Below are 55380 nucleotides of genomic sequence, written 5' to 3'. Positions count from 1 at the left end.
CGTCGCGAAGATCCCGATGATGACCGAATTCTTCGCCGCCCGCATCCAGGCCGCGTTGTTCCAGAAATCCGCCCAAAAGGCGCCGTCGCGCGGGGCATCGGGGCTTTGCATGCCGAAGGTGATCAGCCGGTCATACCAGCGCAGGCTGTAGGCATCGGGATCGCCGCGCATCATGCCGGAGGAGAAGGTGAAATAGGGCTCGGCGTTGAAGCTGAGCGGGATGACGATGATGATCGGCGCGATCAGGAACAGGAAGATCAGCGTGCAGATCACCAGATAGGTCACGCGCCAGGCGCGTTCGAGGGGGGATGCGTAGACGGGAAGCGCCATGGGTTTCTCCTCAGCCCAGCTTCATCTTGTCGATGCCGACGAGGCGGTCGTAGATCCAGAAGAAGACCAGCACGATCACCAGCAGGATCGCCGACAGCGCCGCCGCGAGCGACCAGTTGAGCGACTTCTGCATGTGGAAGGCGATCATGTTCGAAATCATCTGCCCGTCGGCGCCGCCGACCAGCGCGGGGGTGATGTAGTAGCCCATCGCCAGGATGAAGACCAACAGCCCCCCCGCCCCGATGCCCGGCATCGTCTGCGGCAGATAGACCCGGCGGAACGCCGTCCATGACGTTGCGCCGAGCGAGCGCGCCGCGCGGACATAGCTCGGCGGGATCGTCTTCATCACCGAATAGAGCGGCAGGATGGTGAAGGGCAGCAGGATATGCGTCATCGCGATGATCGTGCCGGTCTTGTTGTACATCATCTGCAACCGCTGGCCGTTGTCGATCAGGCCGAGCCAGACCAGCAGGTCGTTGACCACGCCCTGTTGCTGCAACAGCACCATCCAGGCCGTCGTGCGCACCAGGAGCGAGGTCCAGAACGGCAGCAGAACCAGGATCATCAGCAGCATCGCATGCTTCAGCCTCACCGTCGCCAGCAGATAGGCGATCGGAAAGCCGATCAGCAGGCACAGCACGGTGATCTGCACCGACATCACGATCGTGCGCCAGAACAGCGTCTTGTAGACCGCCTGATCGCCGGAAACCTGAATGATCTTGCCGTTTTCGTCGCGCGTCATGTCGAGCGCGGCAAGGTAGAAGTCGATCGTATAGGCATGGGAGGCCGAGCGCATCGCGCGCCACAGGTTCCTGTCGCCCCACTTTTTATCCAGCGCGAGGATCGCCTCCCGATAGGGCGGTTGCAGCTTGTCCGCGTTGCGCGCCGAGGAGGTGAACAGCGACCGCGTGCCGGGCGCGTCGTAGTTGATCCGCGTGCCGGCGGAGCCCGCGGTCTTCTCCGCCTTCATCCGGGCGAGGTCGGAGGCCAGCGCGGCATAGGCGCTCTCGTCGATCTCGCTGCCCTGCGGATGCGCGTCGAACCATTCGCCAAGCGCGGGCGCCGCGCTGGAAAAGCCGTCGTTGTGGAACGATTGCATCAGCATCTGCCCGATCGGCACGATGAAGGTCACCGCGATGAACAGGAACAGCGGCAGCACCAGCAACAGCGCCCGGCGCCGGCGCACGGCCATCGAAGCCGCCAGCGCGGCCTTGAGCGGCTTGCCGTCGTCTGTGGTGAGGTCGGTCATTCGGTCTTCCCCGTGTCGGAAACCCCGCGGCCCGGCGGTGCGCGCCGGACCGCGGGATGGGCTCAGTTGGCGAGCCAGGAGTTGAAACGCTCGTTCAGCTCGGTGTCGTGATCGACCCAGAACTCGACCGAGGACGGCAGCGCCCTGACCAAATTCTCCGGCGCGGTGGGCATATGCGGCCCCATCTCGGTCACGCCATCCTCGAACAGGCCGACCAGCGGCGCCGAGGATTTCCGCGCCGGACCATAGGCGATGTATTTCGCCTGATCGGCGAGCTGCTGCGTCTGGGTCGCGAAGGCCAGGTATTGCTTCGCCAGTTCGAGGTTCGGCGCCCCCTTCGGGATCACATAGCCATCGAATTCATAGACCTGCCCGTCGAAGACGACCTTGAACGGCTTCTTCTCCGTCACCGCGGCGGCGAAGAAGCGCCCGTTGTAGGCGGTGGCCATCACCACCTCGCCATCGGCCAGCATCTGCGGCGGCTGGGCGCCCGCCTCCCACCAGATCATGTCCTTCTTGATCGTGTCGAGCTTTTTGAAGGCCTGATCGACGCCTTCGGGCGTGCCCAGCGTCTCATAGACCTTCTCGGGCGGAACGCCGTCCGCCATCAGCGCCATTTCCAGATTGACCTTCGCGCCCTTGCGCATGCCGCGCTTGCCGGGGAATTTCGCCGTGTCGAAGAAATCCTGAATGGTCGTGGGCTTGGCATCGGGGAATTTCGTCTCGTCATAGGCATAGGCGGTCGAGAACACGATGGTCGCGACGAAACAATCGGTCAGCGCGCCGGGCAGGAAATCCTCCGCCGCCGGGGTGCCATCGGGCGCGGGCTTCAGGATCGCCGGGTCGATCTCTTCCAGCAGCCCTTCGTCGCACAGCCGGATGCCATCGGCATATTCCACGTCCACCACGTCATAGGTGACGTTTCCGGCCTCGACCTGCGCCTTGATCGGCGCGGCGGGGTTGTCGGCGGAATCGGTCTTCACCGGGACGCCGGTCGCCGCGGTGAAGGGCTTCGCATAGGCCTCGACCTGGCTCTTCTCATAGGATCCGCCCCAGGACAGCACGGTGATCCCCTCGGCCAGCGACGCCCCCGCAAACCCCGCGGCGATCAGCGCCGTCGTGGCCAGCAGTTTCAGCTTGTTCATGATTGACTCCCCTGTTGGTGCATGAGACGACATTGCGTCATTGGTGGCCGCCTGCGCGGCAGGTGGCCCCGGGCCGCGGCCCGGAGCCTTTCGGATGGTCACGCCAGATCGAGCGCGCGGGCATCCTCGGGATGCCAGCCGATCATGACCTTCTGGCCGGGCGCAAGCCGGGTCTGGCCCAGCGTATTGCGGCATTTCATCACGAAATCCTCGATCCCCGCGACCTTCATCCGGACGCGGAAGATGTCGCCCATATAGACGACCTCGATCACCTCGGCCTCGATCTGATGGGCGTCCGGGGGCATCATCTCGGGCTTGAACTCGACCCGCTCGGGCCGGATCGAGACCAGCGTCTCCTGCCCGGTATGGCGGATGTTGACGGGCGTGGCGTCGATCAGCTCACCGGTCCGCAGCCGCACGGTGCATTTCCCGCCCTCCAGGCTCTCGACGGTGCCGGGCAGCTTGTTGTTCTCGCCGATGAACTGCGCGACGAAACTGTTCTTCGGGCGCTCATAAAGCTCATCGGGCGGCGCAAGCTGCTGGATCCGGCCGTCGTTGAACACCGCAACCCGGTCCGACATCGTGAGCGCCTCGCCCTGATCGTGGGTGACATAGACCACCGTGATCCCAAGACGGTCGTGCAGGGCCTTGATTTCAAACTGCATATGCTCGCGCAGCTGCTTGTCGAGCGCGCCGAGCGGTTCATCCATCAGCACCAGTTCCGGATCGAACACCAGCGCACGCGCCAGCGCGATCCGCTGACACTGCCCGCCCGACATCTGCGCCGGGCGGCGGCTGGCGAACTTGCCCATCTGCACCATGTCGAGCGCCCGGGTGACCTTCGCCTCCCGCTCCGACTTGCCCATCCCCCGCACCTCCAGCGGAAAGGACAGGTTCTCCGCCACCGTCATATGCGGAAACAGCGCGTAGTTCTGAAACACCATGCCGATGCCGCGCTTGTGCGGAGGCACATGGTTGATGTCGACACCGTTCAGCCGGATCTCCCCACGCGTCGCGGTCTCGAACCCCGCAAGCATCATCAGACAGGTCGTCTTCCCAGACCCCGAAGGCCCCAGCATCGTCAGAAACTCACCCTTGCCAATCGACAGGTTCAGATCCTTAACGACCAGAGAAACCCCATCATAGCTCTTCTGAACATGCTCGAACACGACAAAACTATCCGAAGGAGAACCGGGATACATTTTCATTCCTTGAACTGATCGGTGTGGAGGACATGGGACAGGCCCTCGGAAAGCATATCACTGGGCCTGAACGCGCGTGTTGACGCTCACCCCATTCTTTCTGACGCGTATGATCCTGGGGATGCTGGGAAGACAACGGTTTTGTTTCCGTTGAGGAAGACGCGTCTGTGGATGTGGGCGTGGATGGCGCGGGCGAGGACCTGGGCTTCGACGTCTCGTCCGAGGGAGACGTAGTCTTCGGGGGATTGGGCGTGGGTGACGCGGATGGTGTCCTGTTCGATGATCGGGCCTTCGTCGAGGTCGGCGGTGACGTAATGCGAGGTTGCGCCGATCAGTTTCACGCCGCGCTCATAGGCCTGTTTGTAGGGGTTCGCGCCTTTGAACGAGGGCAGGAAGGAGTGGTGGATGTTGATGATCCGGCCCGACATTTCGCGGCACATCTCGTCCGACAGAACCTGCATGTAGCGCGCGAGCACGATCAGTTCGGCGCCGGTTTCGTGGACGATGCGCATCTGTTCGGCCTCGGCGGCGGCCTTGTTTTCCTTCGTCACCCGGATGCAGTGGAAGGGGATGTCGTGGTTTACCACCACTTTCTGGTAGTCCATGTGGTTCGAGATCACCGCCACGATGTCGATCGGCAGGGCGCCGATGCGCCAGCGGTAGAGCAGGTCGTTGAGGCAGTGGCCGAAGCGGGAGACCATGATGACGACCTTCATCTTTTCCGCTTCGCCGTGGAATTGCGCTGTCATGTCAAAGGTTTCCGCGGTGGCGGCGAAGTCCTGCCGCAACTGTGCGAGGCCGAGGCCCTGTTCCGAGGCGAAGCTGACGCGCATGAAGAAGCGGCCGGTGAGGGTGTCGTCGAACTGCGAGCTGTCGGTGATGTTGCAGCCCTTGTCGGCGAGGTAGGTGGAGATCGCCGCGACGATGCCGCGCTTTGTCGGGCAGGTCACGGTCAGGCAATAGTCGGTCATCAGGGGCTCCTGTCGATGGGGGGTGGGCGCCGCGATGCCCCGTCGAGGGGCATGCGCGGCGCGAGGGGCCGGGGCCCCTCAGGCCGTCAGGCCCTCGGGTTCGGGCAGGTGGTGGGCGCGGCAGCAGGCGGTGAGGGTATTGGCCAGCAGGCAGGCGATGGTCATCGGGCCGACGCCGCCGGGGACGGGGGTGATGGCGCCGGCGATTTGGGCGGCGCCGGCGAAGTCCACATCGCCGACGAGGCGGGATTTGCCGTCCCGGATGATGCGGTTGATGCCGACGTCGATCACCGTGGCGCCCGGTTTGATCCAGTCCGCCTTGACCATTTCCGGCCGGCCGACGGCGGCGACGAGGATATCGGCGCGGCGGCAGACGTCGGGCAGGTTGCGGGTGCGGCTGTGGGCGATGGTCACCGTGCAGCTCTCGGCCAGCAGCAGCTGCGCCATCGGTTTGCCGACGATGTTGGAGCGCCCGATCACCACCGCGTCGAGGCCCGCGAGCGAGCCGAGCCGGTCGCGCAGCAGCATCAGGCAGCCGAGGGGCGTGCAGGGCACCATCGCCTTTTGCCCGGTGCCGAGCCGCCCGACGTTGAGGATATGGAAGCCGTCGACGTCCTTGGAGGGGTCGATGGCGTTGATCACCAGGTCGGCGTTGAGATGCGCGGGCAGCGGCAGTTGCACCAGGATGCCGTGCACCGCCGGGTCGGCGTTCAGCCGGTGGATCAGCCCGAGCAGGGCGGATTCGGACGTGTCCGCGGGCAGCCGGTGCTCAAAGCTGTTCATCCCGGCTTCGCGCGTCTGGATCCCCTTGTTGCGGACGTAAACCGCCGAAGCCGGGTCGTCCCCAACCAGCACCACCGCAAGCCCGGGGACCACGCCCAGACCCGAAACATGCCCCGCAACCCGGGCCCGAAGTGTCGCCGCGAAGCCCTTCCCGTCAATCATAACGCTCATGTCACAGCTTTTCCGTCAATTCCGGGACGGCGGTGAAGAGATCCGCGACCAGGCCGTAGTCTGCGACCTGGAAGATGGGGGCTTCTTCGTCCTTGTTGATGGCGACGATGACCTTGGAGTCCTTCATGCCGGCGAGGTGCTGGATCGCGCCGGAGATGCCGACGGCGACATAGAGCTCGGGGGCGACGACCTTGCCGGTCTGGCCGACCTGGCGGTCGTTCGGCGCATAGCCGCTGTCCACCGCGGCGCGCGACGCGCCGACGGCGGCGCCCAATTTATCCGCAAGCCCTTCGATCAGCGCGAAATTCTCCTCCGACCCGACGCCGCGGCCACCCGAAACCACGACCTTGGCCGAGGTCAGCTCGGGCCGGTCGGACTTCGCCACCCGGTCCTCGACCCAGGCGGAAACGCCCGTGTCCGCCGCGGGCGCCACCGCCTCGACCGGCGCCGGGCCGCCCGCGCCCGCCGCCTCGAACGCCGTCGTGCGCACCGTCAGAACCTTCACCGGATCCGACGACCGCACCGTCTGGATCGCGTTGCCGGCATAGATCGGGCGCTCGAACGTCTCGCCGTCGACCACCCCGGTCACGTCCGAAATCACCATCACGTCGAGCAGTGCCGCCACCCGCGGCAGCACGTTCTTCGCCACCGCCGTCGCCGGCGCGACGATGTGGCTGTAGCCCGAAAGCGACACGATCAGCGCGGCCAGAGGCTCCGCCAGGCCATGCGCGCAGGCCGCGTCCTCCACCGCCAGCACCTTCGTCACGCCCGCCAGCGCCGCCACCGGCGCCGGGTCCACCCCCGCCGCAAGCACCGTCACCGGGCCGAGCTTCGCCGCCGCCGTCAGCGCCTTTGCCGTCGCGTCCAGACCCACATCCGCAATCAGAAGAACCGACATCAGAGCGCCCCCACTTCCTTCAGTTTCGCGACCAGCTCATCGACCGAGCCGACCTTGACCCCGGCCGAACGCCCCGCGGGCTCGGCCGTCTTCACCACCGTCAGCCGCGGCGTCACATCCACGCCGTAATCGGCCGCGGTCTTTTCGTCGAGCGGTTTCTTCTTTGCTTTCATGATGTTGGGCAAAGACGCATAGCGCGGTTCATTGAGCCGCAGATCCGCCGTGACGATCGCCGGCAGAGCGACCTCGATCACCTGCAAGCCGCCGTCGACCTCGCGCGTGACCTTCGCCCGGTCGCCCGCGACCACCACCTCCGACGCGAAGGTCGCCTGCGGCCAGCCCAGCAGCGCCGCCAGCATCTGCCCCGTCGCGTTCATGTCGTTGTCGATCGCCTGCTTGCCCGCGATGATCAGCCCCGGCTGTTCGTCCCGCGCCACCGCCGCCAGGATCTTCGCCACCGCCAGCGGCTCGATATCCGTCGCGACATCCTCGGACGCCACCACCAGAATCGCCCGGTCCGCCCCCATCGCCAGCGCCGTCCGCAACGTCTCTTGCGCCTGCTTCACGCCGATCGAGACAACGACAACCTCGCTCGCAACGCCCGCCTCCTTCAGCCGGATCGCCTCCTCAACCGCGATCTCGTCAAAAGGATTCATCGACATCTTCACATTCGCAAGATCAACCCCACTCCCATCCCCCTTCACGCGAACCTTCACGTTGTAGTCAATAACTCGCTTGACTGGCACCAGGACTTTCATTGCTTTCACCCTTTCAGGAACAGGCCGCGCTCAGGCACGCACGCGGAGGGATTTGGGGTCATACATCGGGCTCAGGCTGGCCTCGGCCGCTACAACCCGGCCCGCCACGTCGATGGTGTAGCCGGAGGCCAGCATCTCGGCCGGGGTCTCGTCCGTCCGGCAGGGCACATAGCCCAGCCCGACCGCGCCGCCGAGCGCATGGCCGTAATTGCCCGAGGTCAGGAAGCCGACGATCCTGCCGTCGCGCAGGATCGGTTCGTTGTGGAACAGCAGCGGCTCCGGATCCTTCAGCCGGAACTGCATCAGGCGCCGCTCCAGCCCCGCCTCGCGCTTGCGCAGCACCGCATCGCGGCCGATGAAATCGCCCTTGGCGGTCCGGACGGCGAAGCCCAGCCCGGCCTCCAGCACATGATCCTCGTCGGTGATGTCATGGCCGAAGTGGCGATAGGCCTTCTCGATCCGGCACGAATCCATCGCATGCAGACCGCAGAGCCTCAGCCCGTGATCCGCCCCCGCTTCGACAATGGATTCAAAGACATGCGCCGCCTGATCGGCGGAGACATAAAGCTCCCAGCCCAGTTCGCCGACATAGGTCACCCGATGCGCCCGGGCGAGGCCCATGCCGATCTCCACCTCCCGCGCCGTGCCGAAGGGATGCGCCTCGTTCGAGAAATCGTCGGGCGAGAGCGCCGCCAGAAAATCGCGCGACTGCGGCCCCATCAGCGGCAGCACCACCTCCGACGCGGTGACATCGGTGATGACCACGAAGTCATCCGCCGTATGCCGCCGCAGCCAGGCCAGATCGCGTTGAAGCGTCGCCCCGGGCACGACGAGGAAGAAGGCGGTTTCCGACAGCCGGGTGATGGTCAGGTCGCATTCGATGCCACCGCGCGCGTTCAGCATCTGGGTGTAGACGATCCGGCCCGCGGGCACGTCCATGTCATTCGCGCAAAGCCGTTGCAGGAAGGCGAGCGCGTCGCGCCCCTCGACCCGGATCTTGCCGAAAGAGGTCATGTCGAAGAGGCCGACCCCCTCGCGCAGGGCCATATGTTCAGCGCGCTGGTTGTCGAACCAGTTCTGGCGCTTCCAGCTATAGCGGTATTCGCGCTCCTGCCCCTCGTTCGCGAACCAGTTCGCGCGTTCCCAGCCCGCCACCTCGCCAAAAACCGCGCCGCGCGCCTTGAGGTGGTCGTGCAGCGGCGAGCGGCGGATGCCCCGCGCGGTCGCCATCTGCCGGAAGGGGAAGTGGTCGGCGTAAAGCAGCCCCAGCGTTTCCGACACCCGCTCCTTCAGGTAGCGGCGGTTCTTCTGGAACGGCTGGGCGCGGCGGATGTCGACCTCCCACAGGTCGAAGGGCGGCTCGCCGTCGTTCATCCATTGCGCCAGCGACATCCCCGCCCCGCCCGAGGAAATGATGCCGATCGAATTATACCCCGCCGCGATCCAGTAGCCCTTCAGGCCCGGCGCCTCGCCCAGATAATAGCGATCATCGGGGGTAAAGCTCTCCGGACCGTTGAAGAAGGTGTGGATCCCCGCCTCCGCCAGCATCGGCATCCGGTGGATCGCCTTTTCGAGGATCGGCTCGAAATGGTCGAAATCCTCGGGCAGCTGGTCGAAACAGAAGGTCTCCGGGATGCCCGCCATGCCCCAGGGTTTCGCCTTCGGCTCGAACGCGCCGAGCAGGATCTTCCCCGCGTCCTCCTTGTAATAGGCGCATTCGTCGGGCACGCGCAGAACGGGCATCTGGCTCAGGCCGGGGATGCCCTCGGTGACGATGTAGAAATGTTCGCAGGCATGCAGCGGCAGCGTCACCCCGTTCTGCGCCGCCAGATCGCGCCCCCACATGCCGCCGCAATTGACGACATGCTCCGCCGCGATGGTGCCCTGCGCGCCGTCATGCTCCCATTCGACCCCGGTGACCCGGCCATCCTGTTGCGTGACGCGCGTGACCTTGACCTGTTCGATGATCTTCGCGCCGCGCTGCCGCGCACCCTTGGCCAGCGCCAGCGCGATATTGCCCGGATCGGCCTGCCCGTCCTTCGGCAGATGCACCCCCGCCACCACGCCGTCGATGTTCAGATGCGGGTAAAGGTCCAGCACCTCCTTCGGCGAGAGTTCGTTGACCTCGACCCCGAAGGCCCGCGCCAGCGCCGCGAGGCGGAAGATCTCCTCCTTGCGCTCGTCGCTCAGCGCCACGGTCATCGAGCCGCATTGCCGGAAGCCGGTCGCAAGGCCGGTCTCCGCCTCAAGGCTGGTATAAAGGTCGGCGGAATATTTCGCGAGCCGGGTGCGGTTCTGGCTCGCCTGCAACTGCCCGATCAGCCCGGCCGCATGCCAGGTGGTGCCCGAGGTCAGCTGCTTGCGCTCCAGCAGGACAATATCCGTCCAGCCGAGTTTCGCCAGATGATAGGCCGTGGAACAGCCCGAAATGCCACCGCCAATGATGACGACGCGGGCGCGGGAGGGGATTTCTGTCATGGGGGTATCCGTTGTTGAATGTCAGGCCCGGATCCGGACGTTGCCGGGATCCCAAAGGCCGTCCACGACCTTCGCGGGAGAGCGTCGGTCAAAGATCTCGACCTCGGTGCCGGGGATGTTCAGGGCGGTCTCGATCATGCCGAGCCCGATGCAGGCGCCAAGCCGGTGCCCCCAGCCGCAGGAGGTCACCTCGCCCACGATGCGCCCCCCGTGCCAGATCGAGGCCATATAGGGCGCGTCGCGGTCGCCGTCGATCGTCAGCATGACGAAGCCGGTCGGGCGCGGGTTTTCGCGTTCGGCTTCCAGCGCGGCCTTGCCCCGGAACGTGGGTTTCGCCCAATCGACGAACCGCCCCAGCCCGGATTGCAGCACCGTGTAATCGGTGGACAGGTCGCCCTTCCACGCCCGATAGCCCTTTTCAAGCCGCAGCGCGTCCAGCGCGAACATGCCGAAGGCGCGCAGCCCGAGCGGCTGGCCCGCCGCCCAGACGGCCTCCCAGACCGCCGCCGTATCCGCGATGCGCGTGTGCAGCTCCCACCCCAGTTCGCCGGCAAAGCTGACCCGCGCGAACCAGACGTCGCGCCCCGCGATCCTGCCCCATTGATGCGTGAGCCAGCCCCTGCCCAGATCCGCCTCGGCAATCCGCAGCACCTCGCGCGCCTTTGGCCCGGTCAGGATCTGCGTCGCCCAGTCGTCGGTCTCGTCGGTCAGGGACAGGCCCGGCTCCAGCGCCCCGCGCAGCCATTCCCGGTCATGCGATTGCGCCGTGGCGGCGGTGATCAGCAGGATCTCGTCCTCCGCCAGCCGCGCGAGCGACATTTCCGTCACCACCCGGCCCGCGTCATCGGCGAAATAGCCCAGACCCAGCCGCCCGACCGCAGGCACCTTGCCGGTGATCTGCCGCGACAGCCAGTCGGCCGCCCCCGGCCCGCGCAGCCGGAACCGCGAAAACCCCGGCAGGTCGAGGATCCCCGCCGCATCCCGCACCGCCGCGCATTCCCCGGCCACCGCGCCGGACCACGGACCATCCCGGCGCCATGTCCGCTGCGCCGCTTCGCTGGTGTCGTCGCCCGGGCGGGCATACCACAGCGCGCGTTCCCAGCCGTTATAGGGCCCGAATCGCGCGCCGAGCGCCGCCACCCGGTCATGGACGGGCGACAGCTTCTTCATCCGCCCCTCGGGCCAGACGTGATGCGGGAAGTGCATCGCGTATTCGTTGGCGTAGATCTCCTTGCCCTTGGCGATGGCATAGTCCCGGTCCTCGAACCCGGTGAAGCGGCGCGGATCACAGGACCACATGTCCCATTCCGTCGTCCCCTCGGTGATCCATTCCGCCAGCACCTTGCCCGCGCCGCCGCCCTGACAGATGCCGAAGGTGAAGACACAGGCCTCGAACGCATTCGGCACCCCGGGCATCGGCCCGATCAGCGGGTTGCCATCGGGCGTGTAGGGGATCGGGCCGTTGATCACCCGGCTCAGCGCGGCCTTTTCCAACAGCGGCACCCGCGCCATCGCATCGGCCATATGCCATTCCAGCCGTTCCAGATCGTCGGGATATAGCTGGAAGCTGAAATCTTCGGGGAAAGGATCGTCGGGGGTGATCCAATGCGCCCGGCAATCGCGCTCATAGGGGCCGAGGTTGAAGCCGTATTTCTCCTGCCGCAGGTAATAGCTGCTGTCCACGTCGCGCAGAAGCGGCAGCTTGTGGCCCACTTCCTTCGACCAGTCCGCCAGTTCGGGGACGGTATCGAACAACAGATACTGATGGCTCATCACCACCATCGGCAGGTCACGCCCGAACCAGCGCGCGACCTGCCCGGCATAGTACCCCGCCGCATTCACCACATATTCGCAGCGGATTTCGCCCCTGGGGGTGGAGATGACCCATGCGTCGCCCTCCCTCCGCGCACCGGTGGCCGGGCAGAACCGTTCGATCCGCGCGCCCATCTGCCGCGCGCCCTTGGCCAGCGCCTGCGTCAGCTGCGCCGGGTCGATGTCGCCGTCATGAGGATCATAGAGCGCGCCGCTCAGGCCATCGGTCGAAACGAAGGGATAGATCGCGCGCAATTCCTCCGGGCTGAGGATTTCCAGCCCCATGTCCCGCCGCCGCCCCATGCCGACGACGCGGCGGAATTCATCCAGACGGTCCGCGCTGTGGCCAAGGCGGACCGAGCCGGTGACATGATAGTTCATCGGATAATCGACTTCATCCGCCAGCCGTCGGTAAAGGTCCGCGGAATAGCGCTGCATGTTCATGATCGACCAGCTTGCCGAAAAGGTCGGCACATTGCCCGCCGCATGCCAGGTCGAGCCCGCGGTCAGTTCGTTCTTCTCCAGCAGAACGCAGTCGCTCCATCCCGCCCTGGCAAGGTGATACAGCGCCGAGACGCCGACCACGCCGCCGCCGATGATGACAACCCTTGCGGAACTGGGCAGTGACGACATGCGAAGGCCCCTCAGCTTGTGAACAAGATGACGTTCAGACACATGAAAATGAAAATCAACAGATAATTTTCACCACACTGAAGATCTGCGGAACGACAGCAGATCCTGATGAAATTCCGGGCACATCGTCTTGCGCTCTGCGTGGCGACGGGCGATGTTTCCACGGTATTCAGCATGGGACCATCGCCGTTGATTCTGAACACTCTCGTCGGGAATGACATCCGGGCCTTGCGGAAGTCGCGCGGCCTGACCATCCGCGAGGTGTCCTCCGTGCTCGGGCGCTCGGTCGGCTGGCTGAGCCAGGTCGAGCGGGGGCAGACCGTCCCCTCGATTCAGGATCTTTCCGCCATCGCCACGCATTTCGGGGTGAGCATCAGCTTCTTCTTCCGCTCCTCCAATCAGCGGCCCGAAGAACAGGGGCTGATCCTGCGCGCCACGGACCGGACCTCGATCGGGTCGAGCGAATCCGGACTGGTGGAGGAACTGCTCTCCCCCACCCTCGGCGGCAGCTTCGAGATGATCAAGTCCACCTTCGCCCCGCATTCCAGCAGCGGCGGCCTGAAACCCGCGCGCAAAACCGAAGACGGCGGCCTGCTGATCTCCGGCGAACTCACCCTGAGGATCGGCGCGCTGGAAGTTCGGCTGAAACCCGGAGACAGCTTCCAGTTCGCCGAACAGGATTACGGCTGGAGCAATGACGGCGACGAACCGGCGGTGGTGATCTGGATCGTCTCCCCCCCGGTATATTAAGCCCCGCGGCGTCGGGCGCCGTTACGCTGCCCGATCCCGGCGCGGGCGATGCGCTTCGGGGCGACCCCATCCGGAGATGCCGGGCTCCGGCGCCATCACCGGGGCGGGGCATCGGGCCTTTCGTCCCCACTCCCCGCCACAGCCGCGCGCGCGACCGTTCCGTTCAGGACATGCAGCCCCTCTGCGGCGATGCTTCGGGCGAAGGCGGTGTCGTGGGTCACGGCCAGAACGGCGGTGCCGCGCGACACCTCTTCGGCGATCAGGGCCTGTAGCCGGGCACGGTTGAGCCGGTCGAGCCCGCGCTGCGCTTCGTCCAGCAGCAGGACGCGGGGCCGGTGGGCGATGGCGGCGGCAAGCGCCGTCAGCCGCCGCTGCCCGGTATCCAGATCAAGCGGATGCAGCCCCGCGAGCCCGCCGATCCCCAGCCGCTCCAGCGCCGCACGCGCGAGCCACCCGGCATCGCCGAGCCCAAGGGTCCGCGCGCAAAGCGCCACCTCGTCGATCACCCGCGTGCGCAGGAAATGCCGGTCCGACGACTGTGCGACCATGCCGATCAGCCGCGCACAGGGCCCCTGCCCGCAGATCCGGATCTGCCCCGCCGCCGGACGTTCCAGCCCCGCCAGCAGCCGCAGCAGGGTGCTCTTGCCCTGCCCGTTCGGGCCCAGAACCGGCAGCGCCCCACCGGACAGGCGCAGGCTCAGGCCCTGAAACAGCGGCGGCTGGCCGGGATAGGCGAAGCCCAGACCCTCGATCTCGATCATGGCTCCGGCCTCAGGATCCGTTCCGGCAAAGGCCCGGCCAGCAGCGCCCCGGTGTCCATGGGGCCGATGAACCGCCCGCCGTCGAGCAGCAGATGCCGCGCCACCAGCCCCTCCATCCAGCCGTGCCAACCGATGTCGAGGAAGATCACCGTCATCGGCAGGTCGCGCAGATGCGCGGCCAGGGCATCGCGGCTTTCGCGGTCCAGATCGGTCATCGGTTCATCAAGGATCAACAGCCGCGGCCGCATCGCCAGCGCCCCGGCCAGCGCGGCGCGCTGCGTCTCGCCGCCCGAAAGGTGGTGGCAGTCGCGCTCGGCCAGATGCGACAGGCCCAGAAGGTCCATCGCCTCTCCCACGCGGGCGCGGATCTCCGCCACCGGCAGGCCGAGGTTCTCCGGCCCGAAGGCGATCTCCTCGCGCAGGGTAAAGCCCCGCCCGCTGAGCTGTAGATGCGGGCGCTGGCCCAGATATTGCACCGCCTGCGCGCGCTCCGCCGGGGGCAGCGCCGCCCACGGGTGCCCCGCCCACATCAGCCGCCCCGTGACCGGCAGGAACCCGGCCAGACAGCGCCCCAGCGTCGATTTCCCTGACCCGTTGCCGCCCAGAACCGCGAGCCGTGCGCCATCGTCGAGCCGCAGGCTGAGCCCCGCGAACAGCGGCGGCTGGCCGGGCCAGGCAAACCCCAGATCCTCGGCACAAAGGCTCATAGCGCCAGCGCCCCCACCTGCGCCACCGCCAGCGCAAGGAGCCCGCGCCGCAGCCAGATTTCGCCGCGCGGATCATCCACCGGGTCGATCAGGCTGCGGTGGCGCAGGGCGCGAAAGCCGCGCATCTCCAGCGCCTCGGCCCGCAGCGGCGCATCGGTGATCAGGCCGCGCACCAGCGGGTTCATCATCGCCGCCAGAACCCGGATCCGCGCCCGCCAGCCCTTGGCCGACAACCCCCGCAGGTGCAGGCTGTCGCGGATCTGCCCCGCCTCCAGCGCCACGGTTTCGATCAGCGTCAGCGGCGCGGTGAGCAGATAGGACAGCGCGGGCGACACCCCCGCCCCGTCCAGCGCCCGCGCGAGGTCAGAGGGCCGCGTGGTCATCACGAACACAAGGCAGACCGCCAGCAGCAGCCCCAGCCGCACCAGAACCAGCGCCGCATGGGCCAACCCTTCGGGGTAACACGACAGCGGGCCGCAGGCGGCAACCGGCCCGCGCGGGATCAGCACGCCATGGACGACCGCCAGCGCCAGCGCGAGCGGCGCCAGCAGCAGCACCATCCGCCGGCACAGCACCCCGCCCAGCCCCAGCAGGCCGCCGCCCGCCAGCACCACCGCCAAAGCCGCCGCCAGCACCCCAGCGGGCCAGAGCGGCAGCATCGCCGCCACCGCCGCGACCAGCGCCAGCCGGGTCAGCGGATTGGCGCGGCGAAAGGCATCGGGCGACATCCCTCAGCGGCTGTGCGACAGGAAGGGCCAGTCCGACACGGCGCGCGCCGGAAGCCCGCGCAGGATGCCCCAGACCAGCAGCGCCGTCACGATCTTGTCGAGCAGGTTGGTGCCGATCACCGTGACCAGAACCGAACCGAACAGGCTCTCGCCGACCTTGAGCAGATAGGCGACGGCGAAATCCGCGCCGCTGCCGGTCACGCCGCCGAAGAGATAGATCCGGATCGGCACCGCAATGACCGAAAGCGCGATCGCGATCACCGCGCCCGAAATCGCCGCGCGCCACCAGCTGCGGAACATCCCGGCATAGGCCAGCAGCCCCGCCGCGATGCCGATCATCATCGACACCGGCGCGAAGAAGGCCGCCGTCGGCCCCTCCAACAGGCCCCACAGCAGGTTCGTCAGCAACCCGGTCAGCGCGCCGATCACCGGGCCGCACAGCACCGCGGCCAGCATCGTGCCGATGGAATCGAGAAACACCGGCAGCTTGAGGAAGGACACCGCCTGCCCCAATGCGACGTTCAGCGCGATGCCGATGGCGACCAGCACCAGATTGCGGGTGGAAAAAAGCGAGACGCTCATGCGGACTCCTGCGGATGAATGGAAAGCTCGTCGTAGCCCGAAAGCGGACAGGGCGCGCGGCCGAAGGCCAGGTCGTCCAGCAGCACGGTGACGATCTCGGCGGTGGTATAGACCGAAGAGCCGGGCAGCAGATGGCCGCCAAAGGCCCGCCCCTCGCCATCGGTGATCGTCAGGTGCAGATGCTCGCCCACCGGGTCGATGGTGCCGGTAAGCGAGGTGATCTCGAAATGGCCCTGATACAGGGTGCCCTCGGGGCGGTTCGCGTGGCGGATCTCCACCCGGGTCAGGCTGCCGACACAGGTGACAACGGCCATGGCGCGCGCGCCGGTCTCGTGCAGCACCCGGCGCAGCCCGGCGGTCAGGTCATCGCCCGGGCACAGCCGGACGGCCGCGAAGCGGCCATGGGACAGGGGCACGGGCCCCGAAGAAGGATCGGTCACGTCATCCTCGAATGCGGCATCTCGATAGGCTAGCCCCGCCGGGGCATGAGTTCGAACAAGGCGCATCCGCGACCTTCCATGCCCGATGATGTGCCGCAACCCCGCGCGGCTGTCAATTCCACGCGCTATTGCGGCACCCGTTCGGTCGCAGACCCAAGCGCGATCACCGGCCCGCCTCCAGCCCGCGCAGCAGGGGGCGGTCGAAATGCGCCAGCCAGTCGCGCGGCACATCGCCGCTCAGGTGCAGATGCTGGCGCAGCGCGACGCGGATCACCGCCGCGCCGTGGCGGTCCACCACGGGCGGGTCGAACCGGCCATCGGCAAGCTGCGCCAGAACCGCGGATTTCAGCGCCCACAGATCCGCCCGGCCATGGCGCGACAGGATCGCCTGAAACGCCCGATGCCGCGCCGGATCAAAGGCCGCCACGCCCCGGGCGGGATGCGGCGGGAAGACATGCGCCACCGGGATCAGGCCGGGGGGAACCGGCGTGGTTTCGGCATGGGTGCGCCCGGTGGCCTGCGCCTGCGCGACCTGATGCAGGCCCTCCCGCCGTTCGGCGCGCAGGACGGGCGTGTCGATGATCCAGGTGCCCGGCATGCGCGCGGCATCCTCGCGCGTCAGCCCCTCCCCCCGCCCGACGTCGGGGCGGAACATCGCCCGCACCGGCCCCTGTCCAAGACCGAGGTCCGGGGCATCCGCCGGGGGCGGCGGCGCCGTGGCGGGCAGGCAGATCGCGATGCCGTGGTTCCAGCCGCGCGGATCGCTGCTGAGCGTTTCAAAGGCCAGCAGCCGCCCGCCGGGACGCAGCCGGGCGGTGCAGCCCTCCGCCCGCAGGACCAGATCCGCCCCCTCCGCCACCGGCACACCGCAGGGCAGCGCCATGAAGGCCGCGAGGGTGCCGACGCTCCACAGATGCCCCTCCGCCCCGAACATGCGCCGCAGCAGCGGATCAATCGCGCCCGCCACCTCAGAACCGCATGGTCAGTTGCGGTTCAACCTGCCGGGGCGTGCCCGGAGCCGCCTGCGTATCGCTGCGCAGCCAACCGGCATAGGTCTTGTCGAACAGGCTGGCCACCCGCGCCGAACCGCCGCCGTAATCCGGGTGGAACGGATCCACCATCGCCGCGCCATGGGAAATCGCGCTGGCATGATCGGATGTCGCCCGGTTCAGGTCAAACCCGACGACCGACCCGCCGAAAAGCCCGGTCTGTTTCTGCTTCTGCGCAATCGCCACGAATTCATCGCCCTGCCACGGATAATTGCGGCAATCGCGCCGCGCGCCGATGGCATAAAGCACGGTCGAGCCCCCCGGCGTCCAGTCGGCGCGCAGTTGCAGCCCGCGTTCCGCGACGGTTTCAGCACGGACGGCATCGACCGCGGCGGGCAGATCCTTCAGCGGTGTCGCGGTGCGGGCGCCGCCCGCAATGGCGCCAAAGCCAGGCGCCCCCGGTTCGGGCGAAATCAGGATGGTTCCCCGCGTGGCCGGGCTTTCCTCGGCCCATGCGGGCGTCAGGGCGGTCAGGCAGACCAAAAGCCGCAGGCTGCGGCGCAGGAAAAAGGACGGCATTCTTCCCCCCAAAGGGTATTCGCGCGTCACTGCGGGCAGCGGCCTTCCGGCTGCCATCGAGGATCCCCGCCCGATGCGCCCACACGTGAATATGGCCGACGGCAGGTCTCCTGGCTCGCGGGTCGTCAGCTTCCGCGCCTTCCCGGTTGCCCAGTGGCGATTGCGAAAGGCTCGCCGTTCACAGTTGCGGGGGCAGCCGCAGATCGGGCCCTCCCTACTGCGTTCCCTTTTGCGTCCCCGAAGGGAACCGTCCCCCCCGGCGCTACCGGGTTTTTCCCGGCTCTGTCAACGGCCCCGGGCTTCGGGGGCGCCATGGCCCCGGCTTGACAAGCATGCCACAGCGGCATTCTGTCTGGCGAAATGGCGCAGCTATGGAGGATCGCGTGGAAAAGATGCGGGGCCGCGCGCTCGGCCTGCCGTTTGCGGGCGAAACCGGGGCCTGGAACGCGATCACCGATGTGCCGGGCGTGGCCGTGGGCTATGCCACGCTCATCGAGGGGGACGGCCCGCTCGTCGTGGGCGCGGGGCCGGTCCGCACCGGCGTCACCGCCATCCTGCCGCGCGGGCCGGAGGCCGGGATCCGCCCGGTCTGGGCCGGCATCCACGCGCTCAACGGCAATGGCGAGATGACGGGCAGCCACTGGATCCGCCACGCCGGGCATTTCGCGGGACCGGTCTGCCTGACCAATACCCACAGCGTCGGCACCGTCCATGCGGCGGTGACGAAATGGATGATCCGCCAGTATCCGGAGTTCCTGAGCGATCATGTCTGGGCGATGCCGGTGGTGGCCGAAACCTATGACGGCGTGCTGAACGACATCAACGGCCAGCATGTGCGCGAGGATCATGTGTTCCACGCCCTGACCACCGCCACCTCCGGACCGCTGGCCGAGGGCAATGTCGGCGGCGGCACCGGGATGATCGCCTATGAGTTCAAGGGCGGCACCGGCACGGCATCGCAGATCGTCCGGCTGGGCGGGCGGGCCTATACGGTGGGCGTGCTGGTGCAGGCGAATTACGGAATGCGCGACTGGCTCACCGTGCTGGGCGTGCCGGTCGGGCGGCAGATGCGCGAAAACCTGATGCACGACCGCGAACAGGGCTCGGTCATCGTCGTGATCGCGACCGATATTCCGTTGATGCCGAACCAGTTGGAACGCCTCGCACAGCGCGGCGGGCTGGGCATCAGCCGCAGCGGAAGCCCGGGCGGGAACAGTTCGGGGGACATCTTCCTTGCCTTCTCGACCGCCAATGCGATGACCCGGCGCGAGATGGCCGAAGCCCCGCGCCAGATCACCGCGATCCCGGACGACTGGCTCGATCCGGTCTATCTGGCCGCCGTGAACGCGGTGGACGAGGCCGTGATCAACGCGCTGCTCGCGGCCGAGGACATGACCTGCCTGAAGGCCCGCAAAAGCCCCTTGTGCAAGGCCATCGACCCCGGCCGCCTGCGCGATCTGGTCAGCGCTGCCAGCGGCCCTCGGGCGCGGGGGGCAGGCGATGCTTCTGGATCCGCTGGCTCGGGGTCTTCGGGAACTCCGTCACCAGCGCGATGAAACGCGGGCGCTGATAGGGGGCGAGCTTGTCGTCCAGCCAATCGGCAATCGCCTGCGGATCCGCCGTGGCCCCGGCGCGCAGGCGCACGAACAGCTGAATGTCATATTCGCCGATCTCGGCGGGAACGCCCACCATGGCGGATTCCTCGACATCCGGATGCCGGTTCACCACCGCCTCGACCTCATAGGCCGACACGTTTTCGCCCCGGCAGCGGATGCTGTCCCCGGCGCGGCCATGGAAGAACAGCATGCCGTTTTCGTCCCACGACCCCACATCGCCGGTGTGGAACCCGTCGGGGCGCAGCGCCTTGGCCGTGGCTTCGGGCGCGGCGTAATAGCCCGCGAAGATCGCGCCCGGCAGCGGCGAGGTGATGACGATTTCCCCCCTGCCCTCTCCGGGGCCGAGGGTGCGGCCGGTTTCATCCTCGATCCGCACCGCGAACCATGGCAGCGGCTTGCCGACCGATCCCACCACGCCATCCAGGTTGCAGGTGGTCAGGCTCGATGCCTCGGTCATGCCGTAGCATTCGCGCAACTCGACGCCGAAACGCTCCTCGAACGGGCGCCAGGCCTGCGGCACGCAGCCGCCGCCCCAGGCGATGCGGACGTTATGCGCGCGGTCGGCAGGTGACGGCGGCTGCTTCAGCAGGATCTGGATGATGCCACCCAGATGGTGGATATGGGTGCAGCCCGCCTCGGCCACTTCGGCCCAGAAGCGGCGCGCGCTGAACCGGTCCGTCACCGTCAGCCGCACGTCCTCCAAGAGCGGCAGAACCAGAACCTGCGCCCCGCCAACGTGATAGAGCGGCTCCCACACGAAGAGGTTGTCGCCCGGCCGAATGTCCGCGCAGACCATCACCCCCCGCGCGGCGAGTTCGAGCATCATATGCGTGACCTGCACCCCCTTCGCCGGGCCGGTCGTGCCCGAGGTGAACATGATCGCCGCAAGGTCCGAAGGCGCGGGCAGATCCGCGCGCGGCGCCAGCGCGGGGCCGGTGGGCAGCGCGGGATCCGCGATCACGATCACCCCTTCGCGCGGACGCACGCCGCAGGCATCCACCGCCGCGCGGATCTCGGGGTCGCACAGCACGATCGCCGCCTCGACCTGCCGGATGACATGGGCAAGCCCCTCCCCCACCAGCGCGGGATTGGCCGGAACCCAGACGAAGCCGCCCCGGATCAGCCCGAAGATCAGCGCCATCGCCGCCGGGCTGTTGCGCATCATCACCACGACGCGATCGCCGCGCCGCACGCCCGCGCCCTCCAGCCGGGCGATCATCGCATCCGCGCCCTGCGACAGCGCGGCGAAGGTGATGTCGCCATGGCTGCCGCCCGCGTAAACCTGTTGCGGCACCTCGGCGACCCGTTCGGCAAACGCCTGCGCCAGACCAATAATCTTCATGTCATTCCTCAAGGATCAGGGGGCGGGGCCGGCGCGGCCCCAGCCGTCATTTTCGCGTCAGCCGCTGCGCCGCGAACAGGATCAGGGTCACGATGCTCAGCACCACCACCGAAACCGCGGCCAGCGTCGGGTTCAGTTGCAGATACATGTCATCCCACATCTGTTTCGGCAGCGTCGATTTCAGCCCGCCGCTGACGAACAGCGCGATGGTCAGGTCATCGAAGGAGGTCACGAAGGCAAACAGCGCCGCCGAGATGATCCCGCCCCGCAGCAGCGGCAGGGTGATGCGGTAAAGGATCGCCCCCTGCCCCGCGCCCAGCGTCGCCGCCGCCTGGTTCAGCCGCCAGTCATAGCCCTTCAGCACCGCGCCGATGGCGATGAAGCTGTAGGGAATGGCCAGAAGCGTGTGCCCGATGACCAGCCCGGTATTCGTCGCGACCAGCCCGATCTGCGCCATCAGGTAGAACAGCCCGACCGCGATCACGATGCGCGGCACGATCATCGGCGCCAGCATCAGCCCGAAGATCAGCCCGTTCCAGCGCGAGCTGGACCGCGCGAGCGCGAGCGCCGCCAGCCCGCCCAGAACGGTGGCGCAGAACGCCGCCGCAAAGGCCACGCCGAACGAACGCACCGTGGCCGAAACCCAAATGGGCGAGCCGAGATATTCCCCGAACCAGCGCAGCGAAAACCCCGGCGGCGGGAAGGTCAGCGACGAGGCCGAGGTGAACGCCAGCGGCAAGACCACGATCATCGGCGCGATCAGGAACAGCAGGAACGCCCAGACATAGCCCCGCGTCGCCGCCGCCCCGACCGGGGGCAAGATCCGCGCGATACCTTCAAGCAGCCAGGCCCCCGCCCGGCGCAGATGCGGGTTGCGCTGCCGCCCGCCGCTGGTCCCCGCCGTGAGGGTCGAAAGGCCGAAGAACTGGTCATAGATCCACACCGCGATCAGCGCCGTGACCACCATCATCACCGCCAGCACCCCGGCAAAGGCCCAGTTCACCAGTTCCTGCACCTGCAAGATGATGACCTGCGCCAGCATCGTCTGCGTCCGCCCGCCAAGGTAAGCGGGCACGATGAAGAAGCCGAGCGAGGTGATGAAGGTCAACAGCCCCGCCGCCGCAACCCCCGGCATCGACAGCGGAAAATAGACCATCCAGAAGCTTTGTGCCCGGCCCGCGCCGAGCGACTCCGCCGCGCTGGTCAGCCGCTGGTCGATGCCCGACATCACCGGCAGCATGGTCAGGATGGCGAGCGGCGCCATCGCATGGACCATCCCCACCAGCACCCCGAATTCGTTATACATCAGCGGCAGCGGCGTATCCGACACCCCCAGTACCAGCGAATTCAGCAGCCCCCGGTTGCCCAGCATGATCATCCAGGCAAAGGTCTTGACGAGGTAGGAGGTCCAGAACGGCAGCAGCACCAGAAACAGCACCCCGCCGCGCTTGTCCTCGGGGAAGGCCGAAATCCACCGCGCGACCGGGTAGCCGAGCAGCACCGACAGCACCGCCGTCAGGATCGAAATCCGGAAGGTGATCGCCAGAATCCGCCAATACACCGGGTTGCTGCCCAGATGGGCATAATGTTCCGTGGTCAGCCCGCCATCGTTCAGCACGCTGAGCGCCAGCAGCCGCGCCATCGGGAACAGGAAGAACACCGCCAGAAAGGCCAGCACCGGCGCGATGAGCCAGATCGGCCCGGGTCGCCAGGTCATGACACGATCCTCCCGCGGTCCTTGCGCCAGTGCAGCGCGACGGAGGCGCCCGGTTCCGGCAGATCGCCCTTGGCCGAGGCCATCAGTTCCGTGCCATCGGGCAGCACGAACAACAGCCGGTTTTCCGCGCCGACGAAGATCACATCGCGCAGCGTCGCCGTGACCTGATTGAACCCCGCATCGGGCGCCGGGCCAAGGCGCAGATCCTCCGGCCGGATCACCAGCGTCAGCGCCTCCGCACTTTGCCCCGTCATCCGCGCGGCGAACCGCCCGGCAGGCGTATCGAGCAGATGCAGATCCCCCGCCGCCCCCGCCAGCCGCCCGCCGATCAGGTTGGAATGGCCGATGAAGCTCGCGGCGAAAACCGTGCGCGGGTCGGCGTAGATCTCATGCGGCGTGCCAAGCTGTTCGATCCGGGCGTGGTTCATCACGCAGATCCGGTCGGACATCACCAGCGCCTCTTCCTGATCATGGGTGACATAGATCAGCGTGGTGCCGAACTCCTTGTGCAGGCGGCGGATTTCCAACTGCATCGTTTCGCGCAGCGCCTTGTCCAGCGCGCCGAGCGGCTCGTCCATCAGGATCACTTCGGGGCGGAAGACGAAGCACCGCGCCAGCGCCACCCGCTGCTGCTGCCCGCCCGAAAGCTCGCGCGGGAACCGGTGGGCGAAGCGGTCAAGCTCCACCTTCTTCAGCGTCTCCTCCACCCGCTGGCGGATCTGATCGGCCGGGATCCGGCGCATCTTCAGCGGAAAGGCGACGTTCTCCGCCACCGTCATATGCGGGAACAGGGCGTAATGCTGAAACACCAGCCCGACGCCGCGCTGATTCACCGGGCGGCGGGTCCAGTCCACACCATCTACAAGCAACTGCCCGCTGGTGGGCTCCAGAAGCCCCGCCACCATTTGCAGCAGGGTCGTCTTGCCGGAACCCGACGGCCCCAGCAGGGTCAGGAATTCGCCCTGCGCAATGTCCAGATCGGTGGGTTGCAGGGCGGTGAAGGTGCCGAATGTCTTCGACAGGCCCTTGACCTGTATCTTCGGCGGGGTCGGCTGTGTCATGAGCGTTCCAATCTGTGAGGGGGCGCGGCCCGAAAGCCGCGCGGGGCCGGTCAGAACAGCAGCCAGCTGTTGAAACGTTCCGTCACCTTGGCGCGGTTCGCCTCCCACCAGGCCTCATCCGCCAGCGCCATCACCGACAGGTTCTGCGGCGCGGTGGGCAGCTGCGCGGCGCGCTCCGGCGCGATGAAGTCATAGGCGCGCAGGTTGGTCGGGCCATAGCTCAGATCATCGGTGAATTTCGCCTGCTGCTCGGCCTTGGTGCAGAAGGCCACGAATTGCCGCGCGGCATCCGCCTTCGGCCCGCCCTTCGGCAGGCCCCAGCCCTCGATCGAATAGAGCCCCTGATTCCACACGATCCGCGCCTGTGCCCCGCTGTCGATCGCCGCCTGCAACCGCGCGTTCCACGCCGCGATCATGTCCACCTCGCCGCTCTGGATCATCTGCGAGGTCTGCGCGCCGCCCGTCCACCACACATCCACGCGGTCCTTGAGTTCGTCGAGCTTGGCGAAGGCCCGGTCGAGGTCGAGCGGATACAGATCCTTGAGCGCCACGCCATCGGCCAGCAGCGCCTGTTCCAGCGTGTCGATCGGATTCTTGCGCAGCGAGCGGCGGCCCGGGAAGGCGTCGGTATCCCAGAAATCCGCCCAGGACGCGGGCGGTTTTTCCACCGTCGCGGTGTTGTAGCCGAACACCGTCGAATACACGTCCACGCCGAGGAAATTCGGATGCACCGACCCCGGCATCAGATCCGTCACCGCCGCCGGATCAAGGTTGATCTCATCCAACAGCCCGTCGCGCTCCAGAATCAGCCGCGCCGACAGCGTGATCGTGCAGACGTCCCAGATATAGGATTTCGTCTCGACCATCGACTTGAACTGCGCCGTGGGCTCCGCATCGCGCGCGACGGAGACGACCTCGATCCCGGTTTCCGCGGTGAACGGGTCGTAAAACGCCTTGCGGTAGCCCGCGGAATAGGGGCCGCCCGGATCCGCCACGGTCAGCGACACCGCCGCCCAGCTACGGCGCGACAGCATCGGCGTGGCCAGCGCCGCCGCACCAAGGGTCAGCGCCGCACGGCGGGAAAAATCTTTCATCGTCATCAGGTTACCTCGCTGTTGTCGGGGGCGCCCGGTTTTCCGGGCGGCATTTTCCGCCCGCCCCCGGGGGCAGGCGGGTCTGTCCTCAGGCCTTTTTCGCGGCGCGCGCGGCGAGGAATTTCTCCATCATCGCCTGCGGCTCGCCCGTCGCATAGGCCGCGCACTGGATCCGCACGCCCGCCTCCATCGCGTCGTCAAAGCCCGCCTGCGTCACCTCGGCGATCCGCTGGCGGTTCAGCTTCATCACCACCGGCGGCTTCGCGGCCAGATCGCGCGCGATCTCCAGCGCCACCTCCTGCACCTTGTCGGCGGGCACCAGCCGGCTGATCAGGCCAAAGCTGAACGCCTCCTGCGCATCCAGCATCCGCCCGGTCAGGATCAGGTCGATGGTCCGGCCAAGGCCCAGCATCTCGCGGATGATCCAGTTGCCGGTGACGGAGGGGATGCCGGAGTTGATCTCGGGCTGGCCCATCCGCACGCCGTCATGCGCGACGCGCAGATCGCACAGCAGCGCGACCTGGAACGCCGACCCCGCCGCCACCCCGTTCAGCGCGGCGACGATCGGCTTCGAACTGTCGCGGAACCGCGCATAGAGCGCCTTCCACTCCGCCATCCACACTTCGGTGCGCGCGGTGTCGAAGGTCTTGCTTTCGCTCAGATCCTGCCCCGCGCCAAAGGCCCGGTCGCCCGCGCCGGTGAGGATGATCGCGCGCACGCCCGCATCCGCCTCCGCCGCGTCCAGCGCCGCGATCAGCAGGTCGCGCATCTGCGTGTTCCAGGCGTTCATCTTCTCGGGCCGGTTCAGCGTGATCTTGAACACGTCGCCGATCTTCTCGGTCAGGATGGTATCTGTCATGTTTTATCTCATTGTGATAACTCTTATTGGATTACGACAATGATGCGGAAATCTGTCAATACATTTTCAATGGAACTCGGCGAATCCGCCGGTTATCCCTGCGCCCACAGCCGCGTTTGGCAGCGTTGCGGCAGCGGGGAGCGGAAAAATGGCGCAAAGACCAAAGCCTGAGAAAGCCACCGATTCGATGATGGTGCTTCTCGGTCGCCAAGGCGTTCCGCGTCCTGGAGGCCTTTGGCCGCGATCACCCGTCGATGACGCTCTCGCAGATTTCGCAGGTCTGCGAGATGGACCTGAGCGCGGTGCAGCGCTTCACCCATACGCTGACCACCCTCGGCTATCTGACGCGCGACCCGAAGACGCGGCAGTTCGAGCTGGGGATCAAGTCGCTGGAACTGTCGTTCCAGTATATCCGCGCCTCGCGGCTGGTGGATCGCGCGATGCCGGTGCTACAGCATCTGAGCACGCAGTCGAACGAAACCGTCAACCTCACCGTGCTGGACGGCACCGAAATCGTCTTCATCACCCGCTTCATGAGCCGCCATGTGCTGAACACCGATGTCATCATCGGCACCCGCCTGCCCGCCTATTGCACCGCGCCGGGCCGCGCGATCCTGTCGCGGATGGCGCCCGGACGGGTGGAGGAAATCCTCGCCGCCTCCGACCTGCGCGCCCATACCCCCGCGACGCCCACCGATCCGGCCGTCCTGCGCGACCGCATCGCGCAGGCCACACATGATGGCTATGCCATTGCTTTCGAAGAATATTTTCACGGAGATGCTTCGATCGCCGCGCCGATCCTCGGCCGCGATGCGCAGGTGGTCGGCGCGGTCAACATCGGCAGTTCGACCGCGCGCCACCAACCCGAGGATTTCGTGGCACAATACAGCGCCATGATCATCGCGGCGGCGCGGTCGATCTCCTGGCAATAACCCCCCCCCCGCGCCGCGCAGGATTCCCCCACCGCGTGCAAACGACCGGCCGCGGGCATGGTGGCGCCTCCCCGCTCATCTCAAAATGGCAACGGCATGTATCATCCTCGGTGACGGGGCTGCCAATCTGCTGATTTCCACTGACGGTCAGCCGCTTGTCGAAGAACTGAACACCCGTCTCCTCGTCGGGTCATGCGGAGGCCCTGGACCGGTTTTGGCAGGTTGCTGAAAAGGGTTCTGCAAGGATGCCGTCGCGGAAATTATCCCGGATCCGCTGAAGATCGGGCTGAAAATTCGGCATTTCCGGCCCATCTGAGGCGGTTTTCCCGGTTCCCGACCTGAACCCTCTCATCGCGCGGGTTTTTCAGCGGCCTGTCAAGACGCAGCGCGGCTATCGCCCCATGGAGCATGGTTTCACAGAAAGCGGGTTGAAGTCCTTTCTCGGTAGCCTGCCAAAACGGTTTCAACACACCGCCGGGCCTGCTCAGGAACGCATAACGGCCCAACCGGACGATCGTCGTCCCCATCCGGGCCATAGCCGGACCCAAGAGTCCCCGTCAGTATCCGGACCATGGCCGGGCCGAGGGATCCCGTTCACATGCCGGCAACGGGCCCGACAAAGGTTCCCGTTCACATACGGGCGCGGCGAAGGATCCCGCCTCAACGGCGCGGAACAGGAACGACCCGGGCGCAGGCACGGCCGTCCGGCGAAGGCCCCTGCCCCGCCATTCGGCTTGCGGCACCACCACCGAATATCGCCCGGAGCTCAGCCGCGACCCTGCCGGTCCCTTCGCCGAAGCGCCGCCCGGGCCTGCCTCTTTGTAGCGACCAGAAGCAGGGCGCTACCGCCCCGCCCCGCATCAATAGGCGTTCCGGCCCTCCAGAACGTGGAACGGCGTCATCAGCAGGATGCGCAGATCGAACCAGATCGACCAGTTCTCGATATAGTAAAGGTCATGCTCGATACGGCGCCGCAGTTTCTCCGGCTCGTCGATCTCGCCGCGCCAGCCGTTCACCTGCGCCCAGCCGGTGATCCCGGGCCGCATGCGGTGCCGCGCCGCGTAGCTGTCCACCATCTCGGCAAAGGCAACCTGCTGGCTCGACAGCGCGACGAGCGCATGGGGCCGCGGCCCGACCAGCGACAGTTGCCCGCCCAGCACGTTGAAAAGCTGCGGCAGTTCATCGAGAGACGTGCGGCGCAGGAACCGCCCGACCGGCGTCACGCGCGGATCGTCCTTCGTGACCACGCGCTTGGCCGCGGCATCGCAGTCGCGCGCATACATGCTGCGGAACTTCCAGACCATGACCGGCTTGTGGTTGTAGCCATGCCGCGCCTGACGGAACAGCACCGGGCCGGGACTGTCGAGCCGGATGGCGATGGCGATCGCCAGCATCGGCAGCCCGAGCAGCAGCAGCGCGACCGAGGTCAGCACGATATCCAGCGCCCGCTTCGCGATCCGGTCCCATTCGGACAATGGCGTGACCGCCAGCGACAGCAGCGCCGGCACCTTCCGCACCCGGTCGTTGCGCCGCAGGAAGGTCATATCCGCGCTATAGGCGGACAGGCGAATATCGACCGGCAGCACCTCAAGCTGACGCATGATCTGCCGGGTCCGCTCCTCGGCGGTGAGTGGCAGGGCGATGATCACCATGTCGATCTCCGCCGTGCGCGCGAAGGGCAGCAGATCCCGGATGGCGCCGATCTTGGGCACCGCCATGACCACGGGCGGAGACCTTTCGTTGCTGCGGTCGTCGAAGATGGCGCAGATCCTGATGTCGTTCTCCGGATTGGCGGCCAGCCCGTCGAGCAGTTTCGCCGCCAGAGGTCCGCCGCCGACAACGACCGCGCGCCGCTCCGTCAGGCCGAAGTCCAGCGCCCATCCGGCCAGGGTTCGCGCGAACAGCCGACCGAACAGCAGGAAGCTGGCCAGAAACGCCGCCGACACGGCGGGCCAGACCACCGCCCCGGTCAGCCATCCCGCGCCCCAGCCCGCCGCGACCGCCAGCAGCAGCCCCGGCCAGAACCGCCGCAAAAGCCGCAACCGATAGCCGCGCAGCGCCTGAAGACAGAGCGCCACCGCGACCCCGGCACAAACCGCGCGCGCCGCCATGCCCCATCCCGCGCCCCCGGACACCGCCGCCGCACACCAGAGCGCGAGCGCCACCAGCGCCACATCCACCGCGGCGACGATCAGCCCCAGTTCCGCCGGGGCTAGAGAGCGCCGCCGCAGGCCGCGCGCGACCTGTCGCTCGGCCGCATTGAGTTCCCCCTGACCGAGAGGCACGATTCCCCGTGGCTGCGTATCATACATTGTCACCCCCATCACCGCCCTCCCCCTCTCTGCCACCGGAAGATTAAGGATCGGTATGCGGGAAACCCCATTTCCGACGCCGCGCCCACCCGCAACATCAACCCGTTGACAACAAACAGAAGATTATCCCGGGCGGAGAAATTGCCAATTGGCAATTCACAGCGGGTTCTCCTCCGCGAAGCGGCGGAAGAAGGCGAGATAGGCCCGGTCCGGGTCGCGCGCGGGCGCCCTGCCCTCGGTCCAGGCGCGCCATTCGGATTCGACGAAATAGATGTCATAGCCGGGATGGCGCAGCCGCGCGGTCTCATAGGTTTCGGTCATCAGCGCCGCGCCCTTGCGCGCGAGCCAGTCGGGCCGCGCCGGGATCGGCGTTTCCAGAACCGTTTCCGCCCGCGCCTTCCGCCCCATCTTGGAAAACTGCAACGCCCGGTCGGCGGCGGTTTCGCCCGATTTGCGCCACCAGCGCATCTCGACATGGCTCACCGAACGGCCGGTCTTGATCGGCTCGATCTCGACCATGAAATCGGACAGCGCGGAAACCTCCTGCACCGCCGGGTCGATCGCGCGCAGCTTCAGGTTCGACCAGGAGGTCAGCTTGCCCTTCGGCACGCCCAGAATGCCCCGGATCGCATCGAGGGTGAACCGCTCCGACGCCTTCCACCGCAGGTTGCCGCGCTTCTGCACCATCTCATAGAGCGTCAGCGCGTATTTCGAGGACAGCGCGAACATCACCTCGCGCTGAAGCCGGGCGAAGACCTGGCTGTTGGCGATGATCTTGCGCAGCCGCGGCGGGATTTCATATTCCATCAGCCCGTCGCGGCGCAGCCCCTCGATATTGCCGCCCAGAAGCTGCACCCGCTCCACCGCCGGTTCGCCGTCCCAGACCACCTGCACCTTGACGATGGCGGACATCAGCCGTTCGATACTGTCGCCGATCCGGTCGTTGGAATTGTGGCTGCCGCGCAGCTGCGCCTTCGAGATGACATGCGTCACCGGCTTGTCGATCGCCTCCCAGGCGTTTTCCAGAAGCTGGTTGTAGATCCGCCGGTCGGTGAGGGTGAGCGGCGTGACCTCGATCAGATCGACCAGTTCGCCGGGCTTGATCAGGCTCTCGGCATTGGGCTTCACGTCCAGCGTCTTGTAGGATTTCTCGGCCATCTGCCCGCTTACCTGCTTCTTCTTACTTTTGTATCATGATCGCCGTAAGAGATCGCCCGGTCAAGCCATCCATCGGGGCGCGGCACCCGGAATGTAAGAATTAGCCCCCGAACGGCCCGGAAACCACCTCGCAACCCATTGCTTTCATGGCAGTTTTTTCGCCCCGCGGCAACCACCCGATTTGTAGGCGCAGGGCACCCGAAAGGTAAGGCCAAAGCATCCGAAAGGTAAGGCGAAGCCACCCGAAACGTAAGCGCCAGAGCAAATAATGCCGTAAAATCAGTGCGCTTTCCGGCATGAATCCTGAATCTCTAGAATCAAGAACACAGGTTTTGCGCCGGATCAGGCCCGGAAAACGCCCTATCTGGCAAAGCGAAGCGAATCGGATACAAGGAAAAGCAGGCATCCGGAGGTTAAGCCCTTACAAATTGGGTGCGCGCTGCCGAAACCGCACTTCCCGTTTTTTATGGTTACCCGGCAAAAATCCGAACTTTACCTGTGCGCTCCGTTGCGGCATGCTGTGGAAAACAAAGAGCGGAACCTCATGAGCAGCCCTGCCCTTCCCCCGATCGCGCTCGACGATCTCAGCCAGTTGAGCCGAAGCGCCTCCCATGTCATCGAACGCCTGCGCGAGCGGGTGTTTGCCCCCGAAAGCCGCAAGCAACTGGAGCTGCGCTTCAACGTGCGCTCGGCCGCCGAAATGGTCGGCCGCACCGAAAAGGCGATCCGCGTGGCGGAGGGCGACGGCCGCCTGCCCGATCCGGCGAAGGATCCGGAAACCGGGCGGCGCAACGGCTATACGCTGGCCGAAATCAACCGGATGCGCGAGGTTTTCGGCACCCTGCCGCATCGCGCGCCCGAAGACCCGCCGCTGATCCTCGCGGTGCAGAACTTCAAGGGCGGGGTCGGCAAAAGCACCGTCGTCACCCATCTGGCGCAGTATTTCGCGCTGAAGGGCTACCGCGTCTGTGTGATCGACTGCGACAGTCAGGCCTCGACCACCGCGATCTTCGGGCTGAACCCGGATGTGGACATCGACGAGGAAGAGGACACGCTCTATCCGTTCTTCCGCCACGGCGGGCCGAAAACGCTGCACTATGCTCTGCGGGCGACCTATTGGCCGGGCATCGCGATTATCCCCGCGAATCTGGGGCTTTACGACGCGGAATATGAATTCGCGGCGCGGATGGCGCGGGAGCCGGGCTTTGTCCTCGACCGGCTGCGCGAGGGGGTGGAGAGCATCGCCGATCAGTTCGACATCGTGCTGCTGGACCCGCCGCCGGCGCTCGGGATGATTTCGCTGTCGGTGCTGCGGGCGGCCAATGCGCTGATCGTGCCGACGCCACCGAACAACATCGACTTCGCCTCGACCTCGCATTTCCTCAAGATGATGGAGGCGACGCTTTACGAACTCGCACAGCACGGGGGCGCGCGGGACTATAGTTTCGTCAAGATCCTTGCCTCAAAGATGAACGATCAGAAATCGGCTCACCAGGCGATCAAACGGATGATGGACGCGGTTTTCCCCCAGGACATGTTGCAGGCGGTGCTGAAGGACAGCGCCGAGATCGACAATGCCACGGCGAACCTGTCCACCGTCTATGAAATGACCGGGGCGGCGACGCGCACGGAAACGCATCGCCGCTGCCGGGCCTATCTCGACCTCATCGGGCGCGAGGTCGAGACGCTGGCCCGCAAGACCTGGCCGAGCCACCATGACAGCCTGCGCCGGGAGGGTCTGCTATGAGCAAGCGCCATGATGCGTTGTTCGACGATGTGCTGAAGGGTCTGGGCGGCGAGGGGGCGGCGGACCGCTCCGCCGCGCGGTTCCTCAAACGCGCGCATGCGCTAGGCGATATGTCGGAACGCGAGGAGAAGGTGCTGCGGTGGGTCGATCCCGCGCAATGCGTGATGTGGGAACGTCACAACCGCGCCTATGACCTTTTGACCGCCGAAAACTGCCGCGATCTGATTGATTCGATCCGGGCGCAGGGGCAGCAGGAATTCCCCGCTGTGGTGCGAAAGCGCGACGATGGCCTGTTCGAGGTGATCTGTGGCGCGCGGCGGCATTTCGCGATTTCCTGGCTGCGGGCGAACAACTATCCGAATTTCAAATACCTGATCGAGGTGCGGGAGCTTTCGGACGAGGAAGCCTTCCGGCTCGCCGATATAGAGAACCGCGACCGCGAGGATCTGTCGGATTACGAGCGCGCGCGGGACTATGCGCAGGCGCTCGATCTCTATTACGGCGGCCGGCAGAAGGCGATGGCGGAGCGGCTGGAAGTGTCGGAGGCGTGGCTGTCGCGTTATCTGCAACTGGCGCGGCTGCCGGAAGCGGTGGTGGCGGCCTTTGCCACGCTGCGCGATGTGAAGGAGCTGCACGCGCGGGCGCTGAAACCGCTCCTGGCGGATCCGGAGGCGGCGGAGCGGGTGCTGGCGGAGGCGGGCGCAATCGCGCGGGAACAGGGGCAGGGCGCGGCGATCCCGGCGCCCGATGTGATCAACCGGCTGAAGGCCGCGGGCCAGCCGCCACGGCTGAAAACCCCGGCGCCGGAGGTGATTTTCCGCCGCAATCCGCATGAAAGCGGCGTGCGGATGACCGAAACCGCGCGCAAGGTGACGCTGGAATTCGCCCCCGGTCTGAGCGAGGCGGCGCTGCGCGCGGCCTTTGATCAACTGCTGGCGCATCGCTTCCCGAAGGGATAATTGCCAATTGGCAATTCCACGGATTGCCGGGGGAAATGATGGATTACGACCGCCTGCTGGACCCGGAAATCCGGGCCTTCATCGCCGAAACGGAGGGGTTCACGCCGCCCGGTCTGGACCCCGATGACTGGGTGGGGCAGCGCGCGGCCTATGACCGGATGGCCGCGCATTTCCACGCCGGGCGCCCGCCGGTCGAGGTCCGCGATGAGCGGATCGGCACCGTTCCGGTGCGGCGCTATGGGGCCGGGGCGACGGTGCTTTATCTGCATGGCGGGGGGTTCGTGCTGGGCGGGCTCGACAGCCACGACGACATCTGTGCCGAGATCGCGGCCCGGGTCGGCTGTGCGGTGGTGTCCGTCGATTACCGGCTGGGGCCGGAACATCCGCATCCGGCGGCCTATGACGATGCGGCGCAGGTGGCACGGGCGCTTGGCCCCGTGGTGCTGTGCGGCGACAGCGCGGGGGCGACGCTTTGCGCCGCGCTGGCGGGGACGTTCCCGAAGGGCAGTTTCCTTGCGCAGGTGCTGATCTATCCGCTGCTGGGCTATCCGCCGGAGGGTGGCAGTTTCGACATTCACGCCCATGCGCCGCTGCTGAGCCGCGATGAGGTGCTGCTTTATGACCGCCTGCGCGGCGCGGCGCCGGACGATCCGCGCCATTGCCCGGCGAAGGGCAATCTGGCCGACCTGCCGCCGACATGGCTGTTCCCGGCCGAGGCCGACCCGCTGCATGACGACGCGCTGCGCTATGCGGAGGCGAGCGGGGCGCGGGTGGTCGAGGGCGCCGGGCTGGTGCATGGCTGGCTGCGGGCACGGCATCGCAGCGCGCGGGCCGGGGCGGCGTTCGACCGGATCATCGCGGTGCTGTCAGATCTGGCGGGGCCGCGCGCCGCGTGATTTGCGGATCGAATGGCCGTAGGCGTGGCGGAATGCCTTGGCCAGCGCCGCCGCATCGGAATAGCCGCAGCGGAGCGCGATTTCGCGCAGGTCGAAGCTGCTGCCGGTTGCCAGGTCGCGGGCGCGGGACAGCCGCAACAGTTGGTAATAGCGCCCCGGCGACTGGCCGAGTTCGCTGCGGAACAGCCGGTCGAGCTTGCTGCATGACACGCCCGCCTGCGCGGCGATCTGCGGCAGGGGCAGGGGGTGTTCGATCGTCTCGACCATCAGGTTGACGATCTGGCGCAGCTTCTCGGTGCCCTTGCCCTCCAGACGGCGGGGCGCGCCGCTGTCATGGACAAACATCATCGAGGCGAGGAAGGCATTCGCCGGGCCGAACCTGTCGGAAATCACCGCGAGGATCAGGTCGAGCGCGCTCGACGCGCCGCCACAGGACCAGATCCGGCCCTCCATCACATAGCGGTCGGTGCTGAGCGTGGTGTCCGGGAATGCCTCGGCGAATTCGGCCAGCATCGCCCAATGCGCCGTCGCGCGCCGTTCGTGCAGCAGCCCCGCGGCGGCGGCGAGCCAGGCCCCGGCATCGGCGCAGATCACCACCGGCGCGAGCCGCGCAAGGCCGGAGATCAGCCGCAGGTTCGCGGGCACCGCATGGTCGCGAAAGCCGTAGCCCGAAACGATCACCAGTATATCCACCGGCCCCGGCGCCTCGGCCCGGCCATCGGGCGCAATGGTCAGGCCGCTTGACGAGCGCGCGGGGCGGTTGCCCGGCGTCAGCACCTGCCAGCGGATGTCCGCCTGCGCCTGATCGCGCACCGCGCGCAGCGGTTCGAGCAGGCACGACAGCACCATGTTTGAAAAGCCGTCGAACAGCAGGAAGGCGATGGAGGTGGCCATAATGACGAAATCCGACAATCCAGCGACAGGATAGGACAATCAGTCGGGGAAAACAAAGCCTAACATCCGGTCAAACGACAGGAGTTCGCCATGCCCCTCGCCATGAACAAAGAGGTCTTCATCACCTGCGCCGTCACCGGATCGGGCGGCACGCAGGACCGCTCGCCGCATGTGCCGCGCAGCCCCAAGCAGATCGCCGAAAGCGCGATCGCGGCGGCGAAGGCGGGGGCGGCGGTGGTGCATTGCCATGTGCGCGACCCGGAAAGCGGCAAGCCCTCGCGCCGGCTGGATCTGTATCGCGAGGTTACCGACCGGATCCGCGATGCGGAGGTGGATGTGGTGCTGAACCTGACGGCCGGGATGGGCGGGGATATGGTCTTCGGTCCGGTCGAAAGCCCGCTGCCGATCGGGCCGGGCACGGATATGGCGGGCGCGACGGAGCGGATGGCGCATGTGGCCGAATGCCTGCCCGAAATCTGCACGCTGGACTGCGGCACGATGAATTTCGCCGAAGCCGATTACGTCATGACCAACACGCCGGGGATGCTGCGCGCGATGGGGCGGATGATGACCGACCTTGGCGTGAAGCCGGAGATCGAGGCCTTCGACACCGGGCATCTGTGGTTCGCGAAGCAGTTGGTGGCCGAAGGGGTTCTGGCGCCCGGCGCGCTGGTGCAGCTGTGCATGGGGGTGCCGTGGGGGGCGCCGAACGACCTGAACACCTTCCTCGCCATGGTGAATGCGGTGCCGCCGGATTGGTTCTGGTCGGCGTTCAGCCTGGGGCGCGATCAGATGCCCTATGTCTCGGCCGCGGTGCTGGCGGGGGGGAATGTGCGCGTCGGGCTGGAGGATAACCTGTGGCTGGGCAAGGGGCAGTTGGCGACCAATGCGCAACTGGTCGAACGCGCGGTGACGCTGATCGAGGGGATGGGCGCGCGGGTGATCGGCCCGGCGGAGGTGCGCGCGAAGCTCGGCCTGGTGAAACGCGCGGCGGTGCTGGCATGAAGGCGGCGATTGTCGGCGGGGGTGTCATCGGTGGCGGCTGGGCGGCGCGGTTCCTGCTCAACGGTTGGGATGTGGCGGTGTTCGACCCGGATCCGGAGGCCGCGCGCAAGATCGGCGAGGTGCTGGCCAATGCGCGGCGCGCGCTTCCGGCGCTTTATGACCGCGCCTTGCCGCCGGAAGGGGCGCTGAGCTTTCACAGCGATCTGGCGGAGGCTGTGGCGGGGGCCGATTGGGTGCAGGAGAGCGTGCCCGAAACGCTGGCGCTCAAACACCGGGTGTTGCCCGCGATCACGGCGGCGATGAAGCCGGGGGCGATCCTTGGGTCGTCCACGTCGGGGTTCAAGCCGTCGGAACTCAACACGCCGGAGACGCGGGCGATTGTGGCGCATCCGTTCAACCCGGTCTACCTGCTGCCGCTGGTCGAACTGGTGGGCGATGCGGCGGTCACCGCCCGCGCGGCGGAGGTGCTGCGCGGCATCGGGATGTTCCCGCTGGTCCTGCGCAAGGAGATCGACGCCCATATCGCGGATCGTCTGCTGGAGGCCGTCTGGCGCGAGGCGCTGTGGCTGGTGACCGACGGCATCGCCACGACCGAGGAGATCGACGAATCCATCCGCATGGCCTTTGGCATCCGCTGGGCGCAGATGGGCCTGTTCGAGACCTATCGGATTGCCGGCGGCGAGGCGGGGATGAAGCATTTCATGGCGCAGTTCGGGCCCTGCCTGTCCTGGCCCTGGACGAAGCTGATGGATGTGCCGGAATTCAACGACGACCTGGTGGATCTGATCGCCGCGCAATCCGATGCGCAATCGGGGCATCTGTCGATCCGCGAACTGGAACGGCTGCGCGATGACAATGTGGTCGGGATGATCCGCGCGCTGCGCCGGACGGGCAGCGGGGCAGGGGGGGTTGTGCGGGCGCATGAAGCCACCCTGCCGCTTGCGGCGGAGCGCGATGGCCTGCCGGTGACTCTGGCCCGGCAGGTGCCGGTGACCTGGACCGACTACAACGGCCATATGAACGAGGCGCATTACCTTGAGGCCGGATCGCTCGCCACCGACCGGTTCATGGAGATGATCGGCGCCGATGCCGCCTATGTCGCCGCGGGCCGCAGCTATTTCACCGTCGAAAACCACATCCGCTATCTGGACGAAATCCACGCGGGCGACCGGATCGAGGTCACGACCCAGGTGCTGAGCGGGGAGGGCAAGAAGATGCTGCTCTTCCACCGGATCTGGAACGGGGAACGGCTGGCGGCAACGGTCGAGAAGCCTGCTTCTGCACACCGACCTGACCACAAGGCGCAGCAGCCTGCCCGATCCCGCAGTGGCGGCGGCGCTCGGGCGCTTTGTGGCGGATCAGGCCGGGCGTCCGGCCGAAGGGGCGGGGCGTTTCGTCGGCCAGAGGGCGGGATTTGTCTGAAACGGGCCATGAAGCGGCGCTTTTGGCCCGCTTCATGCCGGGAATGACCCGGAAGATAGACCAAACCGCCGGAAAGCGCGGGAACCAAACAGGGAGACGATGATGATGGACAAGATCCGGTCCTTCGCCCTTTCGCGGCGGGGTTTTCTGGGAACGGCGGCGGCCTTCGCGGCGCTGCCGGTGCGGGCGGAAACGCCGAAAAAGGGCGGCGTGCTGAAAATGGGGCTGGGCGGGGGCGAAAGCACCAATTCGCTCGACCCGGCGGTGGCGCTGAGCCAGGTGCCCTATCACGTCACGCGTACTTTTGGCGAAACGCTGCTCGACGTGAACCCGGACGGTACGATGGACATGCGGCTGGCGGAGGCCGTCGAAAGCACGCCCGACGCGAAAAGCTGGATCTTCCGCATCCGCAAGGGGGTGGAGTTCCACGACGGCCGCACGATGACGCCGCAAGATGTCATGGACACGATGCTGCGCCATTCGGATGCGAAATCGCAATCCGGCGCGCTTGGCCTGATGACCGGCATCGCGGGGATGAAGGTGGACGGCGACAATTTCATCGTCGATCTGGATACGCCGAACGCCGATTTGCCCTATCTGCTGTCGGATTACCACCTGGTGATTCAGCCCGGCGGCGGGCGCGACAATCCGGGCGCGGGGATCGGCACCGGCGCCTATCGCGTGGTCGAGGATCAGCCCGGCGTGCGCCATGCCTTCGAGAAGTTCGCGAATTACTGGGACGACAGCCGCGGCCATTTCGAGCGGGTCGAGATCAGCGTGATCAACGACGGCACCGCGCGGAATTCGGCGCTGCAATCGGGGCAGGTGCATGTCATCAACAACGTTGCGCCGAAGGTGGCGCGGCTGCTTGGCCGCGCGCCGGGGGTGCAGGTGAAGAACGTCTCGGCGCGGGCGCATTACGTCTTCATCATGCGCTGCGACGCGCCGCCCTTTGACAACCGGGATCTGCGGATGGCGCTGAAGCTCGCGATCAACCGGCAGGAGATGGTGGACAAGATCCTGATGGGGTATGGCTCGCGCGGCAATGACATGCCGGTGAACGCGGCCTATCCGCTGTTCGACGACACCATCCCGCAGCGCGACTATGACCCGGCGCAGGCGGCGGAATATTACAGGAAATCCGGCCATGACGGTTCGCCGATCGTGCTGCATGTGTCGGACACGGCCTTTCCAAGCGCGGTCGATGCGGCGCAACTGTTCCAGCAAAGCGCGAAGGCGGCGGGGATACCGCTCGAAATCGTGCGCGAACCGGCGGATGGCTACTGGACCGAGGTCTGGAACAAGAAGCCGTTCTGCGCCTCGTATTGGGGCGGGCGGGCGGTGCAGGATCAGATGTATTCGACGGCCTATCTTTCCACCGCCGACTGGAACGACACGGTGTTCCGCAACGCCGATTTCGACCAGCTGGTGCTGAAGGCGCGGGGCGAACTGGACCCGGCCCTGCGCAAGGCCGATTACCGCCGGATCGGCGAGATCCTGCGCGATGAGGGCGGGCTGATCTGCCCGATGTTCAACGATTACGTCGAGGGCATCAGCGACAAGCTGATGGGATGGGAAACCAACGGCGTGTGGGAGTTGATGAACGGCCTCGTGCCGCACAAATGCTGGCTGGCGTGATGGTGCGGCTGGTGGCGCAGCGGATCGTCACGGGGCTGGTGCTGATCGTGCTGGTGTCGATGCTGATCTTTGCGGGCACGCAGATGATGCCGGGCGATGTGGCGGCGACGATCCTCGGGCAGGCGGCCACGCCCGAGGCGCTGGCCAATCTGCGCGAACAACTGGGGCTGAACGTGCCGGCGTGGCAGCGGTATCTGTCCTGGCTCGGCGGCGTGCTGCACGGCGATCTGGGGCGTTCGCTCACCAATGGGCGCGACATCGCGCAGGCGATCGGCGAGCGGCTGGGCAATACGCTGTTCCTCGCGTTCTGGGCGGCGCTGATTTCGGTGCCGCTGGCGATCGGGCTCGGGCTGGTGTCGGTGCTGTATCGCGGGCGCTGGCCGGACCGGCTGATTTCGGCGCTGTCGCTGGCGTCGATCTCGGTGCCGGAGTTCATGATGAGCTACATCCTGATGTTCTTCGTCGCGGTGCAACTGGGCTGGCTGCCCTCGGTGGCGATGATCGACCCGTCGATGGGGCTCTGGGCGAAGCTTCAGGCGGTGGCGCTGCCGGTGCTGGTTCTGGTGCTTGTCGTGCTCGCGCATATGATGCGGATGACGCGGGCGGCGCTGCTCAACGTCATGCAGTCGCCCTATGTCGAAACCGCCGAGCTGAAGGGGCTGCGGCGCTCCACGGTGATCTGGCGCCATGCCCTGCCGAATGCGGTGGCGCCGATCGTCAATGTGGTGATGCTGAACATGGCCTATCTGGTCGTCGGTGTCGTGGTGGTCGAGGTCGTCTTCGTCTATCCCGGCATGGGGCAGTATCTGGTTGACCATGTGGCGAAACGTGACGTGCCGGTGGTGCAGGCCTGCGGCGTGGTCTTTGCCGCCGTCTATATCACGCTGAACATGCTCGCCGATGTGATCTCGATCCTGGCGAACCCGCGGCTGAGGCATCCGAAATGAGGCGCATTCCCCTTCCGGCCCTGTGCGGCTGTGTGGTTCTGGCGGCTTATGTGATCGCCGCCGTCTTTGCCCCGCTGATCGCGCCCTATGGCGTGGATGCGGTGGTGGGCGATGTGTGGGAACCGGGTTCGGGGCGGTTTCTGCTCGGCACGGACAATATCGGGCGGGATCTGCTGTCGCGGCTGATCTGGGGCGGGCGGACGACGATCACGGTGGCCTTTGCGGCGACGCTGATCAGCTTCGTTCTGGGGTCCGTCCTTGGCCTCTTCGCGGCGGTGGTCGGCGGGGTCGTGGATCAGCTGCTGTCGCGCTTCGTCGATCTGGTGATGGCGGTGCCGACGCTGATTTTCGCGCTGGTCGTGCTGTCGGTGATGCCGGTCACCATTCCGGTGCTGATCGTGGTGATGGGGCTCTTGGACGCAACGCGGGTGTTCCGGCTCTCGCGCGCGGTGGCGGTGGATCTGGCGGTAATGGATTTCGTCGAGGCGGCGCGGCTGCGCGGCGAGGGGCGCGGCTGGGTGATCTTCCGCGAGATCCTTCCGAACGCGCTCTCGCCCCTGATCGCGGAGGCCGGGATGCGGTTCATCTTCATGGTGCTGTTTGTCTCTACCCTGTCCTTCCTGGGCCTGGGGATTCAGCCGCCCGCCGCCGATTGGGGCGGGATCGTCAAGGAAAACAAGGACGGCATCGTCTATGGCATCCCGGCGGCGCTGCTCCCTGCGGTGGCGATCGCGGCGCTGGCGATTGCGGTCAATCTGGTGGCGGACTGGATGCTGGACCGGACCAGTTCGCTGAAAGGGGGGCGGTGATGCTGGAGATCGACGGGCTGGTGATCGAGGCCGGCGGGGCGCGGCTGGTCGATGGCGTGTCGCTGCGGCTGCAAAAGGGCCGGGTGCTGGGGCTGATCGGCGAATCCGGGGCGGGGAAATCCACCATCGGGCTCGCGGCGATGGGCTATGCGCGCGGCGGGGCCGCGATCACCGGCGGCACGATCACCCTGAACGGGCGGGAAATCCGCGCGGCTTCGGGCGCCGTCCTGCGCGCGCTGCGCGGGGCCGAGGTGACCTATGTCGCGCAATCCGCGAGCGCTGCCTTCAACCCGGCGAAGCGGCTGATGGAGCAGGTGATCGAGGCGACGCTGGCCCATGGCCGCGCGACCCGCACCGAGGCCGAGGCCCGCGCCGTCACGCTGTTTCGCAAGCTGGGCCTGCCGGAGCCCGAACGTTTCGGCGCGCGCTACCCGCATCAGGTCTCGGGCGGGCAGTTGCAGCGGGCAATGACGGCGATGGCGCTGTGCCCGAAGCCCGACCTCGTGATCTTCGACGAGCCGACGACGGCGCTTGATGTCACCACGCAGCTTGACGTTTTGGCGGCGATCCGCGCGGCGATCCGGGATGAGGGCGTGGCCGCGATCTACATCACCCATGACCTTGCCGTGGTGGCGCAGGTGGCCGATGACATCATGGTGCTGCGCCACGGCAAGACGGTGGAATATGGCACCACCGAACAGGTGATCACCGCGCCGCGCGAGGGCTATACCCGCGCGCTGGTTTCGGTGGCGTCGGAAGACCACCCGCAGAAGGCGCCGCAGGGCGCGCCGATCCTTGAGATTGCGGGGGTTTCGGCGCGCTATCCGGGGCTGCCGCGCGATGTGCTGTCGGATATCTCGCTGGCCGTGCAGCCCGGCACGACGCTCGCCGTGGTGGGGGAATCGGGTTCGGGGAAATCGACGCTGGCGCGGGTGATCACCGGGCTGCTTCCGGCGCAGGGGCGGATCCGGTTCGACGGGCGCGACCTGTCGCCCCGGCTGGCGGGGCGCACGCGGCAGGATCTGCGCGACCTTCAGATGATCTATCAGATGGCGGATGTGGCGATGAACCCGCGCCAGACGGTGGGCACGATCATCGGCCGACCGCTGGAATTCTACCACGGGCTGAAGGGGCGCGAAAACCGGGCGCGGGTGGTCGATCTGCTCGATGAAATCGAACTGGGCGCGCGGTTCATCGACCGCTATCCGGCGGAGCTTTCGGGCGGGCAGAAGCAGCGGGTCTGTATCGCCCGGGCGCTGGCGGCGAAGCCGAAGCTGATCATCTGCGACGAGGTGACCTCTGCGCTGGATCCGCTGGTGGCGGAGGGGATCCTGCGGCTGCTGCTGGATCTGCAACGGGAGGAGGGGCTCGCCTATGTCTTCATCACCCATGACCTCGCCACGGTGCGCGCGATTGCCGACACGATCGCGGTGATGCACCGCGGGCGGCTGGTGCGTTATGGGCCGAAGGACGCGGTGCTGACCCCGCCCTTCGACGATTACACCGCGCTGTTGCTGCGCTCGGTGCCGCAGATGCGGATCGGCTGGATGGATGGCGCGCTGGCTCAGCGCTGAAGCAGCGGGGCGAGATACCAGACGACCGCAGCCAGCACCGCCCCGCCGCCGATCATCGTGGCGGGGCTGATCGCCTCGGCGAAGAAGATCCAGACCCAGATCGGCCCGAGCACCACGTCGATCAGCGACAGGAAGGCGGCCTCGCCCGCGCCGATCAGCCGCCCGCCGATCAGCACGAGGATATAGCCGAGCCCGGTGCTGATACTGCCATAAAGCGCGCAGGCGAGGAGCGCGCGCGGCGTGGGGCTCTCCATCCACGGCAGCGCGATCAGCACGCACAGCACCGCCGCAAGCGCGATCATCCGCGCCGAATCCAGCCGGGGATAGCGCCGCGCGATCACCAGTTGCGCCGAAAACAGCACCGTCATCAGCACGGCCACCGCAATCCCCGCGATGTCGCGCGGCGCCATCGCCGCACCCGTCATCACCAGCACCCCGGCCAGCGCCACCAATCCGGCGAGGATGAACCGCGCCGTGACCCTTTCGCGGAACCACAGCCACGCGATCAGCCCGGCCGAGAAGGGCAGGGCGGCATAGACCGTCATCACATTGGCGACGCTGGTCCAGCTGAGCGCGACGATATAGGCGATGGCCGCCACGGTGGAGATCAGCGTGGACACCACCCCCGGCAGGCCGAAGGTCATCGCGCCGCGGGGGCGCAGCGCGATCCAGGCGCCGAGGGTCAGCCCGGTGAAGACCGAACGCCAGCCGACGAGCGACCAGATGTCGATATCGGCCATCCGCACGAACAGGCCCGCCGTGCTCCACATCACCGCGGAGACGAGGGTGATGAGGATGCCGAACTGCTGCGGGCTCAGGCGCGCCATGTGGAATCGCTCCGGTCGAGCTGCCGTTTCAGATAGTCGAAATGTTCGAAGGCCATGCCGCGATAGGCGTCCCATCCGCGCGCGGTGTTTTCGGCGACCTCGGGCGAAAGCACGTTCAGCGGCTGGCCGCTCGCATAGGCGAGCATCAGCGTCTGCGCCGCGCGTTCAAAGAAATACAGCTTCTCGAAGGCTTCGGCGACGGTATCGGCGCTGACCGTGATGCCGTGATTGCCCATCAGCAGGCAGGAGTTCCGCCCGAGCGCATCGGCCAGCCGCGCGCCCTCCGCCGCGTCATCGGCGATGCCGCCAAAGCCGGTGTCGATGCCAAGATCGCCGTAGAACCGCGCGGTATTGTTGTCGAGCGGCAGCATCCGCGGATCCTTGAGCGTGGCGAGCGCGGTGGCATAGGGCGTATGCGCATGCAGCAGCACCCGCGCGGCGGGCACCCGGCGGTGAATCGTGCCGTGCACCGTCCAGGCGGAGGGATCGGGCGCGTTCGGGCGCGCCATCACCTCGGGGTCGCGCGCATCGAGCAGCAGCAGGTCCGAGGCGCGGATCTCGCCGAAATGCGTCCAGCGCGGGTTCATCAGGAAGACCATCCCATCCTCCGACACCGCCGCGCTGAAATGGTTGCCGACGGATTCGGTCCAGCCAAACCCGGCGGTGATCCGGAAAGCGGCGGCGAGGTCTTCGCGCAGGGCCTGAACGGTGTCGTGCATCGGGGTCTCCTGTTATATAATCTGCGCAGCCCTTTTCCGGCACGCGGGCGCCGGAAAATGTTTGCGCATTGCCCTGTCAGGGGGGAAGATTAGCCACCGGGGGCGGGTCTGCCTACGGCTGAAAATCTTCCCGTTACATTAGCCTAGGATTATGAAATTGGACCGCCTGCCGCCCCTGCGCCTGCTTTCGGTGTTCGAGACCGTCCTGCGCAGCGGCGGCGTCCAGCGCGCGGCGCGGGAGCTGAACGTGTCGCAGCCGGCGGTGAGCCAGGCGGTGCGGCTTCTGGAATCGCATCTGGGGTTTGCGCTCTTTGACCGGCGCAGCCGCCCCGCGACGCTCACCGAGGGCGGGCGGCTGCTCGCGCGCGCGGTGAGCGAGGGGTTCGAGCGGATCACTGAGGCCATCGCGCATGGCCGCAGCCTGGCCGCCGGGGCGGAGCGGTCGCTGACCATCGCCTGCACCGTGGGCACGGCGACCTATTGGCTGATGCCCAGCCTGACGGGGTTCCACGGCCAGCACGGCGACATCGCGGTGTCGGTGCGCACCACGGCGCAGGGGATCCCGCGCCTGCTGCCGGGGGTGGATCTGGCGATCCGTTATGGCGATGGCAATTGGTCGGATGGCGCGGCGCGGCTGCTGTTTCGCGAAAGGATCGTGCCGGTGTGCAGCCCGGCGCTGTTCGAGCGGCTGGCGGGGGAGGGGTTTGCGCTCTCCGCGCCGCTGCTGCATGTCGATGCCGAGATCGCGAACTGGATGGAATGGCCCGCCTATCTCGCGCAGGTCGGGCTGCCGGTGCCCGCGCGGCCGGGGATGCGCTTCACCAATTACGTTCAGGCGACGCAGGCGGCGCTTGGCGGGCTGGGGGTGATCCTCGGCTGGCGCTCGAACGCGGCGAGTTTCCTGAGCAGCGGCGAGTTGGTGGAACTGCCGCTGCCCGCCGTGGTGCCGAAGGAGGCGTTCTACATTGTCACCCCACGCGGGGCCGCGCCTTCGCCGCTGATCGACTGGCTGATTCAGGCGGGGGCGGAGTTGGAAGCGCAGCCGATCAGCCAGTCCCGCACGGCTGCGGCGGCGGGGGAGGGCGCGGCGCAGGTGACGTAATAGGCCATGCCGGGTGGGGCGGCGGCGCCGGGCCAGGCCTTTAGCGTGCCATCCGCCACCAGCCCGCCGGTGATCGAGCGCCAGCCCAGCATCACCCCCAGCCCGCCGATCGTCGCCTGTGTCGCCTGAACGTAATTGTCAAAGCTCTGCCCCGGTCCACGCAGCGGCCCCTGTCCGGTCTGGCTCAGATACTCGGCCCAACCCGCCCAATGCTGGTTCGCCATGCTGCGCACATGGATCAGCGGCGCGTCGCAAAGCGGCGTTCCCGCAAGGCGCGCGATCACATCGGGGCGGGCGACGGGGCACATTTCCTCGTCAAACAGCTTCGCCGTCTCGCCGTCCTGCCACTCCCCGGTGCCGTAGCGCAGCGCGAGGTCGATCCCCGGCGCGATCCGGGGCAGGTCGCCGGGTGGGGCCTGCACGTTCACGGTGATGTCGGGGTGGCGGGCGTAGAACGCGGGCAGGCGCGGCATCAGCCAGTAGCTCGCCATGCCCAATGTGCACGACAGCGTGACCCGGGGCCCGGCCTGCGCGGCGCGGATCGTGTCGATCGCGCTCAGGATCCGGTGCAGCCCGTCCTGCGTTGCGCGCGCCAGAACCTCGCCCGCTTCGGTGAGCCGCGCGGGGCGGGTGCCGCGGTCCAGAAGCGGCACGCCGATATGGTCTTCGAGCGCGCGCAGCGCCTGCGTCACGGCGGGCTTGGTGACATTGAGCCGCGCCGCCGCCGCCCGCATCGACCCCAGCCGCGCGACTTCGGCAAAGGTCGTCAGCAGGCGCAGCGGAGGCAGACGGTCCAAGGTTCACCTGTGGCTTAATTCATGTTCAGCATTAACAGGCTATTCCGTCGGATGCCGCAGTGCAACAAATTCCCATCTGGGAAAGGATCCGCGATGACGACACTGGGTGAAAAAGGCCTGACGGTGACGCTGCCCGAGGGGGCGGCTTACTTCAACTACTACTGGCTGCGCGACAACTGCCCGGCCTCGTTCAACGCGACGACGCGGGAGCGGACCTTTGACATCTTTCATCTGGACGCGCCGCCCCGCGCGGCGGCGGCGCGGGTGGCGGGCGATGCGCTGGTGATCGACTGGGCGGGGGAAGATCACGTCACCACGCTGCCGCTCGCCACGCTGTCGGCCTATGCGGCGGGCAAGCGGCGGGCGGATCCGGCGGACCTGCCGCGCCGGGCGTGGTATGGCGACCATTACCCGGATGTGGCGCGCTTTACACAGGCGGAACTGCTGTCGGACAAGGCGAAGGTCCGCGCATGGCTGGAGGCGCTGATCGTCGAGGGGATTTCGGTGGTGACCGAAATGCCGGACACCGATGCCGCGCTGACCGATCTGGTCCATGTCATGGGGCAGGTGCGGCCGACCTTCTTTGGCGATTATTTCGACGTGCGCACCCATATCAACCCGACGAACACGGCCTATACCGCCGCCGCGCTGGAACTCCATACCGACACCCCCGCCGAGGAACATGCGCCCGGCGTACAGTTCCTGCATATGCGGGCGAATTCGGTCGAGGGTGGGCGGAACCTCTTCGGCGATGGCGTGGCGGCGGCGAACGATTTCCGCCAGATCGACCCGGAGGGGTTCCGCCTGCTGAGCGAGACCGACATCCCGTTCTATTGCGAACATGACGATTACGACATGCGTTCCTATCAGCGGGTGATTGAACTGGACCAGCATGGCGAAGTGTCCGGCCTGACGATCAGCCAGCATATGCTTGACCTGATCGACCTGCCGCAGGCGGTGCTGGATGATTACTATCCGGCGTTCTGCCGCTTCGGGAAGCTGTTGCAGAGCGACCGCTACATCATGCGGTTTACCCTGAAGGCGGGGGAGTGCATCGTGTTCGACAACCACCGCATCGTGCATGGCCGCGCCGCCTATTCGGCGACCAGCGGGGACCGTTACCTGCGCGGCTGCTATGCCGACCGGGCGGAGATGCGCTCGACCTATCGCGCGCTGGTGGCGGAAGGCCGGTTCAGGGGCTAGCCCCTCTCGCGGCGCAGCGCGCGGAACCGCTCGCCCGCGCGCAGCAACACCACCACCGAGACCAGCCCGATCAGCAGCACCGAAATCGCCGCGATCGCCGGGTCGATATTGTCGCGCAGGCCCATCCACATCCGGCGCGGCAGGGTGACCGCATCGACCGAGGTGATGAACAGCGTCACCCCGATTTCGTCCCAGGACAGCAGGAAGCACAGGAAGAACGCCCCCGCGATGCCGAAGCGGATATTGGGCAAGATCACCGAAATCCGCCGCCCCAGCCCCGCGCCCATCGACTGTGCCGCAAGGTCGATCCGCCGGTCGATCTGCGACAGCGCCACCATCAGCAGCACCACCGCATAGGGCACCGACATCACCGCATGCGCCACCGCCACGCCGAGCCACCGGTCATAGGCGATGATTTCGTTGTGGCGCGTCAGCGTGCTGAGCAGGAAATAAAGCGTGAGCGCAGACACCACCGGCGGCGCCACCATCGGCAGCAGGACAAGCCCGGTCATCACCTTGCCAAAGCGCGGCTGGAACAGCCACAGCCCGAGGCAGAAGGCGGTGGCGAGCGTGACGGCAAGCAGGGCGGAGACCAGTCCGATCCGCAGCGACAGCAGGGTGCTGTCCACCCACGCCGGGTTGTCGATCAGCGCGAGGTAGTGGCGCGCCGACCATGCGCCCTCGGGCATCGACAGGAACCGCTTCGGCGTGAAGCTCACCGGCACCACCGCGACCAGCGGCAACAGCAGAAACACCGCGACCAGCGCGCCAAGCGTGGCCATCGCGACACCGGGACGAAGACGGATCATTGCGCAAGGCTCCCATACCGGCGGACGAGGAGATAAAGCAGCCCGCCCACGAAGACCATCAGGATCACGCTGATCGCCGCGGCCAGACCCCAGTCGGGCATCTGGAAGATCCGCAGGTAGATCAGTTCGGCGATCATCACCGACCGCCCCCCGCCCAGCACCGCCGGGGTGATGTAGAAGCCGACGGCGAAGACAAAGACGAGGAGCAGCGCGCCGATGATCCCGCTTGCCGTCATCGGCACGAAAACCTGCCAGAAGATGCGCAGCCGCGACGCGCCCATCCCCTCCGCCGCCATCAGCACGCGTTCATCGACGTTGCGCATCGCGGTCGCCAGCGGAAACACCGCGAAGGGGATCAGGAAATGCGCCATCCCCACCACCACGCCGAATTCGTTGCGCACGAGCGGCAGCGCGGCGTCGATAAAGCCATGGTCGCGCAGCCATGTGTTCACCAGCCCCCGGTTCGACAGGAGCGCGAGCCAGCCGAAGGCCCGTGTCAGAACGGAAATCCAGAACGGGATCATGATGCACAGTTCCACCAGCGTGCTGATCAGCGCCGAGCCGCGCACCCACAGGAAGGTCAGCACATAGGCCGCCGCGACCGAAATCACCGTGACCCCGACACAGATCCGCAGCGTGCGCAGCGTGACATCCACGATCAGCGGATCGCTGAGCGCCGTGCGGTAATGCGGCAGGCCGGGGGTAATGCTCAGCTGCACGATCCCCAGAAAGGGCGCGACATAGCCCAGCCCGAGGAACAGCAGCAGCGGCGCGATCAGAACGGTGCGGGACATCGGACCTCCGAAGCGGCGGGCAGGGACGCCCCCGAAGGGGCGGACGGCGGGGCCACCCGTGGGCGGCGACGGGGGCCGCCGCGGTGGGGCGGCGGCGGGTGGATCCGTCCCGGGAGGGACGGGGGCCACGGCCCGAGTGGCGGATGCGCCGTCCCGGGAAGCCGGGGCCACGGCCCGAAGGGGCGGTGGCGGGCGGGGGCGCCGTCCCGGGAAGGCGGGCCCGGGGACAGGCCCGCCCGAGGGGGAGGCCGGGGAACCGGCCCCCCGGGGGGAAGGGCGGGGCCACCCGGGGGGACCGTTCCCGAAGGGTGGGGGCAGCCGTCCCCGAAAGGGCAGGGGCATCCCCGCAGAAGGGTGGGGTGCCCGCGAGGGGGTAGCGTGAGGTGACGATCACGGGGTCTCCGCAGTGTCCCCGAGACCCCCCGAAGCGGCACGGCTCAGGCGGAGATCAGTTGCAGCCAGGCATCCAGCGCGGCGCTGTAGTTTTCCTCGTACCAGGCCATATCCAGCACGATCTGCTTCTTCAGGTTCTCCGGATCGGTCGGGTTGAAGAATTTCAGATCCGCCGGGATCAGCGCATCCGCCGCCGGGTTCGCGGGGCCGTTGGCCATCAGCTCGAACAGCTTCGCCTGCCGCTCGGGCGCCTGACTGGCGGCGATATACTGCATCGCCAGATCCTTGCCGCCGGGGTTGTTCTTCATCACGCCGGTCGAGCCCGGCCCGAGGATGCCCTGATCCCAGACGAAGGTGATCTCGCCCTCGGTATCGTCATGCAGAACCTTCGCGCGGGTGTGCCAGATCAGCGCCATGGTGACCTCGCCATCCATCAGGAGCGACTGGCTTTCCGCCCCGCCACCCCAGAAGGCGGCGATATTGTCCTTGAACGATGCGATCTTTTTATGCGCGCGTTCGATGTCCAGCGGGTAAAGGTCCGCGGGCGCCACGCCATCGGCCAGAAGCGCCGCCTCCCACATGCCGGAGCCCCATTTGTACATCGACCGCTTGCCGGGGAATTTCTCCACGTCGAAGAAATCCGCCATGCCGGTGGGGGCGGTGTCCGGGAAGGCTTCCTTCGAATAGGCGATGATGAAGGAGAAGAAATAGGTCGAGGAGGCATATTCCCATTGGAACCCCGGGCGGATCTTTGCGGGATCGACGATGGTGAAGTCGATCGGCTCCATATAGCCTTTCTTGCCCATTGCCTGCCCGGTGAAGGGGTCGCAATCCACCATGTCCCAGGTCGGATGGCCGCTTTCGCCCTGTGCGGTGATGGCGCCTTCGGTCGGGCCGGAGCCGTCGAATTTCACCACGACGCCGGTGTCCCGGGTGAAGGGCTCGCCGAAGGCCGCCGACATCGCGGTGATCGCATCGCCGCCCCAGTTGACGAAAACCAGTTCCTTGCCCGCCGCGAAGGCCGGAAGCGCCGAAGTGCCGAGCAAAAGCCCCATCCCCTGCATCATCACCCGGCGGGAAATCTTCCCCGCCGCATGGCGTTCGCGCAGGAGGTCGATGCAGTCTTTCTGGTGGTGGCCGTTCATCCGATGTCCCTGTCGTTATGATTGGTAAAGGCGGTGTCAGACGAGGAAGGAGTCCTCCGTCTCCCAGCCGACGAGAAGCTCCGCCCCGGGGGCCGCCGGCGCGGAACTGGCGACGGTGAGGGTGAGGGGCGTTCCGGTGGCGGTGCGCAGGTGCAACCGGCTGTCGGCGCCCAGATAGACCCGCTCGACCAGTGTCACCGGAAGCTGGTTGCGGCTCTCGCCCGGGCGGGTCAGGCGCATGTTTTCGGGCCGCACGGCAAGCTGGCCGGTGCCGGGCGGCCGTTCCACCGGGGCATCCGGGTCCAGTATGTTGATTTCGCCCAGGAATTCGGCGACGAAGCGGTTGCTTGGCCGGGTGTAGATCTCTTCCGGCGGGCCGTCCTGTTGCAGCGTGCCGTGGTTGAAGATCGCGATCCGGGTGGAAAGCGCCAGCGCCTCCTCCTGATCATGGGTGACGAAGACGAAGGTGGTGCCAAGTTCGCGGTGCAGGCGGCGCAATTCGTCCTGCATCTGCCCGCGCAGGTTCTTGTCCAGCGCCGAGAAGGGTTCGTCGAGCAGCAGCACCGGCGGCTCACAGGCCAATGCGCGCGCCAGCGCCACGCGCTGCTGCTGCCCGCCCGAAAGTTGCGCGGGCTTCTTCTGGCCATGCCCGGAAAGGCCGACCATCTCGATCATCTCCGCCACGCGGGCGCGGATCTGCGGGGCGGCGCGGCGCTGCACCTTCAGCGGAAAGGCGATGTTGTCGGCAACGGACAGATGCGGGAACAGCGCATAGCCCTGAAACACCATGCCGAAGCCGCGCGCCCGGGGGGGCATCCGGGTGACCTCCTGCCCGTTCAGCATGAGCGATCCGGAACTGGGCAGGTGGAACCCGGCCAGCAGCGTGAGGAAGGTCGTCTTGCCCGAACCCGAAGGCCCGAGCAGCGACAGGAAATCGCCCTTCGCGACCTTCAGCGAAATATCGTCGAGCGCCTTGAACGTGCCGAAGGTCTTGCAGATCTTCCAGGCTTCGATCTGGGCGGGGGCTGTCACGCGCGGGGTCTCCCTTGGTTGCCATGACAGGCTAGGGAAGAAGAAAACCGCATGGCAAATGAAACCTGTCCGCGCGGTCAGAAAACGGAGGTCATCAGACCGAAAGCGCCCGCCGAATGCGCAGTCCTGCCGGGGGCGCTCCATGAAATGCGGCACTCAGGAAAGGCGCCGTTTGCGGGTGAGCCGCAATCCGTCGCGCATTCCAAGGCCAAGCAGCACGATATTCACCGCCCCCGCGATCAGTTCGATGCCCTGCACGGCGTAAAAGGGGGTGTCGAACACCCCCGCCCGCGCCCGGGCGGCCAGAAACAGCGCCGCCGGGATCAGGATCAGCAGGCCGTTGGCGGCGATGAAGGGCATCCGCCGCCGTTTTGCCCCGATCAGCCCGCCGCGCCGCCCCTGTGCCAGGAACAGGCCCGAACCCGCCGTGGCCGCCATTGCCGGAACCAGCAGCACAAAGCCCCAAGGGATCGCGGTCTTGACCGCCACCACGGCGGCCCCGGAGAGGAAGAGTTCGGAAATCGCCGTCGAAATCCAGAAGGTTGCGATGGTCGCGAGCGCGATCAGGCCGGCGATGGGGTGGACGATCCGGGGCATGGCGGAGCCTTTCCGTTGTAACCATGGTGTCATTTTGTTACGCTGGATATGGATGTTTGACATGATGGTGTCAATAACGATGGGTGGTGACAAATGAGCGCGGGTGACGCCCTGACCGCACTTCTGCTGAGCCTGTTTCGGGCCAACAACCTCACGCTGCTGTGGGGGGACCGGCTGGTTGCGCCCTTTGGGTTGAGCAGTGCGCGCTGGCAGATCCTGGGTGCCATCGCGCTGTCGGAGGCGCCGCAGCCGGTGGCGTGGCTGGCGCGCGATCTGGGGGCGAACCGGCAGAATGTGCAGCGTATCGTCAACGATCTGCACCGCGAGGGGATTGTGGCATTCGCTCCCAACCCGCATCACAAACGGGCGCATCTGGTGGTGCTGACCGAAAAGGGGCGGGCGGCCTATGAGGCGGCGATTGCTGCCTATACCCCCCGGGTCGCGGCCTTGGCCGAGGGTATGGCGCCCGAGGACCTGGCCGCGGCACAACGGGTTCTGGCGGTGCTGCGGGCGCGGCTAGAAGCGGAGCGCGACGCCTGATGTGCGTTCTTGCCGCAGGGCCTGGATCGAGGGGATGCGGGCCCTGCGGCTCAATAGCCCCGGGCACGGTCGATGGCGAGGCTCAGCGGCTGGCCGTCGCGCAACTGCCGCGCCGACATCGCGATCTGCTCCGCCGTGGTATCCGCCGCCGAGGACGAGGCGACATGCGGCGTCAGCCGCAGGCGCGGGTCGTGCCAGAACGGATGGCCGGGGGGCAGGGGTTCGCGCGCGAAGACGTCGAGCGTCGCCCCGGCCAGTTGGCCGCTGTCCAGCGCCCCGGTCAGGTCGGCCTCGACCAGATGTTCGCCCCGCCCGATCTGGATCAGCCAGCCGCCCTTCGCCATCCGCGCGAACAGGTCGCGGTTCAGCACGCCCCGGGTTTCCGGCGTGAGCGGCAGGACATTGACGACGAAATCCGCGCCCGCCACCGCCGCGCTCAGCGGGCCGGTGACATAGCGCACCCCCGGCACCGGATCCACAGGCCGCGACCGCGCCGCCACCGTGAGCGGCAGGCCCAGCGTCGCCGCGCTGCGCACGATCGCCGCGCCCATGCTGCCATTGCCCAGAACGGCCACCCGGGGGGCAGGGGGCGCGGGTTCCGGCGCCCATTCCGCCCGCGCCTGCGCCGCCGCCATCCGGCCAAACCCGCGCGCGACATGGAGGATTTCGTGCAGGGCATAGCCCGCCATCTGCGCCCCCTGCGCCGGGTCGCGCACCCGGCAGACGGGAATATCGGGCAGGTCCGGCCGCCCCAGAAGCCCGTCCACCCCGGCGCCCACGACGCTCGCCATCCCAAGGTTGGGATAGGCGTCGAACGCCCCCGGCGCGGGTATCCAGCACACGGCAAAGCGGATCTGCGCCGGGTCGGTGACCTCTTCGGGCGAGAGCACGGCGACATCCGGCCCCTGCGCCGCGAAGGCCGCGCCGTAATGCGCCTTCAGATCGTGATCCGCGCTGAGGTAGACCCCCAGAATCCTGTCCGTCATCTGTCCTCCTGGCGGTCCATCTCCTGCCAGATCTGTTCGACCCAGGACTTGATCGTCAAGGATTCCTGCCAGCGGTTCGACATTTCCCGCCCATCGGGGCCGGTCATCGCATATTCCGGAGGCCCGAGTTCGCACAGAAACACGCACTCCCCCGTGGCATTGCGCGCGCGCCAGCCCGCGAAGCCTTCGCGCCACCAGCCCCTGAACAGGTCCACCCATTTGCGGTTCTGCGGGAAATCCAGTTGCAACTGGATCTGCTGGCGCGAGGCCACCCGGCCCTGAAAGCTGTCCGAGCGCGCCAGCACCCGCGACATCAGCCCCATGTCCCGCGCCGAAAGCGGATACCAGAATTCCCGGTCGACCATGTAATGCGACAGGTCCGCACAGATCCGCATTTCCGGGATCGCATCCAGCAGGACCAGCGTGGTGAAGAGGTCGTTGGTGATGCAGTTGCGATGCGTCTCGAACAGGATCGGCATGCCTTCCTGTTCCGACATCTCGATCCAGGCGCGGATGACGGGGATCATGCCCGCGACCGTCAGCGGCATCACCTGCCCGATCACCACGACGAAGGGCGCGCCCCAGTCCTTTGCCAGCCGCAGATCGTCGCGCAGCGCGGCGATGGTCTGCGGGAAGGACACCAGAAACGGCCGCAGCCCGGCCCGCGCCATCATCGGCTGAATCCGCTTCAGATCGGCCATCGGCGCCGCGCCGCTATCGAGCGCCATCCCCGCGAACCCCGCCCCGGCGACCATCTCGACCACCTGCTCATAGGGCAGCTTCACCCCGGTCTGGTCATGCGGCTGCATCGCCCAAAGGGAGGTGTAGACGCGCAGCGCCCTCATTCCGCCGCCACCCGGATCCGCCGCCCGCCGCGCACGGGCACGACCCAGACCTCGTTCATCGGATACTGGCTTTCGTCTTTGGCGCGCAGCTTGCGGATCACCTCGATCTGGAATTCGATCCAGCCCATGCGCCAGACCGTGCCCGCCTTCGCCTCGATCTTCGCGTTCAGGTCCCGCAGCTTCCAGAACGGCACCGAGGGGAAGGTGTGATGCGCGGTGTGATAGGGCATCTGCCAGCACAGCCAGCGGAACAGCGCATTGGTGCGGGTCGAGCGGGTGTTCTCGAAAATATCGGCCTCATGGCTGAGCCCGAGGTGTTCGATGGTGTTCTGCAACTGATGCACGGGCTTGGTGAGCAGCATGGGCCCGATCCAGAACGTCAGCCACGCCCAGTTGCCGAAGGCCGCCGACACCGCGATGATCGCCACATACAGCGCCAGATGGATCCGGCTTTCGCGGATGATCATCGCCTCCTGCGCCGGTTTGATATAGGGTTCGACGATGATCCCCCGCGCGCGCCGGATCACCCCGGCCACGCGGTTGCGCCAATAGGTCACGCCCGAAAGCCACAGCAGATAGGTGGTCAGCGTATAGGGTTCGCGCACCAGTTCGCCGTCACGCTCCCAATCCTGCGTCCATTGGTGGTGGGCGGAGTGCATGACCAGATCGTAATCGCGCGGGAAGATCATGACGAAGCCGATGATCCGGCCGAAGAATGCGTTCAGCCAGCGGGTCTTGAACACCGATCCGTGCGAGAGTTCGTGTTGCCCGGCGTAAAGGAAGTTGATCAGCACGCCCAGAACGAAGCCCGTTGCCACAACCCACCACGTTCCCATGACCCAGGCATGGGCGGCAGCGGCCAGCGCGATCGCGCCCAGATGCGAGCCAAGCTGCATCCAGCCGCGCAGGTCGGAGCGCTGATTCAGCGCCCGCAGTTCTTCGGGGTCGAGAAGTTTCCGGCGCGAGAAACTGGCGTCCATGCTGATCTCCGGGTTGCGATGCCGGGAGTTTACGAATGCGGTATTTTCATGTCTAATGGCATTAATGGCGTATAAAGGTGCAAATCCTGCATGACTCTCCCGCCGATTTCCGCGATCGAGGCGCTGGATGCGCTGGCCCGCACCGGATCGGTGCGCGCGGCGGCGGGGGCGGTGAACCTGAGCCAGAGCGCGGTGAGCCACAAGCTGAAGGCTGGAGGATCGGCTGGGCTTTGCCCTGACCGAGCCCGCCGGGCGGGGGGTGGTGCTGACGGCGCAGGGGCGGCGGTATCTGGCGGCGGTGCGGCCGGGGCTTGAGGCGCTGCGGGCGGCGCATCGCGGGGTGGCGCAGGCGCGCGGGCCGCTGGAGGTCGCCTGTGCCTCGGGGCTGGCGGTGACGTGGCTCGCGCCGCGTCTGGGCGGGTTTCTGCGCGGCTGTCCGGATGTGTCGCTGACGCTGCGCAGCATCGCGGCGGAGGATCCGCGCGCGCAGGCGGACCTGACCATCACCTTCGGCCCGCGTCCGGGGCCGGAGGCGGTGCATCTGCTGGACGTGGCCTTTTTCCCGGTGGCGCAGCCGGCGTTCTACGAAGCCGAAGGCCGCCCGGCGCCCGGAGACCTGACGCCCGGGATGCTGCTGCATCTGAACAACCGCGACGATTGGGC

At 67.0% G+C, this 55380-nt stretch carries 52 protein-coding genes, 1 pseudogene and 1 riboswitch (2 of these 54 cut by a window edge); of the genes and pseudogenes, 17 read left to right on the top strand and 36 right to left on the bottom strand.

Translation table 11 applies throughout. The features are described 5' to 3' along the window. From QM789_RS05785 to QM789_RS05740, 10 genes are all read right to left on the bottom strand, one after another. Positions 1–330, bottom strand: the beginning of a protein-coding gene (locus tag QM789_RS05785) for an ABC transporter permease (RefSeq protein ID WP_420351013.1). The gene continues 618 nt to the left of window position 1, outside the view; 330 of the gene's 948 nt are visible here — the first part of the coding sequence; it begins with the start codon at positions 328–330; the stop codon falls past the left edge of the window. A 10-nt stretch (positions 331–340) separates the two neighbouring features. After that, complete coding sequence (locus QM789_RS05780; protein ID WP_420351012.1) at positions 341–1579, bottom strand: ABC transporter permease; 1239 nt, start codon at positions 1577–1579, stop codon at positions 341–343. Positions 1580–1641: 62 nt separating this feature from the next. Further along, a complete protein-coding gene (locus tag QM789_RS05775) occupies positions 1642–2724 on the bottom strand; it encodes an ABC transporter substrate-binding protein (protein WP_420351011.1) in 1083 nt (360 codons plus the stop codon). A gap of 98 nt (positions 2725–2822) precedes the next feature. Then, positions 2823–3926 (bottom strand): ABC transporter ATP-binding protein, encoded by a 1104-nt coding sequence (locus QM789_RS05770; RefSeq protein WP_420351010.1) that lies wholly within the window; start codon positions 3924–3926, stop codon positions 2823–2825. Positions 3927–4012: 86 nt separating this feature from the next. Next, positions 4013–4897, bottom strand: a complete 885-nt coding sequence (gene purU, locus QM789_RS05765) for a formyltetrahydrofolate deformylase (protein WP_420351009.1) — start codon at positions 4895–4897, stop codon at positions 4013–4015. Positions 4898–4975: 78 nt separating this feature from the next. Continuing rightward, on the bottom strand, positions 4976–5851 hold the full coding sequence (gene folD, locus QM789_RS05760; RefSeq protein WP_420351008.1) for a bifunctional methylenetetrahydrofolate dehydrogenase/methenyltetrahydrofolate cyclohydrolase FolD: 876 nt from the start codon (positions 5849–5851) through the stop codon (positions 4976–4978). 1 nt (position 5852) lies between these two features. Continuing rightward, entirely contained in the window at positions 5853–6749 is an 897-nt protein-coding gene (locus QM789_RS05755; RefSeq protein ID WP_420351007.1) for an electron transfer flavoprotein subunit alpha/FixB family protein, read from the bottom strand. Next, on the bottom strand, positions 6749–7507 hold the full coding sequence (locus QM789_RS05750) for an electron transfer flavoprotein subunit beta/FixA family protein (RefSeq protein ID WP_420350338.1): 759 nt from the start codon (positions 7505–7507) through the stop codon (positions 6749–6751). The genes QM789_RS05755 and QM789_RS05750 overlap by 1 nt, the downstream gene beginning before the upstream one ends. 30 nt (positions 7508–7537) lie before the next feature. Then, positions 7538–9985, bottom strand: a complete 2448-nt coding sequence (locus tag QM789_RS05745) for a GcvT family protein (protein ID WP_420351006.1) — start codon at positions 9983–9985, stop codon at positions 7538–7540. 21 nt (positions 9986–10006) lie between these two features. Beyond that, entirely contained in the window at positions 10007–12430 is a 2424-nt protein-coding gene (locus tag QM789_RS05740; RefSeq protein WP_420351005.1) for a GcvT family protein, read from the bottom strand. 174 nt (positions 12431–12604) lie between these two features. Here QM789_RS05740 and QM789_RS05735 point away from each other — a divergent pair, with 174 nt between their 5' ends. After that, complete coding sequence (locus tag QM789_RS05735; RefSeq protein ID WP_420351153.1) at positions 12605–13180, top strand: helix-turn-helix domain-containing protein; 576 nt, start codon at positions 12605–12607, stop codon at positions 13178–13180. A 95-nt stretch (positions 13181–13275) separates the two neighbouring features. Here QM789_RS05735 and QM789_RS05730 read toward each other — a convergent pair whose 3' ends face one another. From QM789_RS05730 to QM789_RS05700, 7 genes are all read right to left on the bottom strand, one after another. Further along, positions 13276–13941, bottom strand: a complete 666-nt coding sequence (locus tag QM789_RS05730) for an energy-coupling factor ABC transporter ATP-binding protein (RefSeq protein WP_420351004.1) — start codon at positions 13939–13941, stop codon at positions 13276–13278. Then, on the bottom strand, positions 13938–14648 hold the full coding sequence (locus tag QM789_RS05725) for an energy-coupling factor ABC transporter ATP-binding protein (protein ID WP_420351003.1): 711 nt from the start codon (positions 14646–14648) through the stop codon (positions 13938–13940). The genes QM789_RS05730 and QM789_RS05725 overlap by 4 nt, the downstream gene beginning before the upstream one ends. Further along, entirely contained in the window at positions 14645–15376 is a 732-nt protein-coding gene (locus QM789_RS05720; RefSeq protein WP_420351002.1) for an energy-coupling factor transporter transmembrane component T family protein, read from the bottom strand. Before QM789_RS05720 ends, QM789_RS05725 begins: the two co-directional genes overlap by 4 nt. Before the next feature lie 3 nt (positions 15377–15379). Further along, positions 15380–15958, bottom strand: coding sequence for an ECF transporter S component (locus QM789_RS05715; RefSeq protein ID WP_420351001.1), 579 nt, complete (start codon positions 15956–15958; stop codon positions 15380–15382). Continuing rightward, positions 15955–16398 carry a PPC domain-containing DNA-binding protein gene (locus QM789_RS05710; protein WP_420351000.1) on the bottom strand — a complete coding sequence of 148 codons (444 nt, stop codon included), beginning with the start codon at positions 16396–16398 and terminating at the stop codon, positions 15955–15957. Before QM789_RS05710 ends, QM789_RS05715 begins: the two co-directional genes overlap by 4 nt. Before the next feature lie 163 nt (positions 16399–16561). Continuing rightward, positions 16562–17365, bottom strand: a complete 804-nt coding sequence (locus QM789_RS05705) for a DUF6925 family protein (protein WP_420350999.1) — start codon at positions 17363–17365, stop codon at positions 16562–16564. Between the two features lies 1 nt (position 17366). Further along, the gene (locus QM789_RS05700; protein ID WP_420350998.1) at positions 17367–17966 is read right to left on the bottom strand and encodes a hypothetical protein; all 600 of its coding nucleotides are present in this window, start codon (positions 17964–17966) and stop codon (positions 17367–17369) included. A gap of 82 nt (positions 17967–18048) precedes the next feature. Beyond that, positions 18049–18233, bottom strand: a riboswitch (cobalamin riboswitch). 125 nt (positions 18234–18358) lie between these two features. Between QM789_RS05700 and QM789_RS05695 the strand changes: the two genes are divergently transcribed. Continuing rightward, positions 18359–19522: a P1 family peptidase gene (locus QM789_RS05695; RefSeq protein ID WP_420351152.1), complete on the top strand. Its 1164-nt coding sequence runs from the start codon at positions 18359–18361 to the stop codon at positions 19520–19522. On the opposite strand, the gene QM789_RS05690 is transcribed toward QM789_RS05695, so the two are convergent. From QM789_RS05690 to QM789_RS05670, 5 genes are all read right to left on the bottom strand, one after another. Further along, positions 19428–20924: an AMP-binding protein gene (locus QM789_RS05690; RefSeq protein ID WP_420350997.1), complete on the bottom strand. Its 1497-nt coding sequence runs from the start codon at positions 20922–20924 to the stop codon at positions 19428–19430. The genes QM789_RS05695 and QM789_RS05690 overlap by 95 nt on opposite strands. Before the next feature lie 46 nt (positions 20925–20970). Beyond that, positions 20971–22641 (bottom strand): ABC transporter permease subunit, encoded by a 1671-nt coding sequence (locus QM789_RS05685; protein ID WP_420350996.1) that lies wholly within the window; start codon positions 22639–22641, stop codon positions 20971–20973. Beyond that, complete coding sequence (locus QM789_RS05680) at positions 22638–23702, bottom strand: ABC transporter ATP-binding protein (protein WP_420350995.1); 1065 nt, start codon at positions 23700–23702, stop codon at positions 22638–22640. The genes QM789_RS05685 and QM789_RS05680 overlap by 4 nt, the downstream gene beginning before the upstream one ends. A gap of 50 nt (positions 23703–23752) precedes the next feature. Continuing rightward, a complete protein-coding gene (locus QM789_RS05675) occupies positions 23753–24802 on the bottom strand; it encodes an ABC transporter substrate-binding protein (protein ID WP_420350994.1) in 1050 nt (349 codons plus the stop codon). An 82-nt stretch (positions 24803–24884) separates the two neighbouring features. After that, positions 24885–25655: an enoyl-CoA hydratase/isomerase family protein gene (locus QM789_RS05670; protein ID WP_420350993.1), complete on the bottom strand. Its 771-nt coding sequence runs from the start codon at positions 25653–25655 to the stop codon at positions 24885–24887. Between the two features lie 254 nt (positions 25656–25909). On the opposite strand from QM789_RS05670, the gene QM789_RS05665 reads away from it, so the two are divergent. Continuing rightward, a complete protein-coding gene (locus QM789_RS05665) occupies positions 25910–26587 on the top strand; it encodes an IclR family transcriptional regulator (protein ID WP_420350992.1) in 678 nt (225 codons plus the stop codon). Positions 26588–27447: 860 nt separating this feature from the next. On the opposite strand, the gene QM789_RS05660 is transcribed toward QM789_RS05665, so the two are convergent. Continuing rightward, positions 27448–28911 (bottom strand): undecaprenyl-phosphate glucose phosphotransferase, encoded by a 1464-nt coding sequence (locus tag QM789_RS05660; protein ID WP_420350991.1) that lies wholly within the window; start codon positions 28909–28911, stop codon positions 27448–27450. Positions 28912–29055: 144 nt separating this feature from the next. Next, positions 29056–30057, bottom strand: a complete 1002-nt coding sequence (locus QM789_RS05655) for a replication initiation protein (RefSeq protein ID WP_420350990.1) — start codon at positions 30055–30057, stop codon at positions 29056–29058. A 544-nt stretch (positions 30058–30601) separates the two neighbouring features. On the opposite strand from QM789_RS05655, the gene QM789_RS05650 reads away from it, so the two are divergent. Genes QM789_RS05650 through QM789_RS05640 form a run of 3 tightly spaced genes read left to right on the top strand, consistent with a single transcriptional unit; the run spans position 30602 to position 33659 of the window. Further along, positions 30602–31804, top strand: a complete 1203-nt coding sequence (locus QM789_RS05650) for an AAA family ATPase (RefSeq protein ID WP_420350989.1) — start codon at positions 30602–30604, stop codon at positions 31802–31804. Next, positions 31801–32763, top strand: coding sequence for a ParB/RepB/Spo0J family partition protein (locus QM789_RS05645; protein ID WP_420350988.1), 963 nt, complete (start codon positions 31801–31803; stop codon positions 32761–32763). The genes QM789_RS05650 and QM789_RS05645 overlap by 4 nt, the downstream gene beginning before the upstream one ends. Before the next feature lie 38 nt (positions 32764–32801). Further along, positions 32802–33659: an alpha/beta hydrolase gene (locus tag QM789_RS05640; protein ID WP_420350987.1), complete on the top strand. Its 858-nt coding sequence runs from the start codon at positions 32802–32804 to the stop codon at positions 33657–33659. On the opposite strand, the gene QM789_RS05635 is transcribed toward QM789_RS05640, so the two are convergent. Further along, positions 33630–34553, bottom strand: a complete 924-nt coding sequence (locus QM789_RS05635; protein WP_420350986.1) for a GlxA family transcriptional regulator — start codon at positions 34551–34553, stop codon at positions 33630–33632. The two genes, QM789_RS05640 and QM789_RS05635, sit on opposite strands and share 30 nt — an antisense overlap. 90 nt (positions 34554–34643) lie before the next feature. Between QM789_RS05635 and QM789_RS05630 the strand changes: the two genes are divergently transcribed. From QM789_RS05630 to QM789_RS05605, 6 genes and pseudogenes are all read left to right on the top strand, one after another. After that, entirely contained in the window at positions 34644–35558 is a 915-nt protein-coding gene (locus tag QM789_RS05630; RefSeq protein WP_420350985.1) for a 3-keto-5-aminohexanoate cleavage protein, read from the top strand. Further along, a pseudogene (locus tag QM789_RS05625) lies at positions 35555–36980 on the top strand (carnitine 3-dehydrogenase). The gene QM789_RS05630 and the pseudogene QM789_RS05625 overlap by 4 nt, the downstream one beginning before the upstream one ends. A 102-nt stretch (positions 36981–37082) precedes the next feature. Then, positions 37083–38618, top strand: coding sequence for an ABC transporter substrate-binding protein (locus tag QM789_RS05620; RefSeq protein ID WP_420350984.1), 1536 nt, complete (start codon positions 37083–37085; stop codon positions 38616–38618). Further along, positions 38603–39565: an ABC transporter permease gene (locus tag QM789_RS05615; protein ID WP_420350983.1), complete on the top strand. Its 963-nt coding sequence runs from the start codon at positions 38603–38605 to the stop codon at positions 39563–39565. The genes QM789_RS05620 and QM789_RS05615 overlap by 16 nt, the downstream gene beginning before the upstream one ends. Further along, entirely contained in the window at positions 39562–40374 is an 813-nt protein-coding gene (locus QM789_RS05610; protein WP_420350982.1) for an ABC transporter permease, read from the top strand. Before QM789_RS05615 ends, QM789_RS05610 begins: the two co-directional genes overlap by 4 nt. Continuing rightward, complete coding sequence (locus tag QM789_RS05605) at positions 40374–41948, top strand: ABC transporter ATP-binding protein (RefSeq protein ID WP_420350981.1); 1575 nt, start codon at positions 40374–40376, stop codon at positions 41946–41948. The genes QM789_RS05610 and QM789_RS05605 overlap by 1 nt, the downstream gene beginning before the upstream one ends. Here QM789_RS05605 and QM789_RS05600 read toward each other — a convergent pair. Then, positions 41939–42775, bottom strand: coding sequence for a DMT family transporter (locus tag QM789_RS05600; RefSeq protein WP_420350980.1), 837 nt, complete (start codon positions 42773–42775; stop codon positions 41939–41941). The genes QM789_RS05605 and QM789_RS05600 overlap by 10 nt on opposite strands. Then, positions 42763–43494 (bottom strand): class II aldolase/adducin family protein, encoded by a 732-nt coding sequence (locus tag QM789_RS05595; protein WP_420350979.1) that lies wholly within the window; start codon positions 43492–43494, stop codon positions 42763–42765. Before QM789_RS05595 ends, QM789_RS05600 begins: the two co-directional genes overlap by 13 nt. Positions 43495–43645: 151 nt before the next feature. Between QM789_RS05595 and QM789_RS05590 the strand changes: the two genes are divergently transcribed. Beyond that, a complete protein-coding gene (locus QM789_RS05590; RefSeq protein ID WP_420350978.1) occupies positions 43646–44596 on the top strand; it encodes a LysR substrate-binding domain-containing protein in 951 nt (316 codons plus the stop codon). Here QM789_RS05590 and QM789_RS05585 read toward each other — a convergent pair. Continuing rightward, entirely contained in the window at positions 44509–45393 is an 885-nt protein-coding gene (locus tag QM789_RS05585) for a LysR substrate-binding domain-containing protein (RefSeq protein ID WP_420350977.1), read from the bottom strand. The genes QM789_RS05590 and QM789_RS05585 overlap by 88 nt on opposite strands. 93 nt (positions 45394–45486) lie before the next feature. Between QM789_RS05585 and QM789_RS05580 the strand changes: the two genes are divergently transcribed. Next, a complete protein-coding gene (locus QM789_RS05580) occupies positions 45487–46596 on the top strand; it encodes a TauD/TfdA family dioxygenase (protein ID WP_420350976.1) in 1110 nt (369 codons plus the stop codon). On the opposite strand, the gene QM789_RS05575 is transcribed toward QM789_RS05580, so the two are convergent. The 5 genes from QM789_RS05575 to QM789_RS05555 form a co-directional block, all read right to left on the bottom strand. After that, positions 46593–47405: an ABC transporter permease gene (locus tag QM789_RS05575; protein ID WP_420350975.1), complete on the bottom strand. Its 813-nt coding sequence runs from the start codon at positions 47403–47405 to the stop codon at positions 46593–46595. The two genes, QM789_RS05580 and QM789_RS05575, sit on opposite strands and share 4 nt — an antisense overlap. Continuing rightward, positions 47402–48199 (bottom strand): ABC transporter permease, encoded by a 798-nt coding sequence (locus QM789_RS05570; RefSeq protein ID WP_420350974.1) that lies wholly within the window; start codon positions 48197–48199, stop codon positions 47402–47404. The genes QM789_RS05575 and QM789_RS05570 overlap by 4 nt, the downstream gene beginning before the upstream one ends. Before the next feature lie 437 nt (positions 48200–48636). Beyond that, a complete protein-coding gene (locus tag QM789_RS05565; RefSeq protein WP_420350973.1) occupies positions 48637–49737 on the bottom strand; it encodes an ABC transporter substrate-binding protein in 1101 nt (366 codons plus the stop codon). 36 nt (positions 49738–49773) lie between these two features. Continuing rightward, on the bottom strand, positions 49774–50769 hold the full coding sequence (locus QM789_RS05560) for an ABC transporter ATP-binding protein (protein WP_420350972.1): 996 nt from the start codon (positions 50767–50769) through the stop codon (positions 49774–49776). 156 nt (positions 50770–50925) lie between these two features. Beyond that, positions 50926–51366 (bottom strand): hypothetical protein, encoded by a 441-nt coding sequence (locus QM789_RS05555; protein ID WP_420350971.1) that lies wholly within the window; start codon positions 51364–51366, stop codon positions 50926–50928. Between the two features lie 93 nt (positions 51367–51459). Here QM789_RS05555 and QM789_RS05550 point away from each other — a divergent pair, with 93 nt between their 5' ends. Continuing rightward, positions 51460–51906: a MarR family winged helix-turn-helix transcriptional regulator gene (locus QM789_RS05550; RefSeq protein WP_420350970.1), complete on the top strand. Its 447-nt coding sequence runs from the start codon at positions 51460–51462 to the stop codon at positions 51904–51906. A gap of 50 nt (positions 51907–51956) precedes the next feature. Here QM789_RS05550 and QM789_RS05545 read toward each other — a convergent pair whose 3' ends face one another. The 3 genes from QM789_RS05545 to QM789_RS05535 are packed head-to-tail and all read right to left on the bottom strand — an operon-like array spanning position 51957 to position 54717. Continuing rightward, on the bottom strand, positions 51957–52892 hold the full coding sequence (locus QM789_RS05545; RefSeq protein ID WP_420350969.1) for an NAD(P)-dependent oxidoreductase: 936 nt from the start codon (positions 52890–52892) through the stop codon (positions 51957–51959). Beyond that, entirely contained in the window at positions 52889–53737 is an 849-nt protein-coding gene (locus tag QM789_RS05540; protein ID WP_420350968.1) for a sugar phosphate isomerase/epimerase family protein, read from the bottom strand. Before QM789_RS05540 ends, QM789_RS05545 begins: the two co-directional genes overlap by 4 nt. Continuing rightward, positions 53734–54717 carry a fatty acid desaturase gene (locus QM789_RS05535; protein WP_420350967.1) on the bottom strand — a complete coding sequence of 328 codons (984 nt, stop codon included), beginning with the start codon at positions 54715–54717 and terminating at the stop codon, positions 53734–53736. The genes QM789_RS05540 and QM789_RS05535 overlap by 4 nt, the downstream gene beginning before the upstream one ends. A 90-nt stretch (positions 54718–54807) precedes the next feature. On the opposite strand from QM789_RS05535, the gene QM789_RS05530 reads away from it, so the two are divergent. Together QM789_RS05530 and QM789_RS05525 are read left to right on the top strand one after the other, a co-directional pair. Beyond that, the gene (locus QM789_RS05530) at positions 54808–55032 is read left to right on the top strand and encodes a helix-turn-helix domain-containing protein (protein WP_420350966.1); all 225 of its coding nucleotides are present in this window, start codon (positions 54808–54810) and stop codon (positions 55030–55032) included. After that, positions 54980–55380: the 5' portion of a LysR substrate-binding domain-containing protein gene (locus tag QM789_RS05525; protein ID WP_420350965.1), read on the top strand. The gene runs 274 nt beyond the window's last position; 401 of the gene's 675 nt are visible here — the first part of the coding sequence; it begins with the start codon at positions 54980–54982; its stop codon lies beyond the right edge, outside the window. Before QM789_RS05530 ends, QM789_RS05525 begins: the two co-directional genes overlap by 53 nt.

This window comes from Paenirhodobacter sp. (assembly GCF_047600745.1).
Classification (GTDB): domain Bacteria; phylum Pseudomonadota; class Alphaproteobacteria; order Rhodobacterales; family Rhodobacteraceae; genus Rhodobacter.
The sequence above is the reverse complement of the archived record's forward strand: the minus strand, read 5'-3'. Positions and strand labels throughout refer to the sequence as shown.

Excerpts from the sequence above, each read along its gene's own strand:
- QM789_RS05780 (WP_420351012.1), bottom strand. The coding sequence starts at position 1,579 with ATGACCGACCTCACCACAGACGACGGCAAGCCGCTCAAGGCCGCGCTG.
- QM789_RS05775 (WP_420351011.1), bottom strand. The coding sequence starts at position 2,724 with ATGAACAAGCTGAAACTGCTGGCCACGACGGCGCTGATCGCCGCGGGG.
- QM789_RS05770 (WP_420351010.1), bottom strand. The coding sequence starts at position 3,926 with ATGTATCCCGGTTCTCCTTCGGATAGTTTTGTCGTGTTCGAGCATGTT.
- purU (WP_420351009.1), bottom strand. The coding sequence starts at position 4,897 with ATGACCGACTATTGCCTGACCGTGACCTGCCCGACAAAGCGCGGCATC.
- folD (WP_420351008.1), bottom strand. The coding sequence starts at position 5,851 with ATGAGCGTTATGATTGACGGGAAGGGCTTCGCGGCGACACTTCGGGCC.
- QM789_RS05755 (WP_420351007.1), bottom strand. The coding sequence starts at position 6,749 with ATGTCGGTTCTTCTGATTGCGGATGTGGGTCTGGACGCGACGGCAAAG.
- QM789_RS05750 (WP_420350338.1), bottom strand. The coding sequence starts at position 7,507 with ATGAAAGTCCTGGTGCCAGTCAAGCGAGTTATTGACTACAACGTGAAG.
- QM789_RS05745 (WP_420351006.1), bottom strand. The coding sequence starts at position 9,985 with ATGACAGAAATCCCCTCCCGCGCCCGCGTCGTCATCATTGGCGGTGGC.
- QM789_RS05740 (WP_420351005.1), bottom strand. The coding sequence starts at position 12,430 with ATGTCGTCACTGCCCAGTTCCGCAAGGGTTGTCATCATCGGCGGCGGC.
- QM789_RS05735 (WP_420351153.1), top strand. The coding sequence starts at position 12,605 with ATGGGACCATCGCCGTTGATTCTGAACACTCTCGTCGGGAATGACATC.
- QM789_RS05730 (WP_420351004.1), bottom strand. The coding sequence starts at position 13,941 with ATGATCGAGATCGAGGGTCTGGGCTTCGCCTATCCCGGCCAGCCGCCG.
- QM789_RS05725 (WP_420351003.1), bottom strand. The coding sequence starts at position 14,648 with ATGAGCCTTTGTGCCGAGGATCTGGGGTTTGCCTGGCCCGGCCAGCCG.
- QM789_RS05720 (WP_420351002.1), bottom strand. The coding sequence starts at position 15,376 with ATGTCGCCCGATGCCTTTCGCCGCGCCAATCCGCTGACCCGGCTGGCG.
- QM789_RS05715 (WP_420351001.1), bottom strand. The coding sequence starts at position 15,958 with ATGAGCGTCTCGCTTTTTTCCACCCGCAATCTGGTGCTGGTCGCCATC.
- QM789_RS05700 (WP_420350998.1), bottom strand. The coding sequence starts at position 17,966 with ATGCCGTCCTTTTTCCTGCGCCGCAGCCTGCGGCTTTTGGTCTGCCTG.
- QM789_RS05695 (WP_420351152.1), top strand. The coding sequence starts at position 18,359 with ATGCGGGGCCGCGCGCTCGGCCTGCCGTTTGCGGGCGAAACCGGGGCC.
- QM789_RS05690 (WP_420350997.1), bottom strand. The coding sequence starts at position 20,924 with ATGAAGATTATTGGTCTGGCGCAGGCGTTTGCCGAACGGGTCGCCGAG.
- QM789_RS05685 (WP_420350996.1), bottom strand. The coding sequence starts at position 22,641 with ATGACCTGGCGACCCGGGCCGATCTGGCTCATCGCGCCGGTGCTGGCC.
- QM789_RS05680 (WP_420350995.1), bottom strand. The coding sequence starts at position 23,702 with ATGACACAGCCGACCCCGCCGAAGATACAGGTCAAGGGCCTGTCGAAG.
- QM789_RS05675 (WP_420350994.1), bottom strand. The coding sequence starts at position 24,802 with ATGACGATGAAAGATTTTTCCCGCCGTGCGGCGCTGACCCTTGGTGCG.
- QM789_RS05670 (WP_420350993.1), bottom strand. The coding sequence starts at position 25,655 with ATGACAGATACCATCCTGACCGAGAAGATCGGCGACGTGTTCAAGATC.
- QM789_RS05665 (WP_420350992.1), top strand. The coding sequence starts at position 25,910 with ATGACGCTCTCGCAGATTTCGCAGGTCTGCGAGATGGACCTGAGCGCG.
- QM789_RS05660 (WP_420350991.1), bottom strand. The coding sequence starts at position 28,911 with ATGGGGGTGACAATGTATGATACGCAGCCACGGGGAATCGTGCCTCTC.
- QM789_RS05655 (WP_420350990.1), bottom strand. The coding sequence starts at position 30,057 with ATGGCCGAGAAATCCTACAAGACGCTGGACGTGAAGCCCAATGCCGAG.
- QM789_RS05650 (WP_420350989.1), top strand. The coding sequence starts at position 30,602 with ATGAGCAGCCCTGCCCTTCCCCCGATCGCGCTCGACGATCTCAGCCAG.
- QM789_RS05645 (WP_420350988.1), top strand. The coding sequence starts at position 31,801 with ATGAGCAAGCGCCATGATGCGTTGTTCGACGATGTGCTGAAGGGTCTG.
- QM789_RS05640 (WP_420350987.1), top strand. The coding sequence starts at position 32,802 with ATGGATTACGACCGCCTGCTGGACCCGGAAATCCGGGCCTTCATCGCC.
- QM789_RS05635 (WP_420350986.1), bottom strand. The coding sequence starts at position 34,553 with ATGGCCACCTCCATCGCCTTCCTGCTGTTCGACGGCTTTTCAAACATG.
- QM789_RS05630 (WP_420350985.1), top strand. The coding sequence starts at position 34,644 with ATGCCCCTCGCCATGAACAAAGAGGTCTTCATCACCTGCGCCGTCACC.
- QM789_RS05620 (WP_420350984.1), top strand. The coding sequence starts at position 37,083 with ATGATGGACAAGATCCGGTCCTTCGCCCTTTCGCGGCGGGGTTTTCTG.
- QM789_RS05615 (WP_420350983.1), top strand. The coding sequence starts at position 38,603 with ATGCTGGCTGGCGTGATGGTGCGGCTGGTGGCGCAGCGGATCGTCACG.
- QM789_RS05610 (WP_420350982.1), top strand. The coding sequence starts at position 39,562 with ATGAGGCGCATTCCCCTTCCGGCCCTGTGCGGCTGTGTGGTTCTGGCG.
- QM789_RS05605 (WP_420350981.1), top strand. The coding sequence starts at position 40,374 with ATGCTGGAGATCGACGGGCTGGTGATCGAGGCCGGCGGGGCGCGGCTG.
- QM789_RS05600 (WP_420350980.1), bottom strand. The coding sequence starts at position 42,775 with ATGGCGCGCCTGAGCCCGCAGCAGTTCGGCATCCTCATCACCCTCGTC.
- QM789_RS05595 (WP_420350979.1), bottom strand. The coding sequence starts at position 43,494 with ATGCACGACACCGTTCAGGCCCTGCGCGAAGACCTCGCCGCCGCTTTC.
- QM789_RS05590 (WP_420350978.1), top strand. The coding sequence starts at position 43,646 with ATGAAATTGGACCGCCTGCCGCCCCTGCGCCTGCTTTCGGTGTTCGAG.
- QM789_RS05580 (WP_420350976.1), top strand. The coding sequence starts at position 45,487 with ATGACGACACTGGGTGAAAAAGGCCTGACGGTGACGCTGCCCGAGGGG.
- QM789_RS05575 (WP_420350975.1), bottom strand. The coding sequence starts at position 47,405 with ATGATCCGTCTTCGTCCCGGTGTCGCGATGGCCACGCTTGGCGCGCTG.
- QM789_RS05570 (WP_420350974.1), bottom strand. The coding sequence starts at position 48,199 with ATGTCCCGCACCGTTCTGATCGCGCCGCTGCTGCTGTTCCTCGGGCTG.
- QM789_RS05565 (WP_420350973.1), bottom strand. The coding sequence starts at position 49,737 with ATGAACGGCCACCACCAGAAAGACTGCATCGACCTCCTGCGCGAACGC.
- QM789_RS05555 (WP_420350971.1), bottom strand. The coding sequence starts at position 51,366 with ATGCCCCGGATCGTCCACCCCATCGCCGGCCTGATCGCGCTCGCGACC.
- QM789_RS05550 (WP_420350970.1), top strand. The coding sequence starts at position 51,460 with ATGAGCGCGGGTGACGCCCTGACCGCACTTCTGCTGAGCCTGTTTCGG.
- QM789_RS05545 (WP_420350969.1), bottom strand. The coding sequence starts at position 52,892 with ATGACGGACAGGATTCTGGGGGTCTACCTCAGCGCGGATCACGATCTG.
- QM789_RS05540 (WP_420350968.1), bottom strand. The coding sequence starts at position 53,737 with ATGAGGGCGCTGCGCGTCTACACCTCCCTTTGGGCGATGCAGCCGCAT.
- QM789_RS05535 (WP_420350967.1), bottom strand. The coding sequence starts at position 54,717 with ATGGACGCCAGTTTCTCGCGCCGGAAACTTCTCGACCCCGAAGAACTG.
- QM789_RS05530 (WP_420350966.1), top strand. The coding sequence starts at position 54,808 with ATGACTCTCCCGCCGATTTCCGCGATCGAGGCGCTGGATGCGCTGGCC.